Raw genomic sequence first — 57,671 nt, 5'->3', positions numbered from 1 at the left:
AAGGAGCCCAAGCGCATCGGGCGCATGGCCAAGCTCCCTCTGGTGCTGTGGTATGCCGTAGGCGCCCGGATCAGGAGGCGCTGACATGGCAGGAAAGCTGATTGTGTTTGAAGGAACCGACGGCTCCGGCAAATCCACCCAGTTCAAGCTGCTGTGTCAGCGGCTGGAGCAGGAGGATATCTCCTTCCGCCGTCTGGTCTTTCCCCAGTATCAGGAGCCCTCTTCCGCCCTGCTGCGGATGTATCTGGGCGGTGAGTTTGGCTCCCATCCCTCTGACGTAAATCCCTATGCCGCCTCCACCTTCTACGCGGTGGATCGGTACGCATCCTGGAAGAAGGTGTGGGGAGACTACTACCGGAACGGCGGGCTGGTACTCTCCGACCGGTACACCACCTCCAACGCCGTCCACCAGGCCAGCAAGCTACCTGAGGACCAGTGGGAGGAGTTCTTTCATTGGCTCTTCGACTTTGAATGCTCCAAGCTGGGCCTGCCCTTCCCCGACCAGGTGATCTATCTGGATATGCCCACAGAACGGGCCGTGGAGCTGCTGCGCAGCCGGGAGGCGGCCACCCATACCAAAGGCGATATTCACGAAGTAGATACCGATTATCTGGCCCTGTGCCGCCGCACCGCTCTGCGGGCGGCTGACTGCCTGGGCTGGCACAAGGTCCCCTGCGTGGACCAGACAGGACGTCTGCGCTCCACGGAAGAAATCCACCAAGACATCTGGGCTATGGTGGCCCAAATCATAAAATGAGGTGCTGTTGAATGGTAGCGATTTTACTGGGTAACGGGTTTGAAGAGAGCGAAGCTCTGGTCCCCGCCGACCTGCTGCGCCGGGCTGGTGTCAAGGTAGCTCTGGTGGGCCTGGACGGACTTCAGGTCACCGGCAGCCACGGGATCACTGTCACGGCGGACACCACGTTGGACCAACTGGAGCCCGACCAGCTGCGGATGCTCATGCTTCCCGGCGGACTGGGCGGCGTAGAGGCCATCAGCGGTGATATGCGGGCTCAGGCCCTCATCCAGCGCTGCTATGATCACGGCTGCTGGCTGGCCGCCATCTGTGCTGCTCCCACCATTCTGGCCAACCTGGGGATGCTGGACCGCCGCAACGCGGTGTGTTACCCCGGTATGGAGGATCTGATGGGTTCCGCTGTAGTGCAGAAGGGTTCCTCCGTCGTGGTGGACGGCCACATCGTCACCGGCGAGGCCGCCGGTTCCGCCTTCCCCTTCGGCCTGAAGCTGGTAGAGATCCTGAAGGGGCCTGCCGCTGCTGCCCAGGTAAAGGATGCCGTCCACTATCACGGCTGAGAAGGCCCGCCTGCGCCGTCAGGCACTGGACTGGCTGGCCACGCTGTCATCTCAGGCGCGGATTGCCGGAGATGAAGCCCTGTTTCGCCGTTTTCTGGCCCTGCCTCAGATAGAGTCCGTCCGGACCGTCCTGCTCTACCACGGCATGGACACCGAGCCGGACACCGTCCGGCTGCTGCCACCCCTGTGGGATATAGGAAAGCAGGTGTGTCTGCCCAGGTGCCTGCCGGGGAACCAAATGGAGGCCAGGCTCGTCCAAAGGGACAGTACCCTCGTCCGCCATCCCTACGGAATGCTGGAACCGGGCCCGGACTGTCCCCTCATCCCGCCGGACCAGATCGATCTGGTTCTGGTGCCCGGGCTGGCCTTTGACCGCTCCGGCGGCCGGCTTGGGCGGGGCGGCGGGTATTACGACCGCTGGCTGGCCGGATTTTCCGGCATCACCGCCGCGCTGTGCCGGGATGGACTGCTGATGGAGGCCATTCCCCGTCTCCCCCACGACCTGGGGGTGGATCTGGTGATCACTGAAACCAGCCTGTACGGCCCGTCCGCACCGGGATAGGAGAAAAGCGGGGCCTGAGGCCCCGCTTCCCCGCGGTACGTACGGCTCAGCAGCAGCCGTCGTTACAACCGCAGTTGTTATTGCAGCCGCAGCTGTTGCCGCAGCTGTTCCCGCCGCCGCAGCAGCAGCACAGCAGGATGATGATCAGGATGATCCACAGGCAGCTGTTGCCGCCAAAACCGTTATTGCCGAAACACATTGTCGTCTCACCTCACTTGCTTTAACTGACCTATTCTATGCGGAGGGAGCAATCGTGGTTCCGGCAGGCCACTGTTTTTCATTCGGTTAGGAGTTGAACCTATGTCTCAGGAAGATTATCACAACGAGGGCCGTCAGGAGACCTCTTCCCATGCCAACCATGGCGGAAAACGTCTGGCGCCTTCCAGCCGCTCGTCCGGCCGTGCCCCCTCCGCCCCGGAGGGGCAGCAACGGTCCCGGCCCCGCAAGAAGCGCAAGCGTCTGGGCTCATGGGGTATTTTGATCTATGTGGTATGCGTACTGGGCGCCTCCGTTCTGCTGGCAGGGGTCAGCTGGATGTGGGCCAACGACATCCTCGCCCTGAACAAAGCCCCCCTCACCGCCGTGGTGGAGATTAAGGAGGGCGACACGGTGGATCAGGTGGCCGACAAGCTGAAGGATGCCGGCCTGATCGAATATAAATTTGTATTCAAGCTCTTCTGCAGTTTCACCCACGTCTCGGGTCAGGCCGGAGATGACAATGCCAAGATTACCCCGGGCAGCTACGAGCTGAATACCGACATGGACTATCGTGCCCTCATCAGCAGCATGGGTTCCAGTTCCGCCAACCGGCTCACCACCACGGTGACCATCCCGGAGGGCACCACCGAGGCCCAGATCTTTGAGATGCTGGAGAAGGCCGGCGTGGCCACGGTAGAAGATCTGGAGGCGACCGCCGCCAACTATGACTTCAAATTCTCCTTCCTCCAGGGCGTGCTGCCCCTGGGCGACGCCAAGCGGCTGGAGGGCTACCTCTTCCCCGACACCTACGAGTTCTATATGGGCGAGGACCCGGTGAGCGTGCTCAACAAGATGATCCTTCGTTTTGACCAGATCTTTACCGATGAGATGCGCCAGACCATGGCCGACAAGGGCATGAGCGTAAACGACGCCGTCATCATCGCCTCCATGATCGAAAAGGAAACCGACGGCAGCGATCAGGGTAAGATCTCCTCGGTCATCTACAACCGGCTCAACAACCCCACCAGCGAGACGGCGGGCTATCTGAACATCGACGCCACCATCCTGTATGTCACCGGAGGCACCCAAGTAAACACGCAGGCGGATACTCCCTATAACACCTATACCCACAAGGGACTCCCTCCCACTGCCATCTCCTGTCCCGGTGTGGACGCCCTGAAGGCGGCGGTGAACCCCGACTCTACCAATTATTACTACTATGCGCTGGGCGACGACGGGGTACACCACTTCTTCCGCTCCAGCAGTGAGCACCAATCTTTCCTCAAGAGCCAGGAGCTGTACAAGAATGACTAAACAAATCGAACTGCTCTCCCCCGCCGGGGACATGGAACGACTGAAAATGTCCCTGGCCTACGGGGCAGACGCGGTCTATCTGGCGGGCAATGATTTTGGTATGCGTGCCTTTGCAGGCAACTTTACCGAGGAGGAAATGCGTCAGGCAGTGGAACTGTGCCACAGCAAGGGCGTATCCATCCACGTTACCTGCAACACCATGCCCCGCAACGACGAGGTGGCCCGGCTGCCCCAGTGGCTGGAGTACCTCCAGTCTCTGGGGGTGGACGCCGCCATCGTGGCCGACGTAGGTGTGCTCTCTTTGCTGAAAAAGCACGCCCCCAAGGTCAAGGCACACATCTCCACCCAGGCCAGCATCTCCAACTATCAGGCTGCCCGTGCCTGGTACGACCTGGGTGCCAGCCGGGTGATTCTGGCCCGGGAGCTGTCCCTGGATGAGATCCGGGAGATCCGTGCCAAGGCCCCCAAGGAGCTGGAGATCGAGGCTTTTGTCCACGGCGCCATGTGCGTCAGCTACTCCGGCCGTTGCCTGCTGAGCAACTATATGACCGGCCGGGACGCCAACCGGGGCGCCTGCGCCCAGCCCTGCCGCTACAAGTACGCTCTGATGGAGGAAAAGCGCCCCGGGGAATACTTCCCCATCGGCGAAGATGAGGGCGGCGCCTTCATTATGAACTCCCGGGATATGTGCATGATTGACCACATTCCGGAGCTGATGGAGGCGGGCCTCAACTCTCTCAAAATTGAGGGCCGTGCCAAGAGCGCCTACTATGCCGCCGCTGTCACCGCCGCCTACCGCCACGCCATCGACGCAGCGGCCGCCGGTCAGCCCATGGACCCGGTGTGGCGGGAAGAGGTGGACAAGGTGAGCCACCGCCCCTACTCCACCGGTTTCTACTTCGGCCAGCCCGGCCAGTATACCGGAGACGCCCGGTATGTCCGGGAGTGGCAGGTGGTGGCCATCGTCACTTCCTGCGATTCTGAGGGCAACGCCACCCTGTCCCTGCGCAATAAGTTTGCCGTGGGAGATGAGCTGGAGCTGGTGGGCCCCGACGTGGCTGCCACCCCCTTTACCGCCGGTGCCATGGAGGATGAAAACGGCTGGCCCCTCACTGAGCCCCGTACTCCCCAGATGGTATTCCACATGAAGCTGCCCCGTCCGGTGCCCCCTCTGTCCATCCTCCGGGCCTGCCGGGAAAATTCCTGATATGCAAAAGTCCAGGCGAAATTCGCCTGGACTTTTTTGTGACCTGGAAGTCTGCCCAGTCGTTATATGGGTGAAAGGAGGCGGTACGATGAAAGAAAACGACCCTTTGATCCGCCGGTTTGAAGCCGCCTATTCCGCCCATGGTACTTCGGTTTACCGGCTGGCCATGGTCTATCTGGGCCGCCCGGCGGACGCCGAGGATGTGGCTCAGGAGGTCTTTCTCAAGCTGCTGTACAAGGCCCCCGCCTTTGCCGACAGGGAGCACGAGAAGCGCTGGCTGCTGCGGGTGACCGCCAATCTGTGTCGGGACCAACTGAAAAACTTCTGGCGGCGGCAGACGGTGGCCCTGGATGAGAGCTGCCCTGTACGGTCAGGCCCGGATCGGGCGGTGCTGGAGACCATCCTGGCTCTGCCCGAGACCTACAAAGGCCCCATCCACCTTCACTACTACGAGGGCTACTCGGTGGCGGAGGTGGCCGAGATCCTGAAGCTGAGCCAGTCAGCGGTAAAAATGCGGCTGAAACGGGGCCGGGAGCTGCTGAAACTGGAACTGGACACCGGATGGGAGGGAAGCGTATGAACACCCGGGATTATCGCAACGCAATGGACCAGCTGAACCCCGCCCCCGATCTGGAGGGGCGTATCAAAGAGCAGCTGAATCTGCCCTCCATGCGGCAGGCGCACCCCCGCAGGCTGGCGGGCAAGGTTCTTGCGGCGGCCGCCGCCATCGCCTGCACCTTTATGGTGGCTATGGCAGTGAGCCCCCAGCTGCGGGCGGCGGTGCTCACCTTCTTCCACCTGGAGGAAACCGAGCAGGTGCCCGGCCCTGTGGGCGAGGCGCCGGAGGAAGCGGAAATGACCCAGACCACCATTGACGGTCTGGTGGAGGCCCAGTATATCCGTCTCCCCAACGCCGGGGCAGGCTATGACTACGGTGTCGGCACCCTGTTTCAGGCAGAGCGGGCTGACGACGGCACCCTCCTAGCCCGCCACTACTGGGCGGCGGAGGGGGATCAGCTGGTCCCCCTGGAGACCCACACCACCCGGTTTTCCACCACCTGGGAGGGCGTGACCTATACCGACACCGTCTACTGGTGCGAGTATGAGGGGGCAATCTCCTGCCATTGTGACGGCACCGCCGGCTATGCCCTGGACTACGACTGTAATGCCATCGCCATCCCCGGCTCCACCGACAGCGTCATCCTCCGTCTCAGCCAGGGCAGCCAAATGGACTACCGGCAGTACCCGGTGCTGCTGGACCTGGAAACCGGAGCAGTCACCGACCTGCTGGATGGCACCGGCTGGGAAAAGGCCGCGCCCCTGACTGACATACGGTGGTCAGACGATTTGTCCGCCGCCATTCTGTCCAGCGACCGCACGGGCTGGTTCTACTGTGACCGCACGGCCCAAACCACCACCGCCCTGGACGAGCTCACCGGCCTGGAGGTATTCAGCGCCTGGTTTGATCAGGACGGCGCCCTGATCCTGCTGACCCTCTCCGGGTCGGAAGGGGACTGCTACGATGTCTGGACCTGGCAGCCGGAGAACGGCCAGCTGAAGCGCACCTTCTCCCAGCTGCCGGTCTACCAGTCCCGGGAGGAGAACCCCCACGGCTTCCAGTTCTTCTTTGGCGGCAGACGGGGCATCTATGTGGCGGAGGACGGCACGGTATCGGTGCTGGACCTGGTTACCGGTGGGACCACCATTGTGGAGGATTTCTTATTGTCCCAACAGGAGAACGCCACCTTGATCGCCAATACTTCCGGCACCAAGGTTCTGTTTGCCAGCTACGACGACCAGGCCGACGGGCTTGGGATATCCAGCCTTGGAGTCATGGACCTGGAGCGCGGCGTGTTCACCCTGCTGGATCGGGAAAATTACGACGCCCTGCACGAGGGCTCCCTGAGCTGGTTCGATGAGGACCGGGTAGCCATCACCGCCCACGGCAAGGAGGACTACAACGAAACCTATCTCTACCTCTACCGGTTCTGACCGGCAGGCGGCCCGCGTATCTGCGCGGGCCGCCTTTTTCTTGTACTGTTTCGCGTTGGAAGCAGATTGTTGTTATTGTCACAACAAGGAGGAAATGGTTCCCAATTTCTCACATTCCCGTTTCTAAACCAATTAGTTTTATTTTAAAATGTTATTGTCATGTTTTTAACTTATATGTCACAAATATAACAATATTTTGTTAAAAATTAAACTTTTTAAAACTTATTGACAACTTTAATTTGGCAGATTATACTTGCGTCAATCATTTGGGCGCAGGCGCCCGGCACAAGGAGGAAATCTGCTATGTCCACTTACTACTTCCTGCCCACCCGCAATGTGTTCGGTGAAGGAGCCGTCAATGAGATCGGTGCGCTGATGAGCAGCCTGAACGTCAGCCACGCTATGATCGTCACCGACAAGTTCCTGGCCCAGTCCGGCATGGCCGCCTCCATCCAGGAGATCCTGTCCGGCTCCGGTATCCGGTCGGTGGTCTTTGACGGGGCCGAACCCAACCCCACCGACAAGAACGTGGAGGCAGGCGTGGCCTTCTTCCAGCAGAACGGCTGCGACTCCATTATCTCCCTGGGCGGCGGCTCCTCCCACGACTGTGCCAAGGGCATTGGCCTGGTGGCCAGCAACGGCGGTACCATCCACGACTACGAGGGCGTGGACAAGGCCTCCAAGGACGTGGTCCCCCTGATGGCCATCAATACCACCGCCGGCACCGCCTCTGAGATCACCCGCTTCTGCATCATCACCGACACCACCCGCAAGGTGAAAATGGCCATTGTGGACTGGCGAGTCACCCCCAAGATCGCCGTCAACGACCCGGTCCTCATGAAGGGGATGCCCGCTTCCCTCACCGCCGCCACCGGTATGGACGCCATGACCCACGCCATTGAGGCCTATGTCTCCACCGCCGCCAACGTGCTCACCGACTCCGCCGCCCTGATGGCGGTGAAGATGATCTACCAGTACCTGCCCAAGGCGGTGGCCAACGGCGACTACATGAAGGCCCGGGACAAGATGGCCTACGCCCAGTATCTGGCGGGCATTGCTTTCAATAACGCCTCTCTGGGCTACGTCCACGCCATGGCCCACCAGCTGGGCGGCTACTACAACCTGCCTCACGGCGTATGCAACGCCATCCTGCTGCCCTATGTGGAGGAGTTCAATCTCATCGGCAACCTGAATCGCTTCCGGGATCTGGCCCAGGCCATGGGGGAACAGATCGACGGCCTGTCCACCGGGGATGCCGCGGCCAAGGCCATCCAGGCCATCCGCACCATCAGCCGCCAGGTGGGTATCCCCTCTGATCTGAAGCAGTTGGGGGTCAAGCCGGAGGACTTTGAGATTATGGCGGAAAACGCCATGAAGGACGTCTGCTGCCTCACCAATCCCCGCAAGGCCACCAAGGCCCAGATCATCGAGATCTACCGCTGGGCCTACGAAGGCGAATAAGAATCTCCGCCGGGCGTGCCTCAAGGCACGCCCGGCTTTGTCGTCCCTTTATTTTATTGTTTTTCAATAAATTTATATTGACTTTCAGTTTCCCGCATGGTAGGATGGCCTCGAAAGGAGCGATTCTTATGACTCCGTCACCTGCCTCCCGGTTGGGGGGATTTGCAGCGGGACATTTTGTGATCACTGCTCTCTGCGCTCCCCTGTTGTTCTTAGGGCCCCAACTGTTTGCATCCGTTTCCTCACCGCTTCAGGCACTGTGGATGATGGTCCTCTATCTTCCCGCCGGGTGGATCATGGCTGCCGTCCGCAGCTGGAACCGGCCCACACCGAAAGAGGGCGTAAAGGCTGTTCTTTGGCCCGCCCTGCTTGCCTGGGGCTGGGCCTTTGGAGGGTGGCTTCTGCTTGTCTGCCCCTCCCTTCTCTCCGGCATAGGATTCTGGATGCTGACAAGCACCTACTTTTTGGCGTGCCCCTCCTTTGTGTTCATGCTGGCCACCCTGGGGCAGAATGCAGATCTTACCGCCTGGAGCACCTTCGGCTTCACCTGGTATTTTTCCATGTTTCTGGCCGGTCTGCTGCCGCCGCTGCTCTTTTTTCTGGGGTCTCTGCTGCCCCGCCCTGTCCGCACGGTCCGCAACTGATACGCCCCCCCTGGAAAAGAGGTCCGCTATGAAAAGAAAATACATTCTATTGACCGTTGCCTGTCTCCTCCTTGTGGCCGGAGCCATCAGTTGGAGGGTTCTCTCCAGCTACACCCTGGCGCTGCGCCTGAACTGGGGGATCTCCATTCCTTTTTGGGCTCGTCCCGTTCAATGCTATGAAAAGGATTCCGGCCCCAGTTTTCTGGGGGACGGTATCCGATACCATATATTCTCCTATCAGTACGAGGATTTCATTGACCAGATGTTCGCCTGGGGCAGCGTGGACCGGGAGACCATCTACTGCGACAGCCTCACCCAGGCCGCCGAAACCTGGCTGGACGAGATTGAGGTCCCGGCTGAGTACCGCCCCGACTACGACGCTTGTTCCAACTGGTATCGCGCCAAGTCGGATAACAGCGAGATCATCTTCTTCTGGGACGCGGAACGGAACCGGCTCTACTGCCTGGAATCCTTTCTCTGACCGCTCGGCGCCGGTTCTCCCCGAAAAGGCGGTTGACAACGGCGAAAAATATGATAGAATAAGGCAGTTGAAGCGCGATGACGAAGCCAAGCAGACCACGCCGCGACCAGCGAGAGGGGAGAGTGCAAGCCCTCCGCGACACGAGCCTGCACGCCACTTCTGAGCGGCCCGGGAGGACCGGGACGATTCATCCCCGTTACCGGATGCAGTGAGATACACCCGTTGGGTGTAGATCAGGGTGGTACCGTGGAGTGAACATTGCTCCGCCCCTGACATGGGGGCGGGGCTTATTTTTTGCAGAGGAGATTGAATCATATGCCCAAGAAGTTCGGTCTGAACGAACTGCGCGAGATGTTCCTGTCCTTCTTTGAGACCAAGGGACACCTGCGCCTGCCCAGCTTTTCCCTGATTCCCCAGAACGACGCCTCTCTGCTGCTCATCAACAGCGGCATGGCGCCCATGAAACCCTTCTTCACCGGCGAGCAGGAGCCCCCCCGCCACCGTGTGACCACCTGCCAGAAGTGCATCCGCACCGGCGACATTGAGAACATCGGCCACACCGCCCGCCACGGCACCTACTTTGAGATGCTGGGCAACTTCTCCTTCGGTGATTACTTCAAGAAGGAAGCCATTCACTGGGCCTGGGAGTTCCTGACCTCCCCCGAGTGGGTGGGCCTGGACCCCAACCGCCTCTACCCCTCCGTGTTTGCCGGCAACGAGACCACCCCCGCCGACGACGAGGCCTTCCGCATCTGGAACGAGGAGATCGGCATCCCCGCCGACCGCATCTTTAAGTTCGGCAAGGAGGACAACTTCTGGGAGCATGGCTCCGGCCCCTGCGGCCCCTGCTCCGAGATCTACTACGACCGGGGCGAGCAGTGGGGCTGCGGCAAGCCCGGCTGCACCGTGGGCTGCGACTGCGACCGCTATATTGAGGTGTGGAACGTGGTGTTCTCCCAGTTCGACAACGACGGCGAGAACCACTACACCGAGCTCAAGCAGAAGAACATTGACACCGGCATGGGCCTGGAGCGTCTGGCCTGCGTGTGCCAGGACGTGGCCTCCCTGTTTGACGTGGACACCGTCATGAACATCACCAACAAGGTGAGCGAGATCACCCACGCCCACTACGGCGAGACCGCCGCCAAGGACGTGTCCCTCCGCGTTATCACCGACCACATCCGCTCCGCCACCTTCATGATTTGCGACGGCGTGCTCCCCTCCAACGAGGGCCGGGGCTACGTCCTCCGCCGCCTGCTCCGCCGGGCCGCCCGCCACGGCAAGCTGCTGGGCGTCAACGATCCCTTCCTGTATGAGGTGTGCGACACCGTTATTCACGAGAACGAGGGCCACTACCCCGAGCTTCGGGAGCGCCAGGACTATATTACCAAGGTCATCCGCACCGAGGAGGAGAACTTCGCCCGCACCATCGATGGCGGCCTGAAGATCTTCAACGATATGCTGGAGGGCCACAAGGCCGGCGGCGAGACCGTGTTCTCCGGCGCTGACGCCTTCAAGCTGTACGACACCTACGGCTTCCCCATCGACCTGACCATCGAGATGGTGGAGGAGCAGGGCATGACCGTGGATCAGGCTGCCTTCCAGAAGCTGATGCAGGAGCAGAAGGAGCGCGCCCGTAAGGCCCGCGAGGCTCTGGGCGATCTGGGCTGGGCCGGCGTGGAGTTCGGCAAGGACGTGCCCGAGACGGAGTTTGTGGGCTACACCAACACCTCCATTGATGACGCCAAGGTTGTGGCTCTGGTGGTGGAAAACGAGCAGGCCGAAGAGCTGATGCCCGGCGTGGAGGGCATTGTGGTTCTGGATAAGACTCCCTTCTACGCTGAGATGGGCGGCCAGGTGGCTGACCACGGCGTCATTGCCAAGAGCGGGGAGGACGGCTGTCTGTTCCAGGTCACCGATGTGCAGAAGAACAAGGGCGGCAAGTATATGCACTACGGCAAAGTGACCGAGGGGGTCCTGAAGCTGGGGGACACTGTCTCCGCCCAGATCGACGTGCCCCGGCGGAAGGCCATCATGCGCGCCCACTCTGCCACCCACCTGCTGGACAAGGCCCTGCGCACCGTGCTGGGAGACCACGTGCATCAGGCGGGCTCCCTGGTAGAGCCCGACCGGCTTCGCTTTGACTTTACCCACTTCTCCGCCATGACTGCCGAGGAGCTGGCCCAGGTGTCTGCCATGGTCAACGAGGCCGTGCTGGAGGGCTACGACGTCCACACCGATGTGATGCCCATTGAAGAGGCCAAGAAGCGGGGCGCCATCGCCCTCTTCGGTGAGAAGTACGGCGACACCGTCCGCGTGGTGGACATGGGCGAGGGCTACTCCGTGGAGTTCTGCGGCGGCACCCACCTGGACAACACCGCCAAGGTGGGCGTGTTCCACATTGAGAGCGAGTTCTCCGTGGCCTCCGGCGTCCGCCGCATCGAGGCCACTACGGGCGCTCAATCCCTGAAGATCATGAACCAGAACCAGCAGAAGCTGTTTGAGGCCGCCGCGGTACTCAAGGCCAAGCCCGGCGAACTGCGGGAGAAGGCCGAGCAGACCATTGCCGAACTGCGGGAGCTGCGCCACCTGGTGGAGGGCTTTAAGGCCCGCGAGGCCGTGAACCAGGCGGGCAACTTCCTGATGGGCGCCAAGGACGTGGGCGGCCTGAAGGTACTCACCGCCACCCTCAACGACGCCGAAGCCGACCGTCTGCGTAAGATGGGCGACTTCCTGCGGGACAAGGACTCCGGCGTGGTGGCGGTGCTGTCCAGCGTGAAGGATGGCAAGATCACCTTCCTGGCCGTGTGCGGTAAGGATGCCGTGGCCAAGGGCATCAAGGCCGGCGACCTGGTGAAGCAGGTGTGCTGCTGCTGCGGCGGCAAGGGCGGCGGCAAGCCCGACAGCGCCATGGGCGGCGGCACCGACGTCCTCAAACTGGACGACGCGCTGGCGAAAGTGGATAACTTTGTGGCTGAAAAGCTGGGACTGTAAGTTACTATCCCAGTTGTCACTGCGGGCGTCGTCCAGCCCCGCCGCAAGTGCGGCGTCCCAAGCGTTTTGCCAAAGGCAAAACCTTGATGCCGGGCGGATTCATTCCGCCCGAGCAGATGTAATAAATGGGGTTCCCGCGCGACACAGTCGTGTGGGGATCGACGCGCTGGCGAAAGTGGATAACTTCGTGGCTGAAAAGTTGGGGCTGTAAGATATCGCCCCAGCCAGCACCAAGCATTCTATACACAGAAAGTAGGCACATTCTCTATGCTTCCCCAAGATCCCATGATCCTGCTCAGTTATGTCAACACCAAACTGCGTGACTTCTATCCCTCCCTGGATTCCCTGTGCGACGATCTCCAGGTGGATCAAGACGAAATCTCTCAGAAACTGTCTATCCTGGATTGCCAGTACGATCCTCACCGGAACCAGTTTGTACGGATGTAACCACACAGAATCAATTTGGGCCCGCTGCATGACGCAGCGGGCCCATTTTTCTGTTCTGGTATTCAAAATTCCTTTTTGGCGTAGATCCCCTGTGCGATGAAGTAGGAGATCAGGTAGCCGCCAATGGCCAGCAATCCCAAGAGGACGGGCAGGGCGGTCAGCAGCCACGCCGGCGGCTGGGGCAGCGCGATCTGGTTCCTGGCCAGTCCTCCCAGCAGCATAACCCCACCAAAGATCGCTACAAACGTGATCATGCTGATCACTCTGGCCTTCTCCGCCCCATACTTGAGCAGGAAGGGCAGAATGATGGCGTCCAACACCAGCGTAAGCACGCCGCAGGACAGGGCAATGAGTACCAGATCATCCAGCGTTGTCTCGGTCAGTCCGGCCAAGGAAAGGCACACCATCAGGCCCGCCGCCACCGCCACACTTACCACGATTACCAACAGGGTGAACACATATTTCCCGGCCACCACCCCCCGCCGTCCGGCGGGGGTGGCCACCGCGTACCGGTCCCAATGGGCGGCATCGTCCAGTGCCACCGAGGACACGGGAATGGTGAGACCGAATACGGCTACCAGAGCCCCCAAGATGGAGAAATCAAACACCCCGGTGACGCAGAAGCCTCCGTACACGACGAGAAAGAGCAGCAGCGTAGAGAGCTGCTTGCGCAAAGCCACAATATCCTTATAGATCAGCCCGGTCATTTTGCATCCCCCTTTCCGGTAAAGACCATGATATCCTCCAATGTGGCGGGGTCCACCGTCAGGCCCGGATAGTGGCGGGCAAAGGCGTGCCGATCCTTTACCAGGGCCTCACACCCGAACTGCCCCACCCGGCTGCCCGCCAGCAGAGACTGATCCACCCGCTCCAGATCGGCGCGGCTGCACACCAGTTTGCCGTAGGAATCCAGCAGTTCGTCCTTGGCGCCGGACAGAACCACCCGCCCCTTGTGGAGGTAGGTTACATAGTCCGCCGCCTTCTCCAGGTCGCTGGTAATGTGGCTGGAGATGAGAATGGAGTGTTCCTCGTCCTGAATGAAGTTGAGAAACTCATCCAGGATCTCGTCCCGTATCACCGGGTCCAGGCCGGAGGTAGCCTCGTCCAGGATCAGCAGCCTGGGCTGGGCAGCAAAGGCCGCCGCAATGGCCAGCTTCATCTTCATGCCCCGGGAAAAGGTTTTCACTGTCTTTTTCTCCGGCAATTCAAACTTCCGCAGATAATCCCCATAGCACGCTCCATCCCAGTTGGGGTAGAGTTTAGACAGGATCTTGCCAATCTGGACCGGATTCAGGGTGTCGTGGAAGAGGGACTCGTCCAGCACCACCCCCACCTGGCTCTTCACCGCCCGTTCGTCCCGGATGGCGTCCAGCCCGAAGACGGAGATCTCTCCCCCGTCCCGGTGGATCAGGTTCAGGATACATTTAATGGTGGTGGACTTCCCGGCCCCGTTCTCCCCGATCAGGCCCATAATGGTGCCGCCAGGCACGGTGAAGGACACGTCGTCCAGCTTGAAGGAACCATAGTCTTTGGTGAGATGGCATACTTCCAATGCATTGCTCATACTGTTTCCTCTCCATACAGAAGGCTGAGGGTCTCGGTCAGCTCCGCCAGGGTGACGCCGCCGGTCCTTGCAATATCCACCGCCTGGGAGAGATGCTCCTCCGCCCGGCGGAGGGTCTCCTCATGGACCAGCTCCAGGTTTCGTGGGGCTACAAAGCACCCCTTCCCCGGCACGGTGGTGATGAAGCCGTCCCGCTCCAGCTCTTCATAGGCTCGTTTGGTGGTGATGACAGAAATACGCAGTTCCTTGGCCAGCAGCCGCATAGAGGGAAGGGCCTCCCCCTCGGCCAGCTCTCCCCGGAGGATGAGGCCCTTCATCTGCCGGGTGATCTGGTCGTAAATGGGCACGCCGCCGGAGTTGCTGATGATGATATCCATGGTGCACCTCGTTGTCATACTGTACATACTTGACATATACAGTAATAACACAGTAATACACAGTTGTCAAGAGGCAGGAAACATTTTCTTGCCATCGGGCCACAGACCCGGTATGATGGTGGCAAAGGATCCATAAAGGAGGAACGTGTCATGTATGCGCCTATCCTGGAGATCAACACCAACAAAGTGACCGAAAACGCCAAAAAGCTCCATGATTTCTGTGCATCCAAGGGGGTGGAGCTGGTCTTTGCCACCAAAGGCTTCTCGGCCCGGCCGGAGGTGATCCGGGCGGCCATGGCAGGGGGCATCACCTCCTTTGCCGACAGCCGGATGAAGAACATCATGGCCGCCAAACAGGCCATCCCCGGTCTCAAGTACCTTCTCATCCGTATCCCCGCTATCCTGGAGGCCGAGGAGGTGGTCCGCTGGGCAGACTGGAGCCTCCAGAGCCAGATCGAGGTGATCCGGGCGGTGTCGGAGGCCGCCCTCCGGCAGGGCAAGATCCACCCCATCATCCTGATGATCGACGTAGGGGACCTGCGGGAGGGGGTGTTCGGCCGGGAGCAGCTGGACGAGATCGTACCCCAGATTCTGGACTGCCCCGGTGTGAAATTAGTGGGGTTAGGCACCAACGTGGGATGCTACGGCAGCGTACTGCCCTCGGTGGACAACACCGCCATTCTGGTGGAGCTGCGGGACTACCTCAACAGGACCTACGGCTGCTCCATCTCGGTGCTGTCGGCAGGAGGCACCTGCGCCCTCAAGCTGCTGGAGGACGGCGTTATGCCCGCCGGAATCAATCAGCTGCGGGTGGGCGAAGCGGTACTTTTCGGCGAGGACACCACCGGCAATCGATTTTTGGAGGGCTATCACCACGACGCCTTCCTGTTCAAGGCCCAGGTGGTAGAGCTGCGGCGCAAGCCTTCGGTACCCATCGGTGAGCTGGGCCGGGACGGCAAGGGGGACACCCCGGAGTATCCTGACCGTGGTGTGCGCCTGCGGGCCATCTGCGCCGCCGGAAAACAGGACGTGGCCTGGGCCGCCCTCACCCCCACCCTGCCGGGGGCGGAGATGATTGGAGCCAGTTCCGACCATTTGATCGTGGACGTGGAGGACTGCGGCGGCCAGGTGCAGGTGGGGGACTGGCTGGAATTCCGGTGCGGCTATATGGCGGTGCTGGACGCCACCACCTCCGCCTATGTAGATATTGTGGTGAAGTAAATAAAAAAGGTCCCGGACCGCTGGTCCGGGACCTTTCTACCTATTGAGTTGTGTCCGGCAGGAAAATAGAGCAGTCCCCGAACTGGATGTGGTCGATCCGCTCCAGCGGGATGGGGATATCAAAGGCGGAGACGCCGTAGAAGTAATCTCGTCCTCCTGGTCCATCCGGGCCTGGATCGCCATATCCGTTTGCCCCGTTGATGGTAACGGTGGAACCATCCTTGCAGACCAGCGTTAATTCATAGTGGACAAAGGATCCCGCGTCCGGAGGATAGGAGAGGGTGAAGCTGACCGACAGCGGGGAGAGGGTCAGCGATTCCAGCGTGACCATCGCCTGGGTCTCTGTGTCCAGGCGGACAGCCCCGGCTGGGTCTACCTCCAGAATCTTGCTCCGGTAGAGATGGTCCAGTGCAAAGCTCCACGTTCCCTCCAGAATCATAGGCTCCTCCCCAGAGGTACCCTCCCTGGAGATAAGCGCCAGATCGGTGAGATACAGGGTCTTGGATACGCCGTCGTTCCAGTTTACACCGCCCGGCCGGCCATAGAGGATAAAGACCAGCTCCACCACATTGTCCCCAGGGGTGCTGTCAGGCAGGAACCGTGCTTTCTGCACTCCCCAGTCCAGTCTTTCGCTGGTGGCCGTGTCCCGCAGGTCCACATCCAGGAACACATGGTCCTCCTGGATACCCATATCGGGCAGGACCGTGCCCTCCGGGGCCTCCACCCGCAGGCGGAGGTAACAGTTGTACGCATCGGCCACCGAGGCCAGCGGGGTAATGGTAATGCCGTTGCTGGTAGAGGGGGACAGATTGGTAGTACCCATCTCGTCCAGCAGAGCCTTCTGCCCCTCGTCCAGGGGGGCGCTTTCAAGGGTAAAAAAAGAATCAAAGAGATCGCCGGGGCCCCAGATCGCCGGAGGGCTCCAGGTCCAGAAGATCCTCCTCCAGATGCAGCTCCTTCCCCAGTTCCCGCAGGCGGTTTTTGGCCCTGTTGCGGATAATCGCACTGAGATAGCCCCGCACCCGGCCGGGCACCAGCTTGTGGGCGTTATTCCACAGGGCCAGGAAGGAATCGGACACTACCTCTTCCACATCCCTGGGGGCGTCCCGCAGAATAGAGGAGGCCACCCCGCAGGCAAAGGCCATGTCCCGGTCCATCAAAGCCTCCAGAGCAGCAGGGTCACCCCGCTTCATCCGCCGGATCAGCTCTCCTTCCTCCATCCGCTCACCTCCACACTTGAAAGCGCTTTCACCTATCTTAACACAAAAAACGAGCATCTGGTTTCAACCAACACAGACCAAACCCAAAACCGCGCCGTGTTCCGACCATATTTTTCCAGTTTATGGGTTACACTGTCTCTGATACCGGAAGGGCAAATACGCCCCAAAGCAAAGGAGACAGGGACCATGGCAACAAAAGAGAAGCTGAAAACCAAGGCGGCGCGGCTGCGGGAGGAGGCCCGGGAGACGGGAAAGGTGGTATTCCGTGCCCCGGCGCTGGTGCGCTTTGCCGAATGCGTCATCCGCTTTTTGCTGGGGGCCCTGCTGGCGGGAGCGGAGATCTTCGGGGGGTACGCCCCCTTTGGACTGGGACTGGTGGGAGCCTCCGGCTCCGGGCTGGACGGCTTCTGCGCCCTGCTGGGAGCCTGCTTCGGCTACCTGACCATGGAGGGCTTTGTGGAGGGCCTGCGGTACGCGGCGGCCTGTGTACTGGTCTTTTCGGTGGCCTTCGCCTTCTTTGACGTAGGGGCCTACCGGAAGAGCTGGTTTATGCCCCTGTCCGCCGCCGCCATCGACGGGGTTACCGGCTTCATCTACCTGTCCGACCAGGGCTGGACGCCGGAAAGTTTGATCTTCTTCGGCACTGAACTGCTGTTGTGTGGGGCGTCGGTATACTTCTACCGCATTGCCTTCACCCCCTGGACTGAAAAGCGGGAGGAGGAGGGGCTGACCGCCCGGCAGACCATCAGCCTGCTGCTGCTGTTAGGTACCCTGCTGCTCACCCTGTCCAAGCTGACCCTGCTGGGGGATCTGTCCGTGGGCCGCTTTGCCGCCGCGGTGGCGGTGATGGCGGTGGCCTACAAGGGAGGCGTCAGCATCGGCGCCACCGCCGGCGTGGCGGTTGGTCTGGGTATGGACCTGTCCACCGGTGGGATGCCCTTTTACGCCATGGCCTACGCCCTGTCCGGGGTGATGACCGGCGTGTTCCACCGCCAGGGCAAGCTGGCCGCCACCCTGGCCTATGTACTGTCCAACGCTCTGGCGGTATTGTGGACCTGGAAGGACGGACTGCACATTCCTCTGCTCTATGAGGTGTTCGCCGCCTCGGTGGTCTTTCTCCTGCTGCCGGACAAGCTGCTGCGGCAGGTGGGTGCCCTGGTGGCCCGGGAGCCCAAACACGGCACTCAGGAGCGGGCCATGGCCTATGTAAAGGGCCGGATGGAGGACACCGCCGCCGCCTTCAAGAGTCTGTACGAATCCATGCGGGGTACCCTCCACACCGGACGCCCCAACGATAACGACACTGCCGCTATCTTTGACCGGGCGGCGGACCGGATGTGCAAGCGCTGCCCGCTCCAGACCTCCTGCTGGCAGCGGGATTATGTGTCCACCTACAACGCCCTCAACGACGCCCTGCCCGCTATGCTGGAGCGGGGCCGGGGCGAGGGGGGCGACTTCCCCGCTTATTTCTCCAACCGCTGCATGAAGTTTGCCGACTTCCTCACCGCCGTCAACGAGGAGCTGGCAGGACTGCTCTACCGGCGGCAGTACCAGAGCCGTCTGCGGGAGAATCGGGCGGCGGTCTGCCGGCAGTACGGCGAGCTGGCTGAGGTGCTGGGCACGGCGGCGGCGGAGCTGAGCGCCGAGCTCATCCCCGACCCGGTGCGGGAAAAGCGGCTGCGGCAGTATCTCACCGCCCAGGGCGTGGAGTGCGAGCTGGCCGTGTATTACGACGAAGCGGGCCACTTACGGGTAGAGCTGGAGGGGGCCGGGCTCTCTCCCCTGCGGCAGAGCAGCCAGGTGGACAAGCTGGCCAAGCTGATGAACTTCCCCCTCCGGCTGGTGGAGGAGGGCCGCCGGGACAGGCTGGTGCTGGTGCAAAGCGAGCCGCTGATGGCGGTGGCCGGGGTGGCCGCCCGAAAGAAGGACGGGCAGACCGTGTCGGGTGATACGGGGGCCTGGTTTAAACACGACGACGGCACCCTCTATGTGCTGCTGTGCGACGGCATGGGCTCGGGACGGCTGGCCCAGCGGGAGAGCACCCTGGCGGTGCGGCTACTGGAGCAGTTCCTCCGGGCGGGCGTGCGGCCGGAAAATGCCCTGCGGACTCTCAGCTCCGCCCTGGCCCTCCGGGGTGAGGATGAGATCGGCTTCACCACCATCGACCTTTTGCGGGTGGACCTCTTCACCGGCGAAGGCAACATCTACAAATACGGTGCGGCCCCCAGCTATGTAAAGAAAGGGACCGCCGTCAGCCGGGTCACCGGCTGCGCCCTCCCCGCCGGGCTGGCGGGGGGCGAGGGCGGCGCCCCCGACGTGACCCATCTGAAACTGGAGGCAGGAGACTGCGTACTGCTTATCAGCGACGGTGTCACCGGCGGACAGCCCGACCAGTGGGTACGGGACAAGCTGTCCGCCTTTGACGGCCAGAGCCCCCGGGAGCTGGCCCAAGAACTCATAGACGAGAGTGAACAGCAGGCCGGCGCGGCGGACGACCGCACCGCCCTGGTACTCCGGCTGAGCAAACGGTAACACCACACAAGAAAGCGCCCCCATCGGAAGGTTCCGATGGGGGCGCTTTTGGTATCTTTTATTCGATGTGAACGTGGTTGTGAATGTGCTCCGAACAGTAGCAGTAGTAGCCGTTGCACTTGGAGCAGTACCGGAACTCCTCGTCGGGGTAGTCGGTGTCGGTCTTGCCGCAGACGGCGCACTTGTGAATATAACCCTTGGTTTGCTGGGCGTGCTTGGTAGCCTGCTTGAAGTTGACGGTCTGGCGGGAGTGGCGGTGGGCCGTCTGCCGCTTTACCCGGCCCAGGCTGGCCATCAGGTCATCCCAGAAGAAGATCAGGTAGTTGAGGATCGCCACGATGGGAGCCACGATGCCCGCCAGTGCAAACATCCCGACCGTGGGGAGCTGCACCAGGTTGTAAATGATGTCGTAGGCAAAGAGAGCGGCGTCCAGCCAGGCCAGCCATTTGACCTTTACCGGAATCACGAAGAAAAGCAGTACCTGCATTTCCCCGTACAGGGTGGCAAAGGAGAAGAACATGGACAGGTTGACGTAGTGCATGGTGGCGGTCTCCACGGGCAGAGGGATAAACAGATAGACCAGGAAGCCCGCAATGATATTAAGCACCACCCCAAGCAGGTAGAACACCGTAAACTTGGTCACGCCCCACTGCCGCTCCAGGATGGAGCCGATCCAGTAGTAGAAATACAGGGAGATGGCCAGGAAAAAGAGATTACTGGTCGTAGGCACAAAGATAAAGGTGAGCAACCGCCAGATCTCGCCTTTGTGGATGATATAGTAGGGCGCAAAGCACAGGGCGGACGACAGGGAAAAGCCCTGACTGAACTGATCCAGCAGCCACACCAGAACATTGCCGATGACCACCACCAGCATCAGGTTGGGGATACCGAACCGGGGATGCTTATAGCAGAACCGGTCCAGCCAGCGTTGTATCACACTCAAAAATCATTACCTCCCGAGGGGCGGCTCCACCGCCCCGCTTCCATGTGTGCCCAGTGTATCAGGGCATGGGAGAAAATTCCCAAACAATTTGTAAACTTTCCATCCGTTATTTCAGGATCTTGCGGATCTTCTCTTTCATCTTGGGGGTGAGCACCTTAGCTGCCGCCCGGTAAGGCAGCGGAGGCGGGGTCAGGTATTTCTGCTCCACCTGCTCAAAGGGCATGGCGGCAAAGGCAGCGAAGAAGGCCCCACGCTTGGCGTTGTGGGTCAGAGGATAGGCCAGCCGGGGATTGCCCGCCACAGCCTCGGCCAGAGGCCGCTCCACCTGGCCCAGCTTGTCCTCCAGAGCGTCAAAGACCTTCTGTCCCTTGGCGCTGTTGACCAAAACCAGAGAAACACCCTTCTCCCGGTCAGTGGGCAGCTTCAGCTTGGGGTCAAGGCCCCAGAAGTCACCCAGAGTCAGGTCCGCCGGACGGCTGACGCTGGTATACCGGCACTTGGCACACACCGGACGCAGGAAGAGCTGCATCCCGAAGCCCCGGCCGAAGGTGGTACGGTGGAGGGGGGTCGTGGTGCTGCCTCCGTCGGCAAAGCGGACCGTCATATGGGAGTGGGACCAGCCGTGGGCCTTGTCCCGGAACCGCAGCCCGGTGACCGGCGCGCCGTGCTCCATCCCCAGCTTTTTCAGATAGGCCTGGAACACCGCCGGAGAGGGTACGCCGTTACACACCAGATCGCAGGTGAGCAAGTTGTCGTAATCCCGGCCCAGGTAATGCTTCAGGCCGTCTACCTGGCAGGCAAGGCCGGTAAAGAGCACCGGCTTACCCGCCTCCAGCTGTTCTTTCACCTGATGGAAGGTTTCCCCAAGATCGCTCTGAACATACTTGGAGCCCCGCATGGCGGCCACTTCCTCCATGGAGGCGGCACAGGTATGGCGCACTGCCATGTAGCCGTCAAAGGCAGCGCCGTACACCACGCCTCCCTGGTCCAGTACATGGCCGGCCAGCAGAGAGAACACGCCGCCGGAGGAGCTGCCCGAGCGCACCTCGTCATTTTTGTTCCACACCCCGTGGGCGCAGTTGGGATCGGGGCCCTTTACCGGCTCAGTCAGGGCGGGACAGGCGTTTTCACACTTGCGGCAGAGGATGCACTTCTCCCCCACCACAGGCCGCAGGAAGCCCTCATGGTCGGGTTTCATCTCAATGGCCCCAACCGGGCAGGCAGCGGCACAGGCGGTGCAGCCGGTACAGTCCTCCGCCTTGCACAGGTTGGGCTTGGCCTGCTCCTGGGCCGCGCCCATTTCCTCCGGAAGAGCGGTGCCCTCCACCGCCGCTTTCAGATAGGCCAGGGAGTCCGCCCGGGCGGCCTCCAGCTTTTCATAAACCTGGTCATAGTCCATCTTGGCGTCGATGGGCGCAGTAGTATCCAGACCGATGATGCGGTCGGCGCACCCCAGCCGGGAGAGCAGGCTGTAGATCCGGGAGAAGGTGGGCTCCCGCCGCTCCTTGGGGGACATGGAGGTGAAGAAATCCTTCTTGAACTGGAGGGAGAAGGCCGCCCCGTGGAAGGAGTTGGTCACCACTGCGGCGGCGTGCTGGAACAGGCCCAGGAACTCCCGGGGGCCGGCATCAAAGACGATCTCCTTGGCCCCGTCGATCTTCCGGCGGGCTCCCGCCAGCTGGACAATGGGCCACCCCGTCTGTCTGGACAGAGCCTGGGCATAGGGAGCCGCCTCTCCGGGATCGGAGACAAAGTAACACAGGATGTAAGGTCCCTGGTGTCTGGGAGCCGCGGCCAGCTTGCCCCAGTCCTCGCCGTTCAGCAGCAGGGTGGGGTCCAGCACTACCCGGGCCTCCCGGCCGGCTGCCTGACGCACCAGCACCTGGCCCCGCTTCTCACGGACCGACAGGGCGGAGAAGGGTGCCAGAAAGCGCTTCAGCTCCGCAGCCTTGTCCTCCGGCAGCTGGGGCACGCCCAGGCTGGGGGCATAGGCAATGCGGCGGCCCTCCTGCACAAAGTCCAGCAGGAAGGCGGGGTCAAACTGCTTGGTCTGGAAAATGTAAGGATTCCAGATCTGGTCGCTGCCCGCCACATAGACGTCATAGGCCGGCGGCGCCTCCTGCAGCTGACGGAAATCGGTGTACTGCTGGGAAGACAACTCCATCTCCTCGGCCACGAAGGCCTCAAAGCGCTGAAACCGGCGCTGGAAGGCGGCATAATGGAGGGCGGTATGGGCGTCTGACGCCATATCCCGCACCGAGCGGCTCTTTTTGAACAGCTGATTGGTGCGGGTGGTATGGGGCAGACGGTAATCAATGATCTGGCAGTCGTGACCCAGGCGTTGAATGGCCTTCATGGTGGCCAGGGCCTGGAGCTGAGCGCCGTAGTGGTGGGCAAAATGGAACGTGATGAGACCGGTGCGCATAGGCTCACTCCTCGTTTGCAGGCTGTACATGGTGATTCGATTTAGTATACCACAAGCGGCTGCAATTGTATATCGAAAGAATGGAAATCCCGTTTCAATAGACACTCCGGTGGTTCTGTCTGAAATATTTACAGCCCGCCGGTTTTGTCTATGGTATTGCGAAAAATGTGGCTGTATGATATGGTTATATTATTATGGATTGGTTTGTCCTCTTTTGCAGTGACATACCTCCGTGCACTACAGGGCGAAAGGAGGGTATACATCTATGAGCATACCGGCCCGGCTTAAGGCTTTTGGTATCTCCAAGGCCCTGGATTATCTGGATCGGGACCCGGACGCCAACCTCCCCAAGCTGATGGAGTGGCTGGACAGATACGCGGGGGTACATCTCTCTCCCCCTTACCAGTCGCTGTTCCACCAGGCAATGACCGATCCGGACAACAACTGGCATCAGTTGATCCGCAGTATGTATACCGATATTGACAGCAGTATTCTGAAAAAGATCTTTGAGAACTTTATCATTCACGGGGGCCTGCTGGAGTGGCCCGGCAAAAAGGAAGCCGGCGCTCTGGGACAGGACGAGGCCCCCTGGTCCGTTATCATCGACCCGTCCTTCCCCTGCGCCATGAACTGTGCCGGCTGCGGCGCATCCATCTTCGGCGTACGGCCCTCCATGGAGTTTGACAGTTTGGATGAGGAGCTGGAGGCCCGTAAGGCCAGAGGCTGTCATCTGTTTATTTTCAACGGCGGCAATCCCCTGGCCCGTCAGGAGGAGATCATCGCTCTGTGCAACAAGCACACCGACTGTGTATTCGCCGTGTTTACACCTCCCACCTCCATTACCCCCTCACTGTGTGAGGATTTGCTGCGGGTACGCAACCTCTTCCCCGCCATTCAGGTGGATGTGGACCCGCTGGACGCCGAGCGTGCCTCCGTACTGCTGCGGACGCACAGGCTCCCCTTTGGCGTGGCCTGCCGCTGTACGGCGGAAAATGCGGATCGGGTAGCCACTGAGGAGTACTACGATCGGATCATCGGCAGCGGAGCCAAGTTCTGCTGGTTCTTTACCTGCCCCGCTTACGGCGGGCCAACCTCACCCACCCAGGCGCAGCTGCTGGACCTGCACCAGCGGGTCCAGGCTTTCCGGAAAACCAAGCCCCTGCTTACCCTTGATTTCTGGGACGGGCCCAGCCCCTCAGCGGCCCCCCAAGGAGGTTAATGACATGAGTATTGTAAAAGATCCTTCCCTGGCCCCCTCTGGACGCCGCAAAATCAACTGGGTGCGGGACTTTATGCCCGCTCTGGGCGGCATCGAAGCCCGTTTTGAAAAGGAGAAGCCCTTTGCCGGTCTGCGGGTGGCCGTATCCGTCCATCTGGAGGCCAAAACTGCCAATCTGGGCTATGTGCTGGCCAAGGGCGGCGCTCAGGTACATCTGACCGGCTCCAACCCCCTGTCCACTCAGGACGACGTAGCCGCCGGTCTGGCCGATATGGGCGTAGAGACCTTCGGCATCCACGGCGCTATGGGCGAGGACTATGAGAATCTGCTCATTGAGACCCTGAAGTTCAAGCCTCATCTCATCATCGATGACGGCGGCGATCTGGTGGATCTGCTGGGCGGCAAGTGCGCCGATCTGGGCGAAAACCTCATCGGTGGCTGCGAAGAGACCACCACCGGCATCCTGCGCCTCAAGGCCCGGGAGCGGGAGGGCATCCTGCCCTGCCCCATGATGGCGGTCAACGACGCCAAGGCCAAGCACTACTATGACAACAAGTACGGCACCGGTCAGTCCGTGTGGGACGCCATCATGCACACCTCCAACCTGGTGGTGGCCGGCAAGACCGTGGTGGTGGCCGGCTACGGCTGGTGCGGCAAGGGCGTGGCCATGCGTGCCAGCGGCATGGGCGCCAACGTCATTGTCACCGAGGTGGACCCCTTCAAGGCACTGGACGCCACCATGAACGGTTTCCGTGTCATGCCCATGGACGAGGCCGCCAAGTACGGCGATATCTTTGTCACCGTCACCGGCTGCAAGGACGTCATCACTCCTCGCCACTTTGCCGTTATGAAGCACAACGCCATCCTCACCAACGCCGGTCACTTCGACTGCGAGGTAGACGTGAAGAGCCTGGCGGAAATGGCTGTCAAGCGCGAACTGCGCCGGGATAACATTGAGGGCTTTACCCTGCCTGACGGTCGGGTGCTCAATGTCATCGGCGAGGGCCGCCTAGTCAATCTGGCTGCCGGCAACGGCCACCCCGCCGAGATCATGGATATGTCCTTCTCCGTCCAGGCTCTGGCCCTAGAGTGGCTGCTCAAGCACCAGGACACCCTGGAGAAGAAGCTCTATCAGGTGCCCGCCGAGATCGACGACGAGATCGGCCGGGTCAAACTGGCCGCCATGGGTTTTGCCATCGACAAGCTCACTCCGGAGCAGGTGGACTACCTCAACGGCTGGAAGGCCTGAGGAAGCAAGTTCTTCTAACTCTATACAAAGCCCGGTTTTTGTCTATTGAAAAAGTGGGAAAAAGTCGATAAAATACCCACAGTCAATTGAATAGCCTTATCGAGAGTGGTGGAGGGAACGGCCCGATGAAGCCCGGCAACCTGCTTTGCTGCAAGGTGCCAAATCCGGCGAGGAAATCGAAAGATGAGGATGGAAGAGCCCAATGCGCTCCGCCGTCCGGCGGAGCGCGTTTTTGCTCCAGTTTAGAAAGGAAGGTAATTACCAATGGCAAACCGTCTGTTTACCTCGGAGTCCGTTACCGAGGGTCACCCCGACAAAGTGTGCGACCAGATCTCCGATGCTGTCCTGGACGACATCCTGGCCGCCGACCCCACCGCCCATGTGGCCTGTGAGACCTTCACCACCACCGGCATCGTCACCGTAATGGGCGAGATCACCACCAGCCACTACACCGACATTCCCTCCATCGTCCGCCGCACCGTGCAGCGCATCGGCTACACCGATCCCGCCTACGGCTTTGACTATCGCTCCTGCGCCGTTATGACCGCCATTGACGAGCAGTCCCCCGACATCGCCATGGGCGTCAACCAGTCCTTTGAGCACCAGGAGGGCGGCACCGACGCCGCCGACCTCATCGGCGCCGGTGACCAGGGCATGATGTTCGGCTATGCCTGCGATGAGACCCCCGAGCTGATGCCCGCCCCCATCTCCATGGCCCACAAGCTGTCCCGCCAGCTCACCGATGTGCGCAAGGCCGGCAAGCTGAAGTGGCTCCGCCCCGACGGCAAGAGCCAGGTCACCGTGGAGTACGACGACAACGGCAAGGTGCTCTCCTGCCCCGCCATCGTGGTGTCCACCCAGCACGACCCCGATATCGCTCTGAAGGACCTGCGTGAGGCCGTGGTGGAGGAAATCATCAAGCCCATCATCCCCGCTCAGTACATCACCAAGGACACCAAGTTCTACGTCAACCCCACCGGCCGCTTCGTGGTGGGCGGCCCTGTGGGCGACACCGGCCTCACCGGCCGTAAGATCATCGTGGACACCTACGGCGGTTCCGCTGCCCACGGCGGCGGCTGCTTCTCCGGCAAGGACCCCACCAAGGTGGACCGCTCCGCTGCCTACATGGCCCGCTACATCGCCAAGAACCTGGTGGCTGCTGGCCTGTGCCGCAAGTGCCAGATCGAGCTGGCCTACGCCATCGGCGTGGCTCACCCCGTCAGCGTGCTGGTGGACACCTACGGCACCGGCGTCCTCTCCGAGGAGAAGCTGTCCGCTATCGTCAACGAGTGCTTTGATATGCGTCCGGCCAAGATCATCGAGAAGCTGGACCTGCGCCGTCCCATCTACGAGCAGACTGCTGCTTACGGTCACTTCGGCCGTACCGACATCGATCTGCCCTGGGAGCACACCGACATGGTGGAGAAGCTGAAGAGCTATCTGTAAGCTTTCTAAAAAGACCTGCCGTCCGCATTTTGCGGATGGCAGGTCTTTTTATTTTTTGCGCTCTGATTTCCAGCACTTGTCCCATTTTCCAGCTCATGAGATAATACATAAATAAAGCTTCTCAGGAAAAGGGGCGATGTGTTCATGGAGCAGGACCGGAAGCTGCTGGTCCTTCTGGACCGGGATCCGGAGCAGGGCATGGCGGACTTGATCGAAGGGTACAGCGGCCTGCTTTGGTCGGTGTGCCGCACCTATCTTCAAAGTGCCGAAGATATCAAGGAGTGTGTCAACGAGACCTTCTCGGAATTCTACTTACAGAGGGACCACTTTGATCCCAGCAAGGGCACCCTGAAAGGATACCTGGCCGTCATCGCCCGGCGGTGTGCCATCCGCCGGTACCAGGAAAATTGCCGTTGGGAGCGTTCCTCCTCACCACCGCCGGAGGAACCAGCGGACCCCTTCGCCCATATAGAACAGCAGGATGAACTGGAGCGGGCCCTGTCGGAGCTGGACCCGGTAGACCAACAGATCATCCGCCTGAAATATTACGGCGGACTGACGGCCCGTGAGATCGCCGCCTCCCTGGGCCTGCCTTATGAGACGGTGAAAAAGCGGCAGCAGCGCAGTCTGAAAAAGCTGCTGCGGGCGCTGTCCCTGGGTCTGCTGGTGGCCCTCATCCTGGCCGCGCTGGCTGCCTGCGCCTACATGATCCTGCGCCATTTCGGCTTCGTGTCCGGCTACGGCGTTGACTCCGATCCTCAGGCCGGCACCTACATTCTGGAGCAAAGCGCTGTCATTCAGGGTGAGCTGTACGAGATCCATCTGGAGGACGCCTATTGGCAGAACGGCTCCTTTCTGGCCGATCTGAGCCTGTACGGCCAAACCAGTCCCTACCTCACGCCTCTGGATATCTCTCTCAGCGGCCTGGATAACCTCCAGCCCATCTCCATCAGCCAGAACGGGCTGGACGTTCTCGGAGCTTACTCCCTGCGGCTGATCTATGAGGGAGATCTGCCGCAGTCCTCCGCCTCCTCCCTGGAGCTGATTCTGACCCTGGATGGTACCGACCTGCCTATCACCTTGGTGGCCGCGGAGGAAACTGCCCTGGAGCAGGCCGGATTCTACTCGGTGACTGAGGCCGACGGCGGCCTGCTGGCGGTGCCCCGGCTTGAAAATGGGGAGCTGGTGGTCTCCATCCACCCGCTGAACACCGGCCCATTCAAGACCTCTCCCTCCCTGACCAAAGGGATCTGGAGCGACTACGGAGGACCTCAGCTGCCTATCACCGTTACCGCGCCGGACGGCACCGTACTGGAGGGCGAGCCTGCCTCTTATTCTCCCTTCAATGGCGATACCTATCTGGACTGGTATTTCGGCCCTGCTGAGCCGGGGGATTATGTGCTCAACGTCCCCTATGTCTATCAATATCCAGCCGCCGGTACAGACTCCCCCACGGTACAGCTGTCCCTCTCTGCTTCTGACGGAGCACCGGCCTCCCTCTCCCTGCCCGGCGGTACGCTGACTCTGGATCGCCCCTTCTCCATTGACGACGTCACCGCCTACTGTAGCACCATTTCCCACTCCTATGACGAGGCTGGCTACACCTGGTGGGCTACGGAGGCCACCTGGGAGGGAGAGGACCCGGAGCGTGTCCCGGCAGCCATTCCGGTATTGGAGGACGGGGCCGGCACTGTGATACTGAACAATACGACCTACCACAATGTGGAGGCCGGTCTATGGACAGAGCCGGTCTATGATTCGGACGGGCAATATACCCAGTTCCGAGGCTATGTGGTAGGCACACCGAACGGGCTGGATCAGGCCACCCTCTCTCTGCCTGCGGAAAAACTCTGTTACCGCTGGAACCACCCCTTCACCATTTCCATGACGGTACAGCCGGAACCGGAGCGGCCTTCCTACACCGGCACATCGGGAAACTACAGCCTTACCGCTACGCCACGCCGGACCGACGGCGCAGTGATTCTTAATTTGTCCCCCGCCTCCTCCGACAAATATATGATTCCCACCAGCACGCTGACCCGCAGCCCATTGACTGCTCTGGGCGCCACGGACGCGCCCATTACCCTGACGGCCGCCGACGGCACCGTATATGAGGGAGAATATCAGCCCGGACGGCAGAACGACGCCAGTGACTGGAACTTTGGAGACATCCCCGCCGGGGATTACACCCTCCATGTGCCCTACCTCTACCTGACGGCGCCGGAAAGCTGGCATATGGCCATTCCCCTGCCCCAGCAGCAGGGTCAGGTTCTGCCTGTGGGACCGGTCTATACCTGCTTCTCAGGCCGGATCGAGCTGACATCCATCACCGGAATAGGGTCTGATCCGGCAATTCTGGAGCAGTTTGCCGCCGCCGTCATCACTTACCCCTCCGGCGGGATTAAAAAGCCCCAGGAGGCCCCTCTGGTGTCCCGGCTGGACCTCTCCCTCCACTCCGGCATGGAGGACTATACCCTGGTAGATGTGGGTCTTCAGCTCTTTTTGACCGACGAGGCCTACTTTTCCGGCGCCTGCGAGCGGCAATATGTCTTTGAGGAGGGTGAACCCCGGCTGACCAGCCTGCTGCTGCGCCACGCACCCGGCCTCTATGCCACAGATCTTACCTTTACCGATCCTGTCTTACGCTGGAACCACCCCTTCGATATCCCCGTCACCATTCCATAGTACCTCTATCAAATCCGCCTCCTTCCCCATTGGAAGGAGGCGGATTTTTTCCCAATCTTTTGTCCAGCTGTCCCCTTTTTCCCTTTTGCCTGCAATTAGTATGTGGAAGGGAGGGACACACTTGGACGATCGACAGCTGCTGGAACTGTTGGATGCTGATCCCACTGCAGGTATGGACCTGCTGTGGAAGCGCTACGGGGAGCCGGTTCGCTTTGCCGCCGCTCAAAAGCTGGATTGCGACGAGGATATTCATATTTGCGTGCAGGATACCTTTTCTGACTTTTATCTGCAAAGAAAGCAGTTCGATCCGGAAAAAGGAAGTCTGCGAGCCTATCTGACGGCCATCTCCGAGCGCAAAGCCATTCGGCGCTGGAGGCAAAATCAGCAGCAATGGCTGGCAGCACAGTCGGCAGACCCACCTGATGATCCCATCGCAGTCTGGGAACAACAGGAGCACTTCCGTCAGGCGCTGGCCCGGCTCCCCGAACTGGACCGTGAGATCTTGCAGCTGAAATACTTTGAAGGACACACCATCAGAGAAATTGCCATCCGCTTGAATATCGACTACGAGCGGGTCAAAAAACGGGCCCAGCGAGCCCTGAAAAAGCTGCCCCAATTTCTCGAATAAGCCACCCTATCTGAAAAGGAGATCTGACACTATGAAGCGCACAACCGGAAAAATTTTTGCACTGACAGCGCTGAGCAGCCTGCTTCTGCTGGCCTCCGCCTGCGGACAGTCCTCCGGCCAGTCCCCCTCCGGCTCCGCCGGTGGATCGGAGCCGGCCGGCGGCAGCGCCTCCTACACCGACACCTACGATCCCGACGCCCTGTTCCAGTACGGCATGACCCCCGCCAAGGACAGCGAGACAGGAAAATACGGCTACAAAAATCCCCAGGGGACATGGGTAATCGAGCCTCAGTATACCTTTGCCCGTGATTTCCAAGTCAACGGCACCGCCTTTGTCCGCACTGGCAGCAACAGCGACGAGTTCCGCCTCATTGACCGGGAGGGCAACTTTGTCTCGGACTATATCTTCATGCGCTTTTTTGACGAGCTGGCCTTCTCCGCCAACGGCATCGCCGTGGGGACGGTATGTGAGGCCGACGGCACCAAACTGGGCACCGGCTACTTCTACCTGGAGGACGGGGAGATCGTCTTTGAGCCCCGGGAGGAAGAGAGCTTCACCGCCTTTTCCGACGACGGTTACGCCGTGGTGGACAACAAGGCCGTCATCAACGATCAGTTTGAGTATGTCATTGAACCCCAGGAGGACTACTATCTGGTCCAGGTATCCAATGGCATGGTGAGCTTTGATTTCAAGAACACCCCGAAGGGGTACTCTGAGTACGGCTACATGGATGTGGAAGGCAATATCGTCATCCGGGGCCTGAGCTCCCGGGGCGGTCCCTTCGCCGACAACGGCATCGCGGTGGTGGAAAACCAGCTCATCGACAAGAGCGGCAACGTGGTCTTTGATGTAGCCGACAGCCACTATTCCACCATCACCAGCAACTTCAACAACACCGACTGGGTGGAGGTCTCCTCCCACCTCTCCAGCCGGGGCGGTACCGACTTCAACTTCATCAACGCCGAAGGCGAGACCTTCTTCCCCACCGACGCCTACGAGCACTCCCACATGGACGGCTCCCTGGCCATCAAGAACGGGGTCTATGTGGGTCCGGCGCCCGTCCTCAAGGATGATCAGGGCAACATCACCGGCATTGGCGGCACTGAGGACTACGCCACTGTTGCTGTCAATGAGGATATGGAGATCCTGTATGTCCCCTACGACAAGGGTATCCAGGATGTGAGCGCCTATTATTCCGACGGCTATGCCAAGGCGGAAACCCAGGATGAACAACGTGTGATCGTCGATCTGGAAGGCAATATCGTCATGGAATATTGACGCTGTGCCCCCGGAACTGCCTCCCCGCTGCGGCAAATATCAGACAGTCCCTCTTCGTCTGCTGCTTCCATTCCTTTCCCTTCATTCAGCGGAACATTTCGACTGTCTCTTGCCGCCCCGGAAGTTCCGGCCAGAACGTGCGATAAAAAACCGGCGGACTGCTGTTACAGCAGTCCGCCGGTTTTTATCGTTCAGCCCTCAGATTACATCCACGCCTCCGGCGGTGGCCCGCCGGAACAGGACAGGAGGGACAATTTTATGGACGGGGGCCGACTCCGCCAGCGGCTTTCCCTGTTTGCGGACCTTGATTTGGTCCACCAACAGCTGGACCGCCTCATGGGCCAGCCGGTCCACCTGCTGCCCAACTGTACTGAGCGGAATAATGGCCTCTCTGGACGTGGGCGAGTTATCAAACCCAACGATGCAATACTCCTTGGGCAGATAACCATACCGCCGGATAATCAGGTTCAGCAGGGTGTTGGCCGTAGTATCGTTGGCCATAAACACACCGATTTTCTTGCGGGCGTATTTCTTGTCCCATTTCCTCAGAATGTCCTGCAGGATGGCCTGGTCCTCTTCATAGGACCGGTCCAGCTCCCGCAGAATCACCTCATGAGCCAGACCGTTGGTCTGGCAATAATCCTCAAACCCCCGGATGCGCCCGTAGGCAGGGATGCGGGGATCTGTAGGGGAGTTGATATGGATCAGAATATCACACTGCTGCTCCTCCAGCAGGGCAGCCGCCTGCCGTCCTCCCGCCTCATTGTCGGTATTCACGCTGCACACGAACTGGTCCTCCCGCTCGATGGCCACCACCGGGATCTGAAACTGAGCCAACTCCTGGGAGGAGAGGGTGTGGCTCAATACAATCATGCCCTCGATCTGATAGGAGAGCAGCTCTTTGATGTACCGGCGCTCGCTCTCCTTATTATTGTTGCCGATAAACACCAGGAATTTATAGCCAAAGGTCTCGTAAGTGGCCAGAATCTGGTTGAGCACCTCTGAATAAAAGCGGTGGTAAAACTCAGGGACGATGACGCCGATGAATTCCGTCTTTCCCATGGCCAGAATGCGGGCCACCCGGTTCTCATGGTAATCCAGCTTCTCCAGTGCATCGGAAATGATTTGCTGGCTTTTCTCCGTCAAAGAATCCGGGTCGTTAAAATATCTGGATATGGTTGTCTTGGAAAAATTGGTATATCTGGCAATGTCGTCAAAGGTCACTCTTTTTTTCTCTTCCATATCAAGCCCTTCAATCTGCCGAGGTCATGTACCAATCTGCTTTGGCGCAGACAGAACACACGGCTGGTAAAACCTTGAAGATAAATGCGCGATTTCTTCTCGGAATTGATTGAATTTTATTATAGCAAAGAGAAGAAATGGATGCAATCCCTTGGTCTCGGGGAAGCTGGGTGTAATTGTGCATAATTTCAAACACTGGAAATGAGGCGGATTTTACAAAAATATTTCCAGCATGGGAAAAGCATTGACGGAAGCTTATTATAGGGAGTAATATTGTTTAAGAATAACCGGTTCCATTACCGGTTACACAACCGGTTTTTATATGCTTTCGTCACCAAATCAAAAAAAGAGGAAACAGGAGGAGAGACAATGAAGAAACACGCACCGACCAGATTCCTTGCGTTGGGTCTTTCGGCCGCTCTGATGACCGGACTGCTGTCCGGATGCAGATTCGGCTTCGCCAGCGACCCGGACGACCCCAATGCGGTGGAAGTGGTGGAGCCCATCGATATGTCGGTGGACACCTTTGAGTACGACCCGTCCCTGAGCGGCACCAACATCACCCTGCTCAACTCCAAGGCCGAGATCCAGACCGCTCTGGTGGAAATGGCAGCGGCCTTCGAGGAAAAGTCCGGTGTACACGTGGAAGTCATGCCCGTCACTGACGGCGACTCCCCCTATACCAAAGTAGTCAGCCTGTACAACTCTGGTAATCCCCCCACGCTGTCCATTCTGGACACCACCGACGTCATCGCCCTGGCTGAGGAAAAGGCGGCTGACCTGTCCGACCAGCCCTGGATCGCCGAGGCAGAGGGCTATACCACCGAAATCAACGGCAAGGTATACAGCTTCCCGCTCTGTATTGAGGGCCGCGGCATCATCTACCACAAGGAAGTCATCGAGGAGACCCTGGGCGAGCCCTTTGATCCCACTACCATCCGGACCCAGGACGACTTTGTGGCCCTGCTGGACCGGCTGGTGGAAGCCGGCATGGAGCACCCCATCTCCCTGGCTATGGAGGACTGGTCCCTGGGCGCCCATCACCTGCAGTACATCTATGAGACCTACGACGGCACCTCTGACGGCGCCGCCGAGTGTATCAACCTCATTAAGGACGGTCAGCTGGATCTGACCACCTATGACCGTATGTCCCAGTTCCTGGATATGTTTGATATCCTGAAGAAGTACAATGTGGCCTATCGTGACCCTCTGGGCGCCGACTATGACGAGATGGCCATTGACCTGGCCGACGGCAAGACTGCTTTCTGGTTCAACGGCAACTGGGCCTGGCCCAACCTGGCCGAGGCCGACGCCGAGGAGGACGATGAGTACGGCTTCCTGCCCTACTTCATGAACAATGACCCCGACGATTTCGCTAACCAGCAGATCCAGGCCTCTCCCTCCAAGCAGGTCATGCTGGACGGGGTCGTGGCCACAGAGCAGGAGCAGGCTGCGGCTAAGGAGTTTTTGAACTGGATCGTGTTCAGCGAGATCGGCCAGCAGATGCTGGTGAAAACCTGCAAGATCATCCCTCCCTTCCAGAACAACCCCTATGAGCCTTCCGATCCCCTGAGCCGGGACATTTACAGCCGGGTGCATGAGGGTGCCGCCTTCAACGCGTCCGCCATTGTCCCCAACGACCACTGGTCTGTTCTGGGCGCCGCCATGCAGAAGTATCTGGCCGACAGAAGCGACCGGGCGGAGCTGATCGATTCCATCGTGGCCTATTGGGACGAGCAGCAATAAGGAGGAGCTAGGATGAAAAGAAAAAGCGGAGGAAAAGATTTTTGCGGATTTGCCCTGCCCGGCCTGTTCTGTTTCGCGGCAGTGGTAATCATCCCCTTTATCTACGGCATTTATCTGACCCTGACCGACTGGAACGGCGTCTCTGATACAAAGAACTTCATCGGCGGCGCCAACTTCCTCAGCGTACTGAAAGACAGCCAGTTCTGGTCCTCCCTGCTGCTGACCTTCAAATATGTGGTGGTCGTGGTAGTGGTGGTCAACATTCTGGCCTTTGCCATCGCCTACCTGCTGACCCGGGGCTTTAAGGGTCAGAACTTCTTCCGGGCCGGCTTCTTCACCCCCAACCTGATCGGCGGCCTGGTGCTGGGCTATATCTGGCAGTTCGTATTCTCCCGTGTGTTCGTGGGCATCGGCGAGGCCACCGGCTGGGAGCTCTTCGGCGCCTCCTGGCTGTCTGACCCCACCCTGGCCTTTGTGGCTCTGGTGTTCGTCTCCGTATGGCAGCTGTCCGGTTACATGATCCTCATCTATGTGGCCGGCTTCATGGGCCTGAACAAGGACGTGATGGAGGCCGCCAGCATCGACGGCGCCACCGGCTGGACCAAGCTGCGTCACATCATCCTGCCCCTGATGATGTCCTCCATCACCATCTGCCTGTTCCTCACCCTGTCCCGTGCCTTCATGGTGTACGATGTGAACCTGTCCCTGACTGCCGGCGCTCCCTACGGCACCACCGAGATGGCCGCCATGCACGTCTACGAAAAGGCCTTTACCTCCCGTCAGTTCGGCGTGGGCCAGGCTGAGGCCCTGATCCTGTTTGTGATCGTGGCTATCATCAGCGGTATTCAGGTGTACCTGACCAAGAAACGTGAGGTGGATGCATAATGAATAACTCGACCATCGGCGGCACCAAGCGCAAGGTCGCCAACGCGCTGGCCATGACCGGCATGATCATCATCTTCATCGCCTATATGTTCCCCTTCATCATGGTGGTCATCAACTCCCTGAAGGAAAAGCGGGATATCATCACCGACCCCTTCTCCTGGCTGTTTACCATCAAGGGTCTGTCCTTTGACAACTTCGTGAAGGCCTTTACCCAGATGGACTTCCTCAATGCCTTTAAGAACTCCCTTATCGTCACCGTTTCGGCCACCGTGCTGGTCACCCTGCTGTCCTCCATGCTGGCCTACTACATCGTCCGCCGCAACAACATGATCTCCAAGATCGCCTTTGCCCTGATGGTGGCCTCCATGATCATTCCCTTCCAGGCCATCATGATCCCCCTGGTAAGCATCTACGGCGGCACCCTCAACGTGCTCAACCACCGCATCACCCTGATCTTCATGCACACCGGCTTCTCCATGGCCATGTCGGTGTTCATGTTCCACGGCTTCATCAAGGGCAACATCCCCATCGCCCTGGAGGAGGCGGCCTACATCGACGGCTGCACCCACCGGCAAACCTTCTTCAAGATCGTCTTCCCCCTGCTCAAGCCCATCATCGCCACTATGGTCATCCTCAACTCCCTGGCCTTCTGGAACGACTACCTGCTGCCCTCCCTGGTGCTGACCGACAAGGAGCTGCTCACTCTGCCCCTGTCCACCTACAGCTTCTACGGTACTTATTCCGCCGACTACGGCACCATCATGGCCGGCCTGCTGCTGTGCGTCATCCCCATCCTCATCCTCTATGTGATCCTCCAGAAGCAGATCATCGGCGGCGTTGTTTCCGGCGCAGTCAAATAACAAAAACCATTCAATTCTACCACAAGGGCCTCTTGCCCTTGTGGTAGAATTTCGGTTATACTGGCTTTCAGCATTGCCCCCAGGGGCTACAGGGAAAGGAGAAAAAGCACACCCATGTGGAAAGATACCCTGCATTTGAAAGCGCCGGGAAACTGGATCAACGATCCCAACGGCTTTATTTATTATCGAGGCGAGTACCACCTTTTTTACCAACACTTCCCCTATGCCCCCCGGTGGGGCACCATGCACTGGGGCCACGCGGTAAGCCGCGACCTGGTCCATTGGGAGCACCTGGGGGTGGCCCTCTACCCCACCAAGGGCTACGATCAGAACGGCGTCTTTTCGGGCAGCGCCTTGGAGCTGGACGGAAAGCTTTGCCTGTACTACTCCGCCGTGCGTTACCTCAAGCAGGACGAGGAGGACATCCACATTCCGCCCGACGACTCCTTCGTGACCAGCCAGGCCATGGTGATCTCCGACGACGGCCGGACCTTTGACAACATGGGAGCCAAGCGTCAGATCATCCCGGTGCTGGCCGACGAATCCATAGGCGATCCCAAGGACACCAGAGATCCCAAGGTATGGGAACAGGACGGGCTCTATTACATGATCCTGGGCAGCACCTTCCGCAAGGAGCAGGGCAAGGCCCTCTTTTACCGCAGCCGGGACTGTCTGCACTGGGCCTATATGAACCAGTATACCTCCCCCGAATTCCGCACCATGCTGGAGTGCCCCGACCTGTTCCGGCTGGGGAATGAATTTGTGCTCCTGGGCTCCCCCATGGGCGTCACCGAGCCGGAGCTCGAATACGCTCATCATGCCATGTGGGGACTGGCGGACTTCGACCACCGGACCTGCACCCTGGCCCTCAAGGGGCCGATGCAGTTTGTAGATTATGGTCTGGATCTCTATGCCCCCCAGACCGCTGTGGATCAGGAGGGCCGTCGGGTGCTCATCGCCTGGATGCGGATGCCCCAGGCGGCAGAGGACCCTGGGGACGGCCGGGGACCCTGGAATGGCATGATGAGCCTGCCCCGGGTGCTGGAGCTGCGGCAGGGCAAGGTTTGCTTTGTCCCCCATCCCAATGTGGAAGGGCTTTTCCGTCCTGTGGACGGCAGCTGGGACCAGGCGGTGCGGAACCGTCCCTTCCGGCTGAAAACCACCCTTCGGTCCGGGGACGTGCTGGACGTGTGCGGCTACCGCATTGCGCTGGAGGACGGCCGGATCGTCACTGACCGCAGCCAGGTATTCCCCCATCTGCCCAACTATCGGACCACCGCCCAGACTCCGGCGCTGGACGAGGATTGCTGCCGGCTGGATGTATTTGTAGACGACCATTTGATTGAGATATTTGTGGACGGCGGCCGTTATGTGGTCAGCCATGTGGTATACGGCCTGAAGGACCGGCTGGAAGGTCCGGTGGAGCAGCTGCTTACCCTCAGGGAGGACGGCTGAGGACCTATTTCAAGGAGAAAGGGAAGGATTGTCCATGATGGATATTACCGCCATTGGAGAAGTATTGATCGACCTGACCCAGACCGGGGTCAATGAGCAAAAGGTACCGCTGTTTGCCGCCAATCCCGGTGGCGCACCTGCCAACGTAGCAGTTGCTGCCGCCCGGCTGGGGGCCAATACCGCGTTTATCGGAAAGGTAGGCCAGGACGGATTCGGCGCCTACCTGACCCGGGTACTGACTGAGAACCAGGTAGACGTGTCTGGCCTGCGGACCGACGATGCTGCCACCACCATGGCTGTGGTGGCCGTGTCCGACACCGGCGAGCGCTCCTTCCGCTTTGTGCGGGGGGCAGACTGCAACCTGAAGCCGGAAGAGGTGGACACTGGGCTGATCGCCAGAAGCAAAGTGCTCCACTTTGGCTCGGTCAGCCTGACCGCCGGTCCCGCCCGGGAGGCCACCCTCTTTGCCGCACAGAGAGCCCGGGAGGCCGGTGTGCTGGTAAGCTACGATCCCAACTACAGAGACGCCCTGTGGAACAGCCAGGCGGAGGCGGTAGAGTGGATGAAGAAGCCCCTGCCCCTGGTGGACGTGCTCAAGCTGTCCGACGAGGAGCTGCCTCTCATCACCGGCACCGACGACCCCGAAGAGGGAACCCATCGGCTGGAGGCTGAAGGGATTCGCTTGATCCTTGTGACCCTGGGCGACAAGGGCGCTTTTTACCGCTGGCAGGGCCGGACCGGCCTGGTGCCCGGCGTAGCCACTACTGTGGCCGATACCAACGGCGCCGGGGACACCTTCCTGGGCGCAGTGCTCAGCCGTCTGGTGAGCCGGGGCGAAAAGCCTCTGGAGGGCCTGACTGCCCCGGAACTGGAAGCCATCCTTGCCTTTGCCAACCGGGCGGCCTCCAAGACCTGCTCCCGCAGCGGAGCCATTCCCGCCATGCCCACCATGGCGGAGCTGGAGGAAGGAGACAACGCCCATGAAGCGTAAGCAGACCAAGGAAGCCGCCCCGACCACTGCCGGACAGACCGACCGGCTGATCCAGCAGGCGGCGGAGACAGCCGCCCCCAAGGTGTCCAAACCCAAAAAGAAAACTAAGGCGGCAGCGCCCCTGACCCCCGCCCAGGTGGGGATCGGAGAAGATTCCTCCGTCTTTGAGCACCGTCTGGCCCGTCACTACGATGAATTGAAGTGGCTCTACTGCGAGCTGTACCACGGCGATTTGGGCGCCTTTGACTACTTCACCCAGATGCTCCGCCGGAGCTGGGAGGACCGCAAGGCGGACCTGCGGGTGCAGGACGCCCAGCGGGAAGCCGACCCCAACTGGTACCGCCGCCGGGAGCTGCTGGGCATGATGCTCTACACCAACGCCTTTGCCGGCACCCTCAATGGGGTGGCTGAGAAGCTGCCCTATCTGAAGGAGTGCGGGGTCAACTATCTCCATCTGATGCCCCTGCTGGAGAGCCCCAAGGGCCGCAGCGACGGCGGCTACGCCGTCTCCAACTTCCGGAAGGTACAGCCCGAGCTGGGCACCATGGCCGACCTGGAGCACCTGGCGGATTCCTGCCGGAAGGACGGCATCAGCCTCTGTCTGGATTTCGTCATGAATCACACCAGCGAGGACCACGAGTGGGCCAAAAAGGCCCGGGCAGGCGAGCCCGGCTACCGGGAGCGCTACTTCTTCTACGACAGCTGGGATATCCCCCAGGAGTTTGAGAAGACCGTGCCCCAGGTCTTCCCCACCACGGCCCCCGGCAGCTTCACCTGGCTGGACGACTGCAAGCAGGTGGTCATGACCAACTTCTATCCCTACCAGTGGGATCTGAACTACGCTAACCCCATGGTATTTAACGACATGACCGAGAACCTGCTCTACCTGGCCAACCGTGGTATCGACGTGATCCGGCTGGACGCGGTGCCCTACATCTGGAAGCAGCTGGGCACCGACTGCCGCAACCTGCCCCAGGTCCACACCCTGGTACGGATGATGCGCATGGTGTGCGAGATCGTCTGCCCCAGCGTGCTGCTGCTGGGCGAAGTGGTCATGGAGCCCGCCAAAGTGGCTCCCTACTTCGGCTCCACCGACAAACCGGAATGCCATATGCTCTACAACGTGACCACCATGGCCACCACCTGGCACACCCTGGCCACCGCCGATGTGTCCCTGCTGCGCCACCAGGTGGACGCGGTGTGCGCCCTGCCCCGGGACTTTCTCTTCCTCAACTATCTGCGCTGCCACGACGACATCGGCTGGGGCCTGGACTACCCCTGGCTGAAGGAGCACTTCGGCACCGACGAGGTCGCCCACAAGAAGTATCTCAATGATTTCTTTACCGGTAAGCTGCCCGGCAGCAACAGCCGGGGCGAACTCTACAACGACGATCCCCGGCTGGGCGACGCCCGGCTGTGCGGCACCACCGCCTCCCTGTGCGGCGTGGAGGCCGCCGACTATGAGCGTGACCCCTTCAAGCTGGAGCGGGCAATCTCCTGCGACCTGATGCTCCACGCCTGGATGCTCACCCAGAGCGGCATCCCCGTGCTGTACAGCGGGGACGAAGTGGGGCAGCTCAACGACTACTCCTACCACCACGACGGCGAGAAGTGGGACGACAGCCGCTACATCCACCGGGGCGACTTCCAGTGGGACCTGGCCAAGATGCGCCACGATCCCACCACCCGCCAGGGCAAGCAGTTCATCGGCCTGCGCCGGCTGGAGGAGCTGCGGGCAGCAGAGCCCGCCTTCGACGCCCGGGCGGAGATGTGGACCTTTGACACCGGGGACAGCCGGGTGCTGGGCATCGGCCGGTGGTACCAGGGCCGCAAGCTCATCGCCTTCTTCAATTTCAGCCAGGAATTTGTCACCGTCTCCAACGCTGACCAGGGTCCCTTTGAGGAGCTGATCTACGGCGGGACCTTTGATGATCTCAGGCAGGTAAAGCTCTACCCCTACGGCTTTGCCTGGTACCTGCACACGGAGGAGTGATTGGTCATGAACAAAGCATGGTGGAAAGAGAGCGTCATCTATCAGATCTATCCCCGCAGCTTCTGTGACTCCAACGGCGACGGCATTGGCGATCTGCGCGGCATCACCAGCAAACTGGACTACATCAAGGAGCTGGGCGCCAATGTGATCTGGCTCTCCCCCGTCTACCGCTCTCCCAACGACGACAATGGCTACGACATCAGCGACTATCAGGCCATTATGGAGGAGTTCGGCACCATGGCCGACTTTGACCGCCTGCTGGCCGAGGCCCACGCCCGGGGAATCAAGATCGTTATGGATCTGGTGGTCAACCACACCTCTGACGAGCACGCCTGGTTTGTGGAGAGCCGCCAATCCCGTGACAACGCCAAGCGGGACTTCTACATCTGGCGGGAGGGCAAGGCGGGTAAAGAGCCCAACAACTGGGGCTCCGCCTTCTCCGGCTCCGCCTGGACCTATGATGACGCCACCGATATGTACTACCTCCACTGCTTTTCCCCCAAGCAGCCCGACCTGAACTGGGATAATCCAGCGGTGCGTAACGCCGTCTTTGACATGATGACCTGGTGGTGCGACAAGGGTATCGACGGTTTCCGCATGGACGTGATCTCCATGATCTCCAAGCGGGAGGGTCTGCCCGATATGCCCACCGGCGGCGCCCCCTATGCCTCCTGCAATCTGGGCTGCTGCAACGGCCCCCACGTCCACGAGTATTTGCAGGAGATGCGCCGGAAGGTACTCTCCAAGTATGACCTGCTCACCGTGGGTGAGTGCGCCGGTGTAACCATCGACCAGGCCAAGCAGTACGCCAACGCCCAGGGCACCGAGCTGAACATGGTATTCCAGTTCGAGCACGTGGACCTGGACGGCGGCGACGCGGTCACTGGCAAATGGAGTACCCGAAAGATCGATCTGGTAGCCCTCAAGAAGCTGCTGTCCCGGTGGCAGAACGAGCTGGAGGACGTGGCCTGGAACAGCCTCTACTTCTGCAATCACGATCAGCCCCGCATCGTCTCCCGGCTGGGAGACGACTCCCCCCGGTATCGGGAACTGTCGGCCAAGTGCATCGCCACCTGCCTCCACCTGATGCAGGGCACCCCCTACGTCTATCAGGGGGAGGAGCTGGGCATGACCAACGTGCCCTTTGGGCCCATTGAGAACTACCGGGACCTGGAGTCCATCAACGCCTACCATGACCTCACCGCCCGAGGCGTCTTTCAGCCGGAGGAACTGCTGGAGGCCATCGCTTACAAGAGCCGGGACAACGCCCGCACCCCCTTCCAGTGGGACGACTCCCCCAACGCCGGATTTACCACCGGCGATCCCTGGATCATGGTCAATCCCAACTACCGGGAGATCAACGCCAAGGAACAGCTGGGCCGGGCGGACTCCGTGTTCCGCTACTACCAGAAGCTCATCGCCCTGCGCCGCAATTCCCCGGACAGCGAGCTCATCGTGTACGGCAGCTACAAGCTGATCCTGCCGGACCATCCCCAGCTGTTTGCCTACCTGCGCACCCTGGAGGGCAAGACCCTGCTCACCGTGTGCAACCTGTCCGGCCAGTCGGCGGCCTTCGCCCTGCCGGAAGAGCTGGCGGGCCGGAAGAGCCGTCTGCTCATCGCCAACTGGGATGAAGCGCCCGCCGTCCCCGGGACGCTGGAGTTCCAGCCCTGGCAGGCCGCCGCCTGGGTGCTGGAGTAACCAATGAAAAAAGAGGATCTGCTGCACAATGCAGCAGATCCTCTTTTTTATACCGCTTTGATCTGATACTGTACCGCCTGGCACTCGTCCAGGAACGGGAGGGCCAGTCCCGCGTACATCAGCTCGTCGCCTCCGTATACCTTACCCTCCACCAGATAGTCCTTGTCCGGGTCCAAGCCTTTCATCCGCAGCAGGGGGCGCACCGGATTGGCGTGGCGCTGGGTCTGGACCACACTGACTACCGCCCGCTCCCGGTCGGGTGAGACGTGCATCCAGGCACAGAAACTTTCATGCCGGAAGGGGTCGGTCAGGCGGTAATAGTCCCCCCGCATCACCACATCCCAGTAGGACCGGAAGGCGTCGATCTGGACCGCCACCTCCTCCAGTTCCTCCTGAGACAGCTCATTCAGGTCCAGCTCATAGCCGAAGGTACCGGCAGCGGCCACCACGCCCCGGGTATGGAGGGGAGTGGACCGGTGGGTCAGGCCGTTGGGTACAGCGGACACATGGGCACCCATGGTACAGCAGGGGTAGCAGTAGGAGGTACCGTACTGGATACGCAGCCGGTCCATGGCGTCGGTGTTGTCGGAGCACCAGATCTGGGGGGTATAGTAGAGCATCCCGCAGTCGAACCGGCCGCCACCGCCGGAGCAACCCTCAATGAGCAGATTGGGGAACTCCTGATGGAGGGCCTCCAGGATCTCATATACGCCCAGCACAAAGCGGTGGTACACCTCGCCCTGGCGCTCAGCGGGCAGACCAGCACTCCACACATCGGTGAGGCTGCGGTTCATGTCCCACTTGACATAGGAGATGTCAGCGCTCTTGAGCATGGTCCGCAGATTGTCCAGAATATACTGCCGCACCTCGGCACGGGTGAGGTCCAGCACCAGCTGGTACCGGCCCCGGGTGGCAGGACGGCCGGGGGCCTGGAAGGCCCAGTCAGGGTGGGCCCGATAGAGGTCGGAATTCTCATTGACCATCTCCGGCTCCACCCAGATGCCGAACTTCATACCCAGGCCCTTGATGCGCTCTGCCAGAGGTGCCAGTCCGCCGGGCAGCTTCTCCTGGTTGACGTTCCAGTCCCCCAGTCCGCCGAAATCGTCGTTGCGCTGGCCGAACCAGCCATCGTCCATCACCATCATTTCCACGCCTACCTTGCTGGCAGCCTGGGCAATGGAATAGATCTTGTCCGCATCGAAGTCGAAGAGAGTGGCCTCCCAGTTGTTGATGAGGATGGGACGGCGGGCATCCTTCCAGGGACCCCGGCACAGATTAAGGCGGATGGCCCGGTGGAACAGGCGGCTCATATGGCCCAGGCCCTGCCGGGTGAACACCATAGCGGCCTCCGGCGCGGTAAAGGTCTCGCCGGGCGCCAGCTGCCAGCAGAAGTGGAACGGATGGATCCCCATGGTCATCCGGGTCTCATGGAACTGGGTGTACTCCACCGAAGCCTGGAAATTACCGGAGTACACCAGGGCCATGGCCCAGCAGCGGCCAGTATCCTCGGTAGTATCCGGATCGCACAGTACCAGGAAGGGGTTCTGCTGGTGGCTGGAGGAACCACGGACGCTGCCCGCGGTGTGGACACCCTGGGTCAGGGCAGTCCGTACCGGCTCGCGCTCCCGGGCATAGGCACCGCCCAGGGTAATGAAATCGTGATTGCCAACGGGGAAATCCAGGCAGGCGGAGGTTACCCGGGTCAGCCAGATGGGGGCGGCCCCGTTATTGCGCACCCGGACGGCCCGGGTGATCATATCGTACTCCTCCAGAACGCCATACAGCAGCTCCACCGTCAGGCCGCTGCACTTGTCCTGGAGTTCTACGGTCAGCGTCTGGGCAGTCACACCCTCACCGTAAAAGGCGGGCAAACCCTCCAGCGCATACTTGCCCTCGGCAACCGTGTGGTTGATGTAGCGTAGGTCCACAATGTGGCTGCCATCCGCCAGGTCGGCCTCCAGGGCAGGCTGCCGGAAGTCACCCACACCGCTGGAAGAATACTCCTGGGGCTGAGTATCCAGCGACCAAGTGCGATCCATCCCTACCTCGTCCGGGTTGGGAGAGAAGCCCCGGTCCTCGGGGCAAATCAGCCGGGAAAGATCTCCCTTTCGCAGTTTCTCACCATAATAGGTGTGAAGCAGCACGCCGGTGGCATCGATCTTCATCTGATAGCTGGTGCTGCGGGTGTGCAGCGTGATGGTACGGCGTTGAGGATCATATTGAATCATACGGTTTCATCCTTTAACAGAAAGAGTAGAGCATGGCAAAAATCAGGGAAACAGCGGTCCCCATATCGCCCCTGCTTAACGGACCATATTATATCACATTGCAGGCTGCGTTTCATCTGCTTTGTCGGATTCTTCTGCCAGATTTCCACTTTACCTCCATATCGCACTATAAAAGCCGGCAAAGCATTGCGATGCAATGCTTTGCCGGCTTTGTTGGCTTACTCCCACTCGCTCCTGTTAGAAGTTTTCTAAACAGATTTGCTTATGGGATTTTGGCCAGAGTATTGGTATTCTTTTCATTATTCAGATAGTAGAGGCTATCTGATTTTTTGTTGCCATGGTGTTGCCAGTAAATTGAGGATGATTTACACCTTACAGACTGATTATATCATACAATGGATTCTTCATCAAAACATTTTAATTATTGATCATCATTGCTCACAACCCAAATCTTTTTGAGAGGGATTAGTTCTTTGATTTCATCGTCCATCTGGTCGTAGTATCGCAGGAACTCCTCGATAATTTCTTTGTGGGTCCAAAGCCGGATTTCAAAGAACTGTTTGGCCGTCTCGTTGATGACTGAAGATTTGAACCCACTCCAGGAAACTAACAAGCCATATTCGGCACCAAAGTTTTTCATCACGCCGCCCAACTGACCCAGAACAATCCGATCCACCGGCGCGTCCGTGGACTTAACCTGAACACAGATTTTGGGGCTTCCAAAACCAAGTGTGCCCGCAGAAGCCAGAATATCCACACCTTTATCCGGTCCGGCCGGGCTGACGTATGTAGTAAAGCCCTTTGCTCGAAGAATGGCATCTACGATTTTAGCTAAACCATGCCCCTTGGTCTTTTGGATCATCAGGTTTGTGATAACGCCCAATGCTTCATTTTCAATATCTCGTGCTTCTTCATCATCCTGCGGCTCTTGCGGAATAATTTGGGGCGCTTTCTTTCCCTGCTTATGTGCATTAATGACCGCTTTTATACGATCTTCTTGCTTAATACGGCAAATGGTCATAAATGCCCCAAAAGAATATAAGATGTCCTGGTCAAAAGCCGTGCGGGGGATGTCGCAGGCAAACCAATCTACTTGATGAGCGTGATAATAGGGATTGTCGTTGTTAGGCAAGAATTCATAATCCCCCGTAATCTTGCCGAAATGAATTACAGGCTTGATCTTGCTGGGCAGGACAACAATCTCTCCCTTTTTCATCTCATGGGCAAACGGCCATACTTGGCTTGCCCAGTTCATCGCTGTTTTGACCTTTACATCTGGATTGTTGTCCACAAAATATTGCTGCAAGTCCTGCTTGGTAGGGAACTGCATGATTGATTCAGAGAGATTGTCCCAAGTACAGTATACCCTATTATCTTCGAGAAATTTATTTTCAAACTCGCCGTATCGTCCGGCGCGACATAACCACATCGGCATTTTCTTCTCCCTCTTTCACCTCAACCCATTAATTGGTATTTCCCCAAGAACAAAATCCGCATCTCGTCCCGACGGAAATGCGGTAAATCCCGGGCGCTCTCGCACATTTCTTGTTGGATCGTAATAAACACTTAAAATCCCTGTAAGCAAAAACTGAAGGCCGAAATGTTCCTCATTTGTTTTATGTATAAATCCAATATATTCTGCTTTCGTATTATTACCCGTTGGCCTACGCTTAAAAACACTCCATCCTTCGATATTTGTAATCACACCAACAGCTTCATCAAAAGTGTCATTTTCGGCGCAATTATAAACCGGCTTGATCTGTTCAAATACCCACTCTGGAGTAGAAGTCCGTACTTTTTCTATGGAATGCATAGCTACCATGCCCAAAAAGGGTCCTCTAACTTTTTCACCAGACTCTGTGGAATATCTGCACAGTTTAGCCGCGTTTTTAAGTGCTTCTGTTTCATTTTTAAAATCGTTTTGACCGAATTTTTTCTTGACAGAAATGATTGCAATCACACCTTCTGGGGGTACAATCACATTATTTCCAAATCTTTGGAAAATTGGATAGTGGCAACTATCGTACACAATAATGTCCAACTGCGTAGAATGAGTATCCTCATCTTTTTTTCGCGCTCTATTATTAATTCCAGTTTTAACTGCAGGACGCAAAATAAATCCTGTTAGGACTTCCAGATCTTTTGGCAAATATCTCTTCAAGTACTCACTAATTAAGCTTTCAATATACCTTCCATCTTCGCCTTTATGATAGGCGGCATCTTCATTATCGGCAGGAAGTAGAGTTTGAAATTGTCTATATACAGTTAGCAGAGCCTTTGCCTCTTTTGACAAATACTCCTGAATTCTCTTCCCATCCATAGGAATGCTCCTTTTTTATCTATGATTACGAAAAACTCACATCTGGCAAAACTCACGATACATAATTTCGGCCAATGCACTCTTCAGCGCAGCATATTTCTTAGGATCGCTGAACAAAACGCTGAATGCCTGGCTGCTCTCCTTGTAAGCATCCATTGCGGTTTTGTCATAGGCCTTAGAAAACACACTGTTCACGAAAATTTGTTCTCCATCCTGCTGGGCAGACTTTCGCAGCACATCATCCTTGGACATCTTACTCATGAGAATCTCCGCAAGTATCCGGTCGCCTTCTGTGATTTCTCCTGCATAGTGCTCATTAAATTTTTCGATCACTTCCTCAAGCTGACTTTTGCTCTCTTGCTTGGCAGATCCCTTTTTCATAGTTGGCGTTTCATATTGACCAGATGCATCTTTCTCTAGCGAAATAGAGCCTGCAAATGTTTCCTCTAACTTGTAGTACTCCAATGCAACCTTGTTTCCCAGATCCCACACTTCTGTTTCATCACTAGGCAGGAGGCGTGAGAGATAGCTGCAAAAAATATATTCTTTATGCAGGTCTTTATCAAACATTCGGACGATCTGAGTGATATAGTTATACCACTTTACAAAGCTGCGTATCTGCCGGCGGAATTCATAGCGCTGCTGCTGATCCAAATTGCTATTATAGCGTTCCGAAACCGGCAGCAAAGCATTTGTAATCTTTCCCTGCAAGGCCACATTATTCTTATTGTTTTCAGGGTCAAGGTAGATCGATGTAACAAGGTCGATGTCCTCATCGGTGTAAAGCTTGTACTCCCGCAATTTTTTCTGTGCGGTATAAATCAAATCGACATTGATTTCAGATTCCAGGCTGGTCTCTGTATAGAACGCTTGGAAAGCCTCCTGAATATCCTCCGCAGTGTTCACAAAGTCAAGCACATAGGTATCAATTTTGCCGGGGCAAATCCGGTTTAAACGGCTAATTGTCTGTACCGCCTTCACATCACGCAGTTTTTTGTCAATGATCATTGTATGCAGAAGCGGCTCGTCAAAACCCGTCTGATATTTTTCCGCAACGATCAAGACGTCTCCCTGTTCATGGAAAACAGCCTTTGTCTGACTTTCGGTTACTCGGTTTCCGTCTGCATCCTTGTTCATTGTGCTTTCCGTGTACTCGGAGTCCGGAATATCCGGGTCTGTAACGCTGCCGGAGAATGCGATCATCACCTGAAGGCTATCATAGCCTTGCTGGCGAATGTATCGTTGAACCTCATAAAAATAGCGGACAGCAGCAAGCCGTGAGGCTGTCACCACCATCATTTTTCCCTTGCCACCAATTGCCTTGCTGGTCACTTCGCGGAAGGTCTCTACGATAATAGCTGCTTTTTGGGCAATGTTATACGGGTGCAGTTCTGCATACCGGCGAATTAACTTCATCGCCTTGGATGCGGGTACCTCCGGGTTATCGGGTATATTTTTTGCCACTTTATAGCAAGTCTTGTAGGTAGTGTAGTTTGCAAGCACATCCATAATGAAGCCCTCTTCAATGGCTTGCCGCATGCTGTACACATGGAAAGGATGGAATGTACCGTCCGGCCATTCCTCACCAAAAATTTCTAGTGTCTTGTCCTTGGGAGTGGCTGTAAAGGCATAAAAGCTGAGATTGCTGTGCTTCCCGGCAGTAACCAGTTCTTTCAGGAATTTGTCATTGGAAGCGTCCAGCTCCTCTTCCGCTTTTCCCTCCAGTTCGGCATACTCCGCCAAAGCGTCAGAAGTGTCTGCCAAAGCCATTTTCAGCTTCATTGCACTCTGGCCGGTTTGGCTGCTATGGGCCTCATCCACAATGATGGCGAAAGCTTTGCCCGTTGTATCGCCTACAAGATCGTAAATGACTGGGAACTTCTGAAGGGTCGTGACAATAATCCGTTTCCCGTCATTGACTGCTTTCAGCAGATCTTTGGAGCTCTTCTTTTCGTCAATCAACACCACGCTGCCCAGCGTATGGTCGAAGCTGTCGATGGTATCTTGCAGTTGACTGTCCAGTACTTTCCGGTCCGTAACAATAATGACTGAGTTATAAATGGCCCGATTTTCGTCATCATGCAGACTGGCGAGGCGATAAGCAGTCCAAGCAATGCTGTTGGACTTGCCAGAGCCGGCACTGTGCTGGATCAGATAATTGTGTCCGGGACCGTGTTCTCTCGTATGGTAAACCAATTTCCGGACAACGTCCAGCTGATGATATCGGGGAAAAATGATCTTTTCGGTGGTGTCCGTGCGAACCTTTCCATCGGGCAAGGTCGTTTTCTTAACCTCTTTCTGATAGCTGATAAACTTTTGTAGGATATCAAGAAAGCTATCCTTTTGGAGCACTGTTTCCCACAGATAAGCCGTCACATAGCCACCAGTGGGGTTCTGTGGGTTCCCCGCTCCACCGTCTACACCAGGACCATTGCTCCCCTGGTTGAATGGCAGAAAATATGTTTTGGGGCCCAACAGTCGAGTGCTCATGGCTACTCGATACAGGTCCGCTGCAAAATAAGCAAGGATTCTGCGGTTAAACTGAAAGGCCTCCTCACGTGGATCGCGGTCTGTCATCCACTGGGTGATGGCATTGTCAATGGTCTGCCCGGTCAGCTGATTTTTCAATTCGATGGCAACCAGCGGAATTCCGTTGACAGCCAGCATCATATCCACACTATTGTTATTGCGCGGACTGTAATGCCACTGGCGGATACACTGGCAGATATTTTCCTTGTAGTGGGTCAAGGCCAGTTGATTCAGTTTCGTCTCAGGTTTGAAGTAGATAACCTTAAACTCCTGGCCGCGGTGCTTGAAGCCGTGGCGCAGGACATTGACCAGGCCCTCCATGTCAACCGCATTTTGAAAGGCCTTATAAAACTTCTTCTGAGGATCACTCTTGCAGCGTTTTTCAAACAGTGCCCATTGCACTGGCTGCGTATTCTTGACAAAGGTACACAGCGTCTCAATATCCAGAGCATAGTTTTCCGTAAAAACTCCTGTACAATCGCGCTGAAACCCGGTTCGATACCCTGCGTCCGTGGCTTTTTGCCAGCCGCCTTTGGGAGAAATCAAAAAGGATTCTATATCCTGTTCAAATTGCTTTTCATTATCTGCCATCGTTACACCTCCTGCGATTCATTTTCAGTCTGGGATGCATCAAAGCGTTGCTTGCTTTCAACAACCGCCTGAAGCATCTTAAAATGTAGATTGACAAAATGAATATAAGCAGCTGCCGCCTCCAACAATGGTGCATTCCTTTTTTCGGGGAGCGGTTGTCCTATCTGTATTCCAATTTCATAGTTATCACAAGAATCTACGGTCTGATAGAATGCCTTTTCCGATAAATGAACATATCCGCTGGCATTGTTGTATACTTTAGAAAAGATGGGATCTATTTTTGCCACTTCATCTTTTAAGTATCCGTCAAGCAGTTTATTGCCCTTTGCATCTTTCAGACTTTTGATGGGAGTTCCATCGAGAATACACCGAATAACCGCATTTCGATCCTCGGCAATAAATGCAGCATAGGTTCGCATACAGTTATCCATCTGTATGCGGAGAAGGACTCCGGCACAAGTCAAATTCCGATCTTTAAGCATGGGAATCAGGCCATCGATTAAGCGAATACATCTGTCAACAGATGCACAGAAAAACAAATCATCCATACATAGGGTTTCGCCAATGATGCCTGTCGCTAGTGACACGGCTTCCTTCCGTAATTCCTGTAATTGCTCAATATAGGCGGCGAGCTTAATATTGTATTCTTCGTTTTTCATTAGACCACCCGCCTTTTTCCGGTCACGACCTCAAAAATCAGGGACTTTTTGTAGGCTTCTAAATCGTCAATGAGTTTTTGCTTTTCATCAATTATTTCATTAATGGAGGCACACTTTTGGTTCAGCATCTCAACAATTTTCTGCTGCTCCTCCAGCGAAGGCACAGGAACCGTGAATTGCAGAATTGTTGTCGAATTTGTACTTGCTAAATTTGTTGTCTTCTTTGCTGTTATATCGAAATATACTCGTCCGACCGGAGAAGCTGTTAAATAACTCAAGTACTCCGTAAGCATATACTTTTCATTGACTCGTACAGCAAAAACATGGTTTTGATGCAAACACTCTGGAATTTCACCATTCCATATCGTGCCACGCCCTAACTTGTCTCGGTCACCACCTTCTGTCATAAGCAGCTCTCCTGGCGACAAAGCATATTTTTCGGCTTCTTCTTTTGTAACCATAATTGTAGCCACATCAGTTAAGTCTAAATACTCGGCTTTAACATTCGCAACTCTCAAATAAGGCCGTGGAATTAGCTGTGTTCCTTCCGGATATTGTTTTCCAAGCGTAATACCAGATCGAATAGAAACAAAATTTCTAATTTTTGTGATATGCCAACTACTAGGAACCTCTCCAATCCACTCAACGCCAGAATCTTTCATTTCCACATCTGGATTAATGCCCTTGGTTACCGCTTCAAAAATAATGGATGCTTTCCAGGATTTGTACTCTTCAACGCTGGCTTTGGCAGCAGATATGATGCTATCCAAACGCGTAATCTCATTATCCAGAAAGATTGAAATAGCAGTCTGCTCATCTTCTGCAGGAAACGGAATTTTCAATCTCTTCACTTCGTCATAATTCAATCCTTGACGAACGCCAGACCCCATACCATAAAAACCTTTTCGTATATCAAATGTATGGAGCAAATAGTATAAAAACTTTGCTGTTTTTGAATTTTTAGGCCTTATAGTGATATACGCTGAAGTAATAATACCTTTTTCAGTGGAAATTCCAACTCGCAAACTCATATGATCGTTCTGCAAATCTGTTAATCGCAGGACAATATCATTATTCTCTATAATGTTATATCCATCAAAGGCGGCTGGAAGTAATCCTCCACTCATATCAATTGGCTTTCGTTTAATTCTTCCATAGCTAAGCGACAGTAAATTCTTTTCTGATAAGTCAGAGTTTTTGTTTTTCACTTGACTGACAACTTGAGAAAGCAAAACCATTGACCACGAGGAAGGGATATTGCCCAGCCACTCACTACCAAAACCTATTCCAGATTCACTCTTATCAATCATGGGCTGTCAATCCCCCTTTCCAAACAGTTTATGTAACTCTGCCATCAGATTTTGTTCGCGTACTGCAATGCGGGCCGCAATATCTACACTGGGTTCGATGGGAGTATATTCATAAAACATTCGAGTAAAGGGAATCTCATAGCCAATCTTTGTTTTGCTCTCATCCACCCATGCGTCAGGATTGTATGGCAGCACCTCACGGGAGATGTACTCCTCCACTTCCTCGGTCAACGGGATATTTTCCGCATCTCGTTTGGCGGCGTCGGCTACTTTTTTCCCGCGCTTCAAAATAGAGGTGCCGTCCTCATTATAAACCGGGGTTTCCACCATCACTTTGCGATAGCCCAATGAAATACCGTCTAGAATCTTGCTCCTGCAGACAATAGGCTTTCCATCCTCTCCCGCATCTTCATAGGTTTCGGTACAATATTCCCCATACGCCTGTACAATCATGGTACGACTCTTCTCAGAGATATCCACCCGCTTATTTCCAATGGGTTTCCAGCGGGACTGGCAGCACTTGCTGGCGTCGATGAGCTGAACCTTTCCCTTGCGTTCCTGGGGCTTGTCTTTGTTGACAATCCAGATATAGGTAGCAATGTCAGTATTATAGAAAGAATTATTGGGAAGCTGTACAATTGCATCCAGCCAGTCATTTTCAATCAGATAGCGGCGAATATTGCTCTGGCCACTCCCTGCATCGCCAGTGGAAAGAGAAGAGCTGTTCTGAATGATCGCCATTCGTCCAGTTCCTTTCAGCTTTTTTACGCCGTTCATTAGAAACAGCATCTGCCCGTCACTTTTACTGGGCAGGCCAGGGGCAAAGCGACCCGCTTCGCCTTTTTTATGCTCAGCCTCCACCACAGTAGCTTCGCGCTTCCAGTCGATACCGAAGGGGGGATTGGAAATCACGAAGTCAAACTGATAGCCGGCAAATTTATCGTCGGACAAGGTGTCGCCAAACTGCATATTGTCTGGGTCACCGCCGTGGATCATGGTATCTGCCACTGCAATTCCCATGGTAAATGGGTTAATTTCCTGACCGAACGTCTGCACGGTGGCCTTGCTGTCCAGCTGCTTTAGTCGTTCTTCCATGCAGGTCAGCATCTGGCTAGTGCCCATGGTCATATCATAAACTGTGCAGTGGATTCCGTCGTCATCCTTTACGATATCGTTGTCGGTCAGTAACAGGTCGCACATCAGGTAAATGATATCTCGACTGGTAAAATGGGCTCCGGCCTCTTCGTTGTAGGACTCAGAGAACCGCTGCACCAGATTTTCAAAAATATAGCCCATATCCACTGTGGAAATACGGTTGGGACTCATGTCCAGATCTTCTGCGGAAAAATCCACAATGACCTGATAGAGCACGCCCGCCTCAACCATGCGATCTATCTGCGCCTGGAAGTTCATACGGGAAAGAATCTGCTGTACATTATCGGAAAAGCCCACGAGATAATCCCGAAAATTATCCTCGATATTTTCGGGATCAGTAATCAACTTTGAAAAGGTATATTTGCTGGTGTTATAAAACTGATAGCCAGCAGCCTCTTTCAAAAAACCGACTTTCAGTTCTCTAAAGCTCTCGTACTGCTTATTTGCCTCCAGCACTGCATCATGTGTGGGAAGGAGACAATCGTGAAAGCGCTTGATCACACACATGGGCAGGATTACCAGTCCATATTCATGGGGCTTGAAGGCGCCAAAAAGGGAGTTGGCGGCGTTCCAGATCAGGTTTGCGTTTTCCTGCGCACGCCGGCCTACTTCATTAATTTTCTGTTCACTGGGACTCATCATTCATTTCCTCCATTGCTATGTACTTGTTGATCAAAAACGGCCAGGACATCCTCAAGTAGTACGCCGCTCCAGTGTTCCAAATCCGCCTCGACAGTGTATAAAATGCGTGCCTTCAAAACTTCATCTGAAAAGGTGCGCATACTGGAAATCAGGTTTTCCAATCTGGAAGTAAGGGCATACAGTCGCTCCGGCACAAGTTCTCTGTGCTCTACATTGGATGCTATCTGCTGTTTATACGTCTGCAACTGAAATTTCGTTGCGGACATCGCTTCCTGAAATTCCGGGTCTGCGGAATTCAGCCATTCTTCCAGCTCACGAAATACCCACATCTCGTCGCGGTTAGCAATGATATTCCGCAGGCGATTGAAATCGTCGTAAGCTGTTTTGATACCAGGTCGGCTATCTAATAGCCGCTGCAAATCGCTTACCCGATAGCCAAGATCTCCCTCTGGCATCATAATTAGGGTATCTTTTCCTTTTACTGAACTCCATTTCAGTTTTTCATGGGCAAATTCAGCAAAGTCGGCAGTGACAAGGGAAAACCAATACTCCACTGGAATGATATGGAGAGCACTCGGCAAATAACCTCGTATTGCATCCACGATAATAGGGTTGCAGTCCGAAAGGACTACCTGCACATTAGGAACTCCGTCTTTCAAAAGCACTGCCGCAATATCAGCAGAGCTGACGCCATAAACAATGTCATAGACCCGGATACCATGATCAACGTTAAGAAATATTGTATACTGATCCTTGTCCGTTTTTCCGGACAAAATCGCCAATCTAGAAGGAAGCATTGCCGTTTTGCGGCAAGCTTCTTTTTTTCGTACCCAGCGATTGAAAATCTGGCCAACAGCCTGCCTGGAAATTGATCCGGATAGCTGGTTTGCAATCTGCGCATAGCTGGCACCGCTAAGTACTTGTTGTGCAATTTCATCTTCCAGACGGAATGTCACATTATCTCGCCGGGATGCAAAACACACTGGCTTGGAAAAAATATGTTTGCAATCTTTATTGAGACACCTGTATTTATAAAACTCATACTCCAGCTGGATCACTTTTTTCTTTTCACCATCAGAAACCAGATCCATATACGTTTTGGAGAACAGGTCCTGCGTTTTTACCGCATCGCTTCCACAGCGAGGGCAGTACTCAATTTCCGGATCATGCAGCCAGGCGTTATAGTAGGTATCACTGCCTTTCCCCTTTTGAACGAAGAGTTCGGCCTGGCCCAGCAATTCTGTTCGCCCCTCATCTTCTCGCCTAAAAATACGCTTAGCCATGGCACACCTCTTCCCATAACAACCTCACTATAACTATACCATACAGGCACCATAATTACCACCAATCGCTTTACAATAATATATTTTATATTTATTTTTACCACCAGTTACTTTACTTTATTATCTATCTATATATTTCACTCTTGTGTATACTGTCATCATCCAAAAGCCCCTCTATTTCCTGTTCTCCTCTGAAGCCGGCCAGATGGAGTCCTGTCAAATAAGGGGCCAAACAACTGCGAATAAAGGAGAATTATTATGGAAGTAACTTTTCTGAGCGCAAGCGGCTATACCGATCCTAGTAAAAATAACGGCGACTGCATCCTGGTGGATAACGGTTCAGAGCTCGTCATCTACGACTGCGGATGCGAAGAACATGCCCGCAGAGTTGTCGAGTACATGGACGAACATGCCTATTCCAAAGCAAAGCTTGTTCTCTCCCACAACGACGCAGACCACTTCGACGGAATTCCTTATCTCATTGATCAAGGAGTTCTATCCGAGGTTTATACTCTTCTTTTACTAAAGTATAAGGATGAACTTCTGGACCGAGTCAACGACAAGCGCCGCACACGAGATTCCATTGCTCGACGGATTGCAGAAATTTATGACAATATCTATTCTCTCTCCGAGCAGGTCATCCTCAAAGACATCTTTACAGACACATTGGTAGCCGATGAAATCACAATTCCAGGGCCCGACAAAGAGTATTCCCTCGATGCCGTTGCCAAAAGGATTGACAGCAGGGAGAGCGACGACATTGACAAGGAAACCATCGTAAACGCCGTGAGCACCCAACTTTCCATAGCTTTTGGTCCTGGGAAGCGTTTGCTTCTTACCGGCGACAGCAGCTTTGCAGCGATTGAGAACTCGGTAAAATCCCATTCCGCTATCCAGCTCCCTCACCACGGAAAGCTGGATCAGGCTGAGCAAATCTTTGGTTGCAAGGATAACAGTACCATTTACTTTGTCTCTGACAATACCGGAGCCACAAATGGAGGATCTACAAAGCTGAAAGCTGCGCATCCTCGTGGACACGCAATTTTCTATACGCTGGATGGCGATCAGACCTGTACCTCCTCCTCTTTCCGGGTCACACAGCCTACCCGATCCTATTTCCGTGGGATTTGATTATGAGATATCTACTACATCAAAGTCAGCTCAATGAGCTAAATGGACGTCAAGCATACCTGTATGATATTTTTCAGTTGTACTTCCTTCCGGGAAAACCGGAAGGAAGTTACATCCCTTTGGTTCCCTTGGGGACCAAAGGCCCTGATGTGCTTTTTATAACAGGACATACGCATCAGGTTCAGGATTATCTGGGTGCTTATATCAAGCAGATTCCAGAACGTTGCATTGTCATTACCAGCTGTATGGGGCGTCACTTCAAGAAATTCACGGCGGAAAAAGAAGTCTATGTACCTGATATCTACCAGGATTACTGCCTGCTTCGGGATGGCAGACCCTATGGATTTGAATTCGATATTTCCGATGCTGAACTTGATCTCTATAACGCATCTGGAGGTATAAAAGAGCGCATCCAATCAGCCTATGATCGTCTTTAATAAGGAGTCTATATGAAGTTACAACTACTCGACACCTACCATATTCGCGTTCGTTTGAGCGCCAGCATTATCGTCTTAGCCCCATTGGCGATTACAATTTTCCTTTGCTTTCAAGAAATAGCTACTCTCGCCTCTTCTACTGTCCTAATTGCTGTCCTTCTGGCATTTACGAACTACCTTCCAATTGTGCAGAGGCAGATCTACCAAAAAAATCTTCCGTTCAAAAATTATGCAGCACAGTTTCTCATGCCAGATGACGATACTCTTAATCCCTCTTCCAAAAAACGATACTATAGAATACTCACAGAAATTGATCAATCATTTTCTGGCTTTCAACACCCTGATACCAGCGAAAGCTTTTATCAGTGCTGTGAGAGTGCTGTTCGATATTTGAGAGAAAAAACTAGAGCCAACTCTTTAATTTTGGAGGAAAATATTAACTACGGCTTTTACAGGACACTCTATTCCAATAAGACAACTGGAATTATACTGTGCATTGTGTTTGGGGGTCTTACTGCCGCATACTCACTGTTTTGCTCTGAATCGCTTTCTCAAATACCTATCAGCAATTACATTGCCTTCTCATCAAATATAGCGCTACTTCTATTCTGGATTTTCGGTGTAACCGAAAACGGCCTAGAAAGCACCGGAAAACAGTATGCGAAGGCGCTTCTCTCAACGATTGACTTGCTTTAAAACATCTTTTCTTCTCACACCAGAAAGATTGTGTCTAGAGCGAAGATTATAGCAGCAAGCAATGCGTGTGGATAGCCACACACAAATCCGGCAAGCAATGCGAGTGTTAATACACACTCACATTTCCTGCCGTCTGCTTGTTGAGGACAGCGCCCCCAAACCCCTTCTGAATACAGAATTTCATTCTGTGGCTACGCGTTCTCCAAACGCTTCTAAGGAGCGGAACAAATCGTTCCACCCTATTGTTTTTGGGCCAACCGTGAAACAGCGTGGCCCTTGGAAGCTGGGGTGGCAAAATACCACCCCGTTTTTTCCTTTCCGCGACGGTTGCGACGGTCGCAACGGTGCTGGGAGTACCCCTCAAAACACCGTCGCGACCGTTGCGAGCGTCGCGCTTTACTCGATTACTTCAAAC

The 57,671-nt window shown here is 56.8% G+C and carries 48 protein-coding genes and 1 riboswitch (1 of these 49 running past the window's edge); of the genes, 31 read left to right on the top strand and 17 right to left on the bottom strand.

Features of this window, described 5'->3' with window-relative positions; translation table 11 throughout:
* The 4 genes in view from IHN22_RS00545 to IHN22_RS00530 are tightly spaced (at most 11 nt apart) and all read left to right on the top strand, a layout consistent with a single transcriptional unit that may run on beyond the window.
* Positions 1–84 carry the end of a WecB/TagA/CpsF family glycosyltransferase gene (locus tag IHN22_RS00545; RefSeq protein ID WP_087327918.1) on the top strand. 639 nt of this gene lie to the left of the window's left edge, so only the last 84 of its 723 coding nucleotides appear in the window; its start codon lies off the left edge, out of view; the stop codon is at positions 82–84.
* A gap of 1 nt (position 85) precedes the next feature.
* Positions 86–757: a dTMP kinase gene (locus IHN22_RS00540; RefSeq protein ID WP_087188279.1), complete on the top strand. Its 672-nt coding sequence runs from the start codon at positions 86–88 to the stop codon at positions 755–757.
* A gap of 11 nt (positions 758–768) precedes the next feature.
* Positions 769–1,314, top strand: coding sequence for a DJ-1 family glyoxalase III (locus IHN22_RS00535; protein ID WP_087272473.1), 546 nt, complete (start codon positions 769–771; stop codon positions 1,312–1,314).
* Positions 1,292–1,876 carry a 5-formyltetrahydrofolate cyclo-ligase gene (locus IHN22_RS00530; protein WP_191433032.1) on the top strand — a complete coding sequence of 195 codons (585 nt, stop codon included), beginning with the start codon at positions 1,292–1,294 and terminating at the stop codon, positions 1,874–1,876. Before IHN22_RS00535 ends, IHN22_RS00530 begins: the two co-directional genes overlap by 23 nt.
* Before the next feature lie 46 nt (positions 1,877–1,922).
* On the opposite strand, the gene IHN22_RS00525 is transcribed toward IHN22_RS00530, so the two are convergent.
* Positions 1,923–2,075, bottom strand: coding sequence for a hypothetical protein (locus tag IHN22_RS00525; RefSeq protein ID WP_164475038.1), 153 nt, complete (start codon positions 2,073–2,075; stop codon positions 1,923–1,925).
* Positions 2,076–2,176: 101 nt separating this feature from the next.
* Here IHN22_RS00525 and mltG point away from each other — a divergent pair, with 101 nt between their 5' ends.
* The 9 genes from mltG to IHN22_RS00480 all read left to right on the top strand — a co-directional run bounded on the left by mltG (position 2,177) and on the right by IHN22_RS00480 (position 12,614).
* Positions 2,177–3,388, top strand: a complete 1,212-nt coding sequence (gene mltG / locus IHN22_RS00520) for an endolytic transglycosylase MltG (protein WP_191433031.1) — start codon at positions 2,177–2,179, stop codon at positions 3,386–3,388.
* Positions 3,381–4,595: a peptidase U32 family protein gene (locus IHN22_RS00515; RefSeq protein ID WP_191433030.1), complete on the top strand. Its 1,215-nt coding sequence runs from the start codon at positions 3,381–3,383 to the stop codon at positions 4,593–4,595. Before mltG ends, IHN22_RS00515 begins: the two co-directional genes overlap by 8 nt.
* An 88-nt stretch (positions 4,596–4,683) precedes the next feature.
* Complete coding sequence (locus IHN22_RS00510) at positions 4,684–5,175, top strand: RNA polymerase sigma factor (RefSeq protein ID WP_191433029.1); 492 nt, start codon at positions 4,684–4,686, stop codon at positions 5,173–5,175.
* Entirely contained in the window at positions 5,172–6,587 is a 1,416-nt protein-coding gene (locus tag IHN22_RS00505) for a hypothetical protein (RefSeq protein WP_191433028.1), read from the top strand. The genes IHN22_RS00510 and IHN22_RS00505 overlap by 4 nt, the downstream gene beginning before the upstream one ends.
* Before the next feature lie 303 nt (positions 6,588–6,890).
* A complete protein-coding gene (locus IHN22_RS00500; RefSeq protein WP_191433027.1) occupies positions 6,891–8,048 on the top strand; it encodes an iron-containing alcohol dehydrogenase in 1,158 nt (385 codons plus the stop codon).
* 263 nt (positions 8,049–8,311) lie between these two features.
* On the top strand, positions 8,312–8,692 hold the full coding sequence (locus tag IHN22_RS00495) for a hypothetical protein (RefSeq protein WP_140399825.1): 381 nt from the start codon (positions 8,312–8,314) through the stop codon (positions 8,690–8,692).
* Positions 8,693–8,720: 28 nt separating this feature from the next.
* Entirely contained in the window at positions 8,721–9,173 is a 453-nt protein-coding gene (locus tag IHN22_RS00490) for a hypothetical protein (RefSeq protein WP_191433026.1), read from the top strand.
* Positions 9,174–9,488: 315 nt separating this feature from the next.
* Positions 9,489–12,167 carry an alanine--tRNA ligase gene (alaS, locus tag IHN22_RS00485; protein ID WP_191433025.1) on the top strand — a complete coding sequence of 893 codons (2,679 nt, stop codon included), beginning with the start codon at positions 9,489–9,491 and terminating at the stop codon, positions 12,165–12,167.
* Positions 12,168–12,434: 267 nt separating this feature from the next.
* Entirely contained in the window at positions 12,435–12,614 is a 180-nt protein-coding gene (locus tag IHN22_RS00480) for a DUF4250 domain-containing protein (protein ID WP_191433024.1), read from the top strand.
* A 62-nt stretch (positions 12,615–12,676) separates the two neighbouring features.
* Here the strand turns inward: IHN22_RS00480 and IHN22_RS00475 are convergent, their stop codons facing one another.
* The 3 genes from IHN22_RS00475 to IHN22_RS00465 are packed head-to-tail and all read right to left on the bottom strand — an operon-like array spanning position 12,677 to position 14,555.
* Entirely contained in the window at positions 12,677–13,321 is a 645-nt protein-coding gene (locus IHN22_RS00475) for an ABC-2 transporter permease (protein WP_191433023.1), read from the bottom strand.
* Complete coding sequence (locus IHN22_RS00470) at positions 13,318–14,178, bottom strand: ABC transporter ATP-binding protein (RefSeq protein WP_191433022.1); 861 nt, start codon at positions 14,176–14,178, stop codon at positions 13,318–13,320. Before IHN22_RS00470 ends, IHN22_RS00475 begins: the two co-directional genes overlap by 4 nt.
* Positions 14,175–14,555, bottom strand: coding sequence for a GntR family transcriptional regulator (locus IHN22_RS00465; protein WP_191433021.1), 381 nt, complete (start codon positions 14,553–14,555; stop codon positions 14,175–14,177). The genes IHN22_RS00470 and IHN22_RS00465 overlap by 4 nt, the downstream gene beginning before the upstream one ends.
* A 150-nt stretch (positions 14,556–14,705) precedes the next feature.
* Between IHN22_RS00465 and IHN22_RS00460 the strand changes: the two genes are divergently transcribed.
* The gene (locus tag IHN22_RS00460) at positions 14,706–15,776 is read left to right on the top strand and encodes an alanine racemase (protein ID WP_191433020.1); all 1,071 of its coding nucleotides are present in this window, start codon (positions 14,706–14,708) and stop codon (positions 15,774–15,776) included.
* Between the two features lie 40 nt (positions 15,777–15,816).
* Here IHN22_RS00460 and IHN22_RS00455 read toward each other — a convergent pair whose 3' ends face one another.
* A complete protein-coding gene (locus IHN22_RS00455) occupies positions 15,817–16,599 on the bottom strand; it encodes a hypothetical protein (protein ID WP_191433019.1) in 783 nt (260 codons plus the stop codon).
* Positions 16,600–16,660: 61 nt separating this feature from the next.
* Positions 16,661–16,996 (bottom strand): RNA polymerase sigma factor, encoded by a 336-nt coding sequence (locus tag IHN22_RS00450; RefSeq protein WP_191433018.1) that lies wholly within the window; start codon positions 16,994–16,996, stop codon positions 16,661–16,663.
* Between the two features lie 186 nt (positions 16,997–17,182).
* Here IHN22_RS00450 and IHN22_RS00445 point away from each other — a divergent pair, with 186 nt between their 5' ends.
* Entirely contained in the window at positions 17,183–19,528 is a 2,346-nt protein-coding gene (locus IHN22_RS00445; RefSeq protein WP_191433017.1) for a SpoIIE family protein phosphatase, read from the top strand.
* Between the two features lie 58 nt (positions 19,529–19,586).
* On the opposite strand, the gene IHN22_RS00440 is transcribed toward IHN22_RS00445, so the two are convergent.
* A complete protein-coding gene (locus IHN22_RS00440) occupies positions 19,587–20,465 on the bottom strand; it encodes a rhomboid family intramembrane serine protease (protein ID WP_242958717.1) in 879 nt (292 codons plus the stop codon).
* Positions 20,466–20,577: 112 nt separating this feature from the next.
* Complete coding sequence (locus IHN22_RS00435) at positions 20,578–22,896, bottom strand: polysaccharide pyruvyl transferase family protein (RefSeq protein ID WP_191433016.1); 2,319 nt, start codon at positions 22,894–22,896, stop codon at positions 20,578–20,580.
* A gap of 265 nt (positions 22,897–23,161) precedes the next feature.
* On the opposite strand from IHN22_RS00435, the gene IHN22_RS00430 reads away from it, so the two are divergent.
* From IHN22_RS00430 to IHN22_RS00405, 6 genes are all read left to right on the top strand, one after another.
* Positions 23,162–24,115 (top strand): radical SAM protein, encoded by a 954-nt coding sequence (locus tag IHN22_RS00430; protein ID WP_191433015.1) that lies wholly within the window; start codon positions 23,162–23,164, stop codon positions 24,113–24,115.
* Positions 24,116–24,119: 4 nt separating this feature from the next.
* On the top strand, positions 24,120–25,364 hold the full coding sequence (locus IHN22_RS00425) for an adenosylhomocysteinase (RefSeq protein WP_191433014.1): 1,245 nt from the start codon (positions 24,120–24,122) through the stop codon (positions 25,362–25,364).
* Positions 25,365–25,457: 93 nt separating this feature from the next.
* Positions 25,458–25,554, top strand: a riboswitch (SAM riboswitch).
* Between the two features lie 74 nt (positions 25,555–25,628).
* Positions 25,629–26,810, top strand: a complete 1,182-nt coding sequence (gene metK, locus IHN22_RS00420) for a methionine adenosyltransferase (protein WP_087387980.1) — start codon at positions 25,629–25,631, stop codon at positions 26,808–26,810.
* Positions 26,811–26,954: 144 nt separating this feature from the next.
* Entirely contained in the window at positions 26,955–29,495 is a 2,541-nt protein-coding gene (locus IHN22_RS00415; RefSeq protein WP_191433013.1) for an RNA polymerase sigma factor, read from the top strand.
* Between the two features lie 121 nt (positions 29,496–29,616).
* Positions 29,617–30,123: an RNA polymerase sigma factor gene (locus IHN22_RS00410; RefSeq protein WP_158100253.1), complete on the top strand. Its 507-nt coding sequence runs from the start codon at positions 29,617–29,619 to the stop codon at positions 30,121–30,123.
* A 31-nt stretch (positions 30,124–30,154) separates the two neighbouring features.
* Entirely contained in the window at positions 30,155–31,402 is a 1,248-nt protein-coding gene (locus IHN22_RS00405) for a WG repeat-containing protein (RefSeq protein ID WP_191433012.1), read from the top strand.
* 198 nt (positions 31,403–31,600) lie between these two features.
* On the opposite strand, the gene IHN22_RS00400 is transcribed toward IHN22_RS00405, so the two are convergent.
* Positions 31,601–32,644 carry a LacI family DNA-binding transcriptional regulator gene (locus tag IHN22_RS00400; RefSeq protein ID WP_191433011.1) on the bottom strand — a complete coding sequence of 348 codons (1,044 nt, stop codon included), beginning with the start codon at positions 32,642–32,644 and terminating at the stop codon, positions 31,601–31,603.
* A 369-nt stretch (positions 32,645–33,013) separates the two neighbouring features.
* On the opposite strand from IHN22_RS00400, the gene IHN22_RS00395 reads away from it, so the two are divergent.
* The 7 genes from IHN22_RS00395 to IHN22_RS00365 all read left to right on the top strand — a co-directional run bounded on the left by IHN22_RS00395 (position 33,014) and on the right by IHN22_RS00365 (position 42,275).
* Positions 33,014–34,390 carry an ABC transporter substrate-binding protein gene (locus tag IHN22_RS00395; protein WP_191433010.1) on the top strand — a complete coding sequence of 459 codons (1,377 nt, stop codon included), beginning with the start codon at positions 33,014–33,016 and terminating at the stop codon, positions 34,388–34,390.
* Positions 34,391–34,402: 12 nt separating this feature from the next.
* On the top strand, positions 34,403–35,275 hold the full coding sequence (locus tag IHN22_RS00390; RefSeq protein WP_087188255.1) for a carbohydrate ABC transporter permease: 873 nt from the start codon (positions 34,403–34,405) through the stop codon (positions 35,273–35,275).
* Complete coding sequence (locus IHN22_RS00385) at positions 35,275–36,135, top strand: carbohydrate ABC transporter permease (RefSeq protein WP_087387990.1); 861 nt, start codon at positions 35,275–35,277, stop codon at positions 36,133–36,135. Before IHN22_RS00390 ends, IHN22_RS00385 begins: the two co-directional genes overlap by 1 nt.
* Positions 36,136–36,249: 114 nt before the next feature.
* Complete coding sequence (locus IHN22_RS00380; RefSeq protein WP_191433009.1) at positions 36,250–37,590, top strand: glycoside hydrolase family 32 protein; 1,341 nt, start codon at positions 36,250–36,252, stop codon at positions 37,588–37,590.
* A gap of 34 nt (positions 37,591–37,624) precedes the next feature.
* Positions 37,625–38,581 carry a carbohydrate kinase family protein gene (locus tag IHN22_RS00375; protein WP_191433008.1) on the top strand — a complete coding sequence of 319 codons (957 nt, stop codon included), beginning with the start codon at positions 37,625–37,627 and terminating at the stop codon, positions 38,579–38,581.
* A complete protein-coding gene (locus tag IHN22_RS00370) occupies positions 38,571–40,574 on the top strand; it encodes an alpha-amylase family protein (protein ID WP_191433007.1) in 2,004 nt (667 codons plus the stop codon). Before IHN22_RS00375 ends, IHN22_RS00370 begins: the two co-directional genes overlap by 11 nt.
* Before the next feature lie 6 nt (positions 40,575–40,580).
* On the top strand, positions 40,581–42,275 hold the full coding sequence (locus tag IHN22_RS00365; RefSeq protein ID WP_191433006.1) for a glycoside hydrolase family 13 protein: 1,695 nt from the start codon (positions 40,581–40,583) through the stop codon (positions 42,273–42,275).
* 47 nt (positions 42,276–42,322) lie between these two features.
* Here IHN22_RS00365 and IHN22_RS00360 read toward each other — a convergent pair whose 3' ends face one another.
* The 8 genes from IHN22_RS00360 to IHN22_RS00325 form a co-directional block, all read right to left on the bottom strand.
* Positions 42,323–44,503, bottom strand: a complete 2,181-nt coding sequence (locus IHN22_RS00360; protein ID WP_191433005.1) for an alpha-galactosidase — start codon at positions 44,501–44,503, stop codon at positions 42,323–42,325.
* A gap of 421 nt (positions 44,504–44,924) precedes the next feature.
* Positions 44,925–45,938, bottom strand: coding sequence for a restriction endonuclease (locus IHN22_RS00355; RefSeq protein ID WP_191433004.1), 1,014 nt, complete (start codon positions 45,936–45,938; stop codon positions 44,925–44,927).
* Positions 45,939–45,953: 15 nt separating this feature from the next.
* Positions 45,954–46,823 carry a DUF6602 domain-containing protein gene (locus IHN22_RS00350; protein ID WP_191433003.1) on the bottom strand — a complete coding sequence of 290 codons (870 nt, stop codon included), beginning with the start codon at positions 46,821–46,823 and terminating at the stop codon, positions 45,954–45,956.
* A gap of 36 nt (positions 46,824–46,859) precedes the next feature.
* Positions 46,860–49,943 (bottom strand): type I restriction endonuclease subunit R, encoded by a 3,084-nt coding sequence (locus IHN22_RS00345; protein ID WP_191433002.1) that lies wholly within the window; start codon positions 49,941–49,943, stop codon positions 46,860–46,862.
* 2 nt (positions 49,944–49,945) lie between these two features.
* Positions 49,946–50,602 carry a hypothetical protein gene (locus IHN22_RS00340; protein ID WP_191433001.1) on the bottom strand — a complete coding sequence of 219 codons (657 nt, stop codon included), beginning with the start codon at positions 50,600–50,602 and terminating at the stop codon, positions 49,946–49,948.
* On the bottom strand, positions 50,602–51,912 hold the full coding sequence (locus IHN22_RS00335; protein WP_191433000.1) for a restriction endonuclease subunit S: 1,311 nt from the start codon (positions 51,910–51,912) through the stop codon (positions 50,602–50,604). The genes IHN22_RS00340 and IHN22_RS00335 overlap by 1 nt, the downstream gene beginning before the upstream one ends.
* 6 nt (positions 51,913–51,918) lie before the next feature.
* Complete coding sequence (locus tag IHN22_RS00330; RefSeq protein ID WP_191432999.1) at positions 51,919–53,706, bottom strand: type I restriction-modification system subunit M; 1,788 nt, start codon at positions 53,704–53,706, stop codon at positions 51,919–51,921.
* Entirely contained in the window at positions 53,706–54,992 is a 1,287-nt protein-coding gene (locus IHN22_RS00325; protein WP_191432998.1) for a transposase, read from the bottom strand. The genes IHN22_RS00330 and IHN22_RS00325 overlap by 1 nt, the downstream gene beginning before the upstream one ends.
* 258 nt (positions 54,993–55,250) lie before the next feature.
* Here IHN22_RS00325 and IHN22_RS00320 point away from each other — a divergent pair, with 258 nt between their 5' ends.
* Genes IHN22_RS00320 through IHN22_RS00310 form a run of 3 tightly spaced genes read left to right on the top strand, consistent with a single transcriptional unit; the run spans position 55,251 to position 57,256 of the window.
* A complete protein-coding gene (locus IHN22_RS00320; RefSeq protein WP_191432997.1) occupies positions 55,251–56,123 on the top strand; it encodes an MBL fold metallo-hydrolase in 873 nt (290 codons plus the stop codon).
* A gap of 2 nt (positions 56,124–56,125) precedes the next feature.
* Entirely contained in the window at positions 56,126–56,560 is a 435-nt protein-coding gene (locus tag IHN22_RS00315) for a hypothetical protein (protein WP_191432996.1), read from the top strand.
* Between the two features lie 12 nt (positions 56,561–56,572).
* Positions 56,573–57,256, top strand: a complete 684-nt coding sequence (locus IHN22_RS00310) for a hypothetical protein (RefSeq protein WP_191432995.1) — start codon at positions 56,573–56,575, stop codon at positions 57,254–57,256.
* Positions 57,257–57,671 lie beyond the last annotated feature (415 nt).

The organism is Flavonifractor sp. An112, from assembly GCF_904377885.1.
GTDB classification, from domain to species: domain Bacteria; phylum Bacillota; class Clostridia; order Oscillospirales; family Oscillospiraceae; genus Flavonifractor; species Flavonifractor avicola.
The sequence above is the reverse complement of the archived record's forward strand: the minus strand, read 5'-3'. Positions and strand labels throughout refer to the sequence as shown.

Bases quoted from the DNA above. Each gene is read 5' to 3' on its own strand.
- IHN22_RS00540 (WP_087188279.1), top strand. From the start codon at position 86: ATGGCAGGAAAGCTGATTGTGTTTGAAGGAACCGACGGCTCCGGCAAA.
- IHN22_RS00535 (WP_087272473.1), top strand. From the start codon at position 769: ATGGTAGCGATTTTACTGGGTAACGGGTTTGAAGAGAGCGAAGCTCTG.
- IHN22_RS00530 (WP_191433032.1), top strand. From the start codon at position 1,292: ATGCCGTCCACTATCACGGCTGAGAAGGCCCGCCTGCGCCGTCAGGCA.
- IHN22_RS00525 (WP_164475038.1), bottom strand. From the start codon at position 2,075: ATGTGTTTCGGCAATAACGGTTTTGGCGGCAACAGCTGCCTGTGGATC.
- mltG (WP_191433031.1), top strand. From the start codon at position 2,177: ATGTCTCAGGAAGATTATCACAACGAGGGCCGTCAGGAGACCTCTTCC.
- IHN22_RS00515 (WP_191433030.1), top strand. From the start codon at position 3,381: ATGACTAAACAAATCGAACTGCTCTCCCCCGCCGGGGACATGGAACGA.
- IHN22_RS00510 (WP_191433029.1), top strand. From the start codon at position 4,684: ATGAAAGAAAACGACCCTTTGATCCGCCGGTTTGAAGCCGCCTATTCC.
- IHN22_RS00505 (WP_191433028.1), top strand. From the start codon at position 5,172: ATGAACACCCGGGATTATCGCAACGCAATGGACCAGCTGAACCCCGCC.
- IHN22_RS00500 (WP_191433027.1), top strand. From the start codon at position 6,891: ATGTCCACTTACTACTTCCTGCCCACCCGCAATGTGTTCGGTGAAGGA.
- IHN22_RS00495 (WP_140399825.1), top strand. From the start codon at position 8,312: ATGATGGTCCTCTATCTTCCCGCCGGGTGGATCATGGCTGCCGTCCGC.
- IHN22_RS00490 (WP_191433026.1), top strand. From the start codon at position 8,721: ATGAAAAGAAAATACATTCTATTGACCGTTGCCTGTCTCCTCCTTGTG.
- alaS (WP_191433025.1), top strand. From the start codon at position 9,489: ATGCCCAAGAAGTTCGGTCTGAACGAACTGCGCGAGATGTTCCTGTCC.
- IHN22_RS00480 (WP_191433024.1), top strand. From the start codon at position 12,435: ATGCTTCCCCAAGATCCCATGATCCTGCTCAGTTATGTCAACACCAAA.
- IHN22_RS00475 (WP_191433023.1), bottom strand. From the start codon at position 13,321: ATGACCGGGCTGATCTATAAGGATATTGTGGCTTTGCGCAAGCAGCTC.
- IHN22_RS00470 (WP_191433022.1), bottom strand. From the start codon at position 14,178: ATGAGCAATGCATTGGAAGTATGCCATCTCACCAAAGACTATGGTTCC.
- IHN22_RS00465 (WP_191433021.1), bottom strand. From the start codon at position 14,555: ATGGATATCATCATCAGCAACTCCGGCGGCGTGCCCATTTACGACCAG.
- IHN22_RS00460 (WP_191433020.1), top strand. From the start codon at position 14,706: ATGTATGCGCCTATCCTGGAGATCAACACCAACAAAGTGACCGAAAAC.
- IHN22_RS00455 (WP_191433019.1), bottom strand. From the start codon at position 16,599: ATGGGTACTACCAATCTGTCCCCCTCTACCAGCAACGGCATTACCATT.
- IHN22_RS00450 (WP_191433018.1), bottom strand. From the start codon at position 16,996: ATGGAGGAAGGAGAGCTGATCCGGCGGATGAAGCGGGGTGACCCTGCT.
- IHN22_RS00445 (WP_191433017.1), top strand. From the start codon at position 17,183: ATGGCAACAAAAGAGAAGCTGAAAACCAAGGCGGCGCGGCTGCGGGAG.
- IHN22_RS00435 (WP_191433016.1), bottom strand. From the start codon at position 22,896: ATGCGCACCGGTCTCATCACGTTCCATTTTGCCCACCACTACGGCGCT.
- IHN22_RS00430 (WP_191433015.1), top strand. From the start codon at position 23,162: ATGAGCATACCGGCCCGGCTTAAGGCTTTTGGTATCTCCAAGGCCCTG.
- IHN22_RS00425 (WP_191433014.1), top strand. From the start codon at position 24,120: ATGAGTATTGTAAAAGATCCTTCCCTGGCCCCCTCTGGACGCCGCAAA.
- metK (WP_087387980.1), top strand. From the start codon at position 25,629: ATGGCAAACCGTCTGTTTACCTCGGAGTCCGTTACCGAGGGTCACCCC.
- IHN22_RS00415 (WP_191433013.1), top strand. From the start codon at position 26,955: ATGGAGCAGGACCGGAAGCTGCTGGTCCTTCTGGACCGGGATCCGGAG.
- IHN22_RS00405 (WP_191433012.1), top strand. From the start codon at position 30,155: ATGAAGCGCACAACCGGAAAAATTTTTGCACTGACAGCGCTGAGCAGC.
- IHN22_RS00400 (WP_191433011.1), bottom strand. From the start codon at position 32,644: ATGGAAGAGAAAAAAAGAGTGACCTTTGACGACATTGCCAGATATACC.
- IHN22_RS00395 (WP_191433010.1), top strand. From the start codon at position 33,014: ATGAAGAAACACGCACCGACCAGATTCCTTGCGTTGGGTCTTTCGGCC.
- IHN22_RS00390 (WP_087188255.1), top strand. From the start codon at position 34,403: ATGAAAAGAAAAAGCGGAGGAAAAGATTTTTGCGGATTTGCCCTGCCC.
- IHN22_RS00385 (WP_087387990.1), top strand. From the start codon at position 35,275: ATGAATAACTCGACCATCGGCGGCACCAAGCGCAAGGTCGCCAACGCG.
- IHN22_RS00380 (WP_191433009.1), top strand. From the start codon at position 36,250: ATGTGGAAAGATACCCTGCATTTGAAAGCGCCGGGAAACTGGATCAAC.
- IHN22_RS00375 (WP_191433008.1), top strand. From the start codon at position 37,625: ATGATGGATATTACCGCCATTGGAGAAGTATTGATCGACCTGACCCAG.
- IHN22_RS00370 (WP_191433007.1), top strand. From the start codon at position 38,571: ATGAAGCGTAAGCAGACCAAGGAAGCCGCCCCGACCACTGCCGGACAG.
- IHN22_RS00365 (WP_191433006.1), top strand. From the start codon at position 40,581: ATGAACAAAGCATGGTGGAAAGAGAGCGTCATCTATCAGATCTATCCC.
- IHN22_RS00360 (WP_191433005.1), bottom strand. From the start codon at position 44,503: ATGATTCAATATGATCCTCAACGCCGTACCATCACGCTGCACACCCGC.
- IHN22_RS00355 (WP_191433004.1), bottom strand. From the start codon at position 45,938: ATGCCGATGTGGTTATGTCGCGCCGGACGATACGGCGAGTTTGAAAAT.
- IHN22_RS00350 (WP_191433003.1), bottom strand. From the start codon at position 46,823: ATGGATGGGAAGAGAATTCAGGAGTATTTGTCAAAAGAGGCAAAGGCT.
- IHN22_RS00345 (WP_191433002.1), bottom strand. From the start codon at position 49,943: ATGGCAGATAATGAAAAGCAATTTGAACAGGATATAGAATCCTTTTTG.
- IHN22_RS00340 (WP_191433001.1), bottom strand. From the start codon at position 50,602: ATGAAAAACGAAGAATACAATATTAAGCTCGCCGCCTATATTGAGCAA.
- IHN22_RS00335 (WP_191433000.1), bottom strand. From the start codon at position 51,912: ATGATTGATAAGAGTGAATCTGGAATAGGTTTTGGTAGTGAGTGGCTG.
- IHN22_RS00330 (WP_191432999.1), bottom strand. From the start codon at position 53,706: ATGAGTCCCAGTGAACAGAAAATTAATGAAGTAGGCCGGCGTGCGCAG.
- IHN22_RS00325 (WP_191432998.1), bottom strand. From the start codon at position 54,992: ATGGCTAAGCGTATTTTTAGGCGAGAAGATGAGGGGCGAACAGAATTG.
- IHN22_RS00320 (WP_191432997.1), top strand. From the start codon at position 55,251: ATGGAAGTAACTTTTCTGAGCGCAAGCGGCTATACCGATCCTAGTAAA.
- IHN22_RS00315 (WP_191432996.1), top strand. From the start codon at position 56,126: ATGAGATATCTACTACATCAAAGTCAGCTCAATGAGCTAAATGGACGT.
- IHN22_RS00310 (WP_191432995.1), top strand. From the start codon at position 56,573: ATGAAGTTACAACTACTCGACACCTACCATATTCGCGTTCGTTTGAGC.